The organism is Komagataeibacter xylinus, assembly GCF_004302915.1.
In the GTDB taxonomy this organism is placed as follows: Bacteria; Pseudomonadota; Alphaproteobacteria; order Acetobacterales; family Acetobacteraceae; genus Komagataeibacter; species Komagataeibacter xylinus_C.
In genome coordinates this window covers 1-45881 of the sequence record NZ_QQBI01000025.1, presented here as the reverse complement: position 1 = coordinate 45881, position 45881 = coordinate 1, and the positions used below count along the sequence as shown (strand labels likewise).

Annotated in this window: 65 protein-coding genes; 51 read left to right on the top strand and 14 right to left on the bottom strand. The window is 62.7% G+C overall.

Translation table 11 applies throughout. The features are described 5' to 3' along the window. Both DV027_RS17640 and DV027_RS12910 read left to right on the top strand, forming a co-directional pair. Positions 1–283, top strand: a 283-nt coding sequence (locus DV027_RS17640; protein WP_165399197.1) for a hypothetical protein, incomplete at its 5' end; no start/stop codon positions are given. Between the two features lie 10 nt (positions 284–293). Further along, positions 294–548, top strand: a complete 255-nt coding sequence (locus tag DV027_RS12910) for a hypothetical protein (RefSeq protein WP_130732412.1) — start codon at positions 294–296, stop codon at positions 546–548. 20 nt (positions 549–568) lie between these two features. Here the strand turns inward: DV027_RS12910 and DV027_RS12905 are convergent, their stop codons facing one another. Continuing rightward, the gene (locus tag DV027_RS12905; RefSeq protein ID WP_130732411.1) at positions 569–868 is read right to left on the bottom strand and encodes a hypothetical protein; all 300 of its coding nucleotides are present in this window, start codon (positions 866–868) and stop codon (positions 569–571) included. A 98-nt stretch (positions 869–966) separates the two neighbouring features. Further along, positions 967–1674 carry an XRE family transcriptional regulator gene (locus DV027_RS18180; protein ID WP_408884471.1) on the bottom strand — a complete coding sequence of 236 codons (708 nt, stop codon included), beginning with the start codon at positions 1672–1674 and terminating at the stop codon, positions 967–969. Positions 1675–1760: 86 nt separating this feature from the next. Here DV027_RS18180 and DV027_RS12895 point away from each other — a divergent pair, with 86 nt between their 5' ends. After that, complete coding sequence (locus DV027_RS12895) at positions 1761–2000, top strand: helix-turn-helix domain-containing protein (RefSeq protein ID WP_130732409.1); 240 nt, start codon at positions 1761–1763, stop codon at positions 1998–2000. Positions 2001–2002: 2 nt separating this feature from the next. Here DV027_RS12895 and DV027_RS17635 read toward each other — a convergent pair whose 3' ends face one another. Together DV027_RS17635 and DV027_RS12885 are read right to left on the bottom strand one after the other, a co-directional pair. Continuing rightward, positions 2003–2416, bottom strand: a complete 414-nt coding sequence (locus DV027_RS17635) for a hypothetical protein (RefSeq protein WP_165399196.1) — start codon at positions 2414–2416, stop codon at positions 2003–2005. Between the two features lie 77 nt (positions 2417–2493). Further along, a complete protein-coding gene (locus DV027_RS12885) occupies positions 2494–3168 on the bottom strand; it encodes a DUF4145 domain-containing protein (protein WP_165399195.1) in 675 nt (224 codons plus the stop codon). Positions 3169–3441: 273 nt separating this feature from the next. On the opposite strand from DV027_RS12885, the gene DV027_RS12880 reads away from it, so the two are divergent. Further along, the gene (locus tag DV027_RS12880) at positions 3442–3810 is read left to right on the top strand and encodes a hypothetical protein (RefSeq protein WP_130732406.1); all 369 of its coding nucleotides are present in this window, start codon (positions 3442–3444) and stop codon (positions 3808–3810) included. On the opposite strand, the gene DV027_RS12875 is transcribed toward DV027_RS12880, so the two are convergent. After that, positions 3776–4012, bottom strand: a complete 237-nt coding sequence (locus DV027_RS12875) for a hypothetical protein (RefSeq protein WP_130732405.1) — start codon at positions 4010–4012, stop codon at positions 3776–3778. The two genes, DV027_RS12880 and DV027_RS12875, sit on opposite strands and share 35 nt — an antisense overlap. Before the next feature lie 130 nt (positions 4013–4142). Between DV027_RS12875 and DV027_RS12870 the strand changes: the two genes are divergently transcribed. After that, complete coding sequence (locus DV027_RS12870) at positions 4143–4487, top strand: hypothetical protein (RefSeq protein ID WP_130732404.1); 345 nt, start codon at positions 4143–4145, stop codon at positions 4485–4487. 23 nt (positions 4488–4510) lie between these two features. Here DV027_RS12870 and DV027_RS17630 read toward each other — a convergent pair whose 3' ends face one another. Beyond that, complete coding sequence (locus tag DV027_RS17630) at positions 4511–4720, bottom strand: hypothetical protein (RefSeq protein ID WP_061273138.1); 210 nt, start codon at positions 4718–4720, stop codon at positions 4511–4513. 52 nt (positions 4721–4772) lie between these two features. Here DV027_RS17630 and DV027_RS12865 point away from each other — a divergent pair, with 52 nt between their 5' ends. The 41 genes from DV027_RS12865 (at position 4773) to DV027_RS12675 (ending at position 34271) form a co-directional block, all read left to right on the top strand. Next, entirely contained in the window at positions 4773–5087 is a 315-nt protein-coding gene (locus DV027_RS12865; RefSeq protein WP_130732403.1) for a hypothetical protein, read from the top strand. Continuing rightward, a complete protein-coding gene (locus DV027_RS12860; protein ID WP_130732402.1) occupies positions 5084–5317 on the top strand; it encodes a hypothetical protein in 234 nt (77 codons plus the stop codon). Before DV027_RS12865 ends, DV027_RS12860 begins: the two co-directional genes overlap by 4 nt. A gap of 43 nt (positions 5318–5360) precedes the next feature. Next, positions 5361–5606, top strand: a complete 246-nt coding sequence (locus tag DV027_RS12855; RefSeq protein ID WP_061273131.1) for a hypothetical protein — start codon at positions 5361–5363, stop codon at positions 5604–5606. Beyond that, a complete protein-coding gene (locus tag DV027_RS12850) occupies positions 5603–5848 on the top strand; it encodes a hypothetical protein (RefSeq protein WP_082770741.1) in 246 nt (81 codons plus the stop codon). Before DV027_RS12855 ends, DV027_RS12850 begins: the two co-directional genes overlap by 4 nt. After that, on the top strand, positions 5845–7377 hold the full coding sequence (locus DV027_RS12845; protein WP_130732401.1) for a replicative DNA helicase: 1533 nt from the start codon (positions 5845–5847) through the stop codon (positions 7375–7377). Before DV027_RS12850 ends, DV027_RS12845 begins: the two co-directional genes overlap by 4 nt. A gap of 195 nt (positions 7378–7572) precedes the next feature. Next, the gene (locus DV027_RS12840) at positions 7573–7857 is read left to right on the top strand and encodes a hypothetical protein (protein WP_061273119.1); all 285 of its coding nucleotides are present in this window, start codon (positions 7573–7575) and stop codon (positions 7855–7857) included. A gap of 1 nt (position 7858) precedes the next feature. After that, a complete protein-coding gene (locus DV027_RS12835) occupies positions 7859–8800 on the top strand; it encodes a hypothetical protein (protein WP_130732400.1) in 942 nt (313 codons plus the stop codon). Beyond that, entirely contained in the window at positions 8797–9279 is a 483-nt protein-coding gene (locus DV027_RS12830; RefSeq protein WP_130732398.1) for a DUF6362 family protein, read from the top strand. The genes DV027_RS12835 and DV027_RS12830 overlap by 4 nt, the downstream gene beginning before the upstream one ends. Positions 9280–9546: 267 nt before the next feature. Next, positions 9547–10161 (top strand): terminase small subunit, encoded by a 615-nt coding sequence (locus tag DV027_RS12825; protein ID WP_130732396.1) that lies wholly within the window; start codon positions 9547–9549, stop codon positions 10159–10161. Then, positions 10130–12286 (top strand): terminase gpA endonuclease subunit, encoded by a 2157-nt coding sequence (locus tag DV027_RS12820; RefSeq protein ID WP_242621900.1) that lies wholly within the window; start codon positions 10130–10132, stop codon positions 12284–12286. Before DV027_RS12825 ends, DV027_RS12820 begins: the two co-directional genes overlap by 32 nt. A gap of 14 nt (positions 12287–12300) precedes the next feature. Then, positions 12301–13050 carry a hypothetical protein gene (locus tag DV027_RS12815; RefSeq protein WP_130732394.1) on the top strand — a complete coding sequence of 250 codons (750 nt, stop codon included), beginning with the start codon at positions 12301–12303 and terminating at the stop codon, positions 13048–13050. Continuing rightward, positions 13047–13325, top strand: coding sequence for a gpW family head-tail joining protein (gene gpW, locus DV027_RS12810; protein ID WP_061273103.1), 279 nt, complete (start codon positions 13047–13049; stop codon positions 13323–13325). Before DV027_RS12815 ends, gpW begins: the two co-directional genes overlap by 4 nt. Continuing rightward, positions 13322–15004 (top strand): phage portal protein, encoded by a 1683-nt coding sequence (locus DV027_RS12805; protein WP_130732392.1) that lies wholly within the window; start codon positions 13322–13324, stop codon positions 15002–15004. The genes gpW and DV027_RS12805 overlap by 4 nt, the downstream gene beginning before the upstream one ends. Beyond that, a complete protein-coding gene (locus DV027_RS12800; protein WP_130732390.1) occupies positions 15004–15798 on the top strand; it encodes a S49 family peptidase in 795 nt (264 codons plus the stop codon). The genes DV027_RS12805 and DV027_RS12800 overlap by 1 nt, the downstream gene beginning before the upstream one ends. 63 nt (positions 15799–15861) lie before the next feature. Beyond that, positions 15862–16491 carry a hypothetical protein gene (locus DV027_RS12795; protein ID WP_242621899.1) on the top strand — a complete coding sequence of 210 codons (630 nt, stop codon included), beginning with the start codon at positions 15862–15864 and terminating at the stop codon, positions 16489–16491. Between the two features lie 12 nt (positions 16492–16503). Next, on the top strand, positions 16504–16926 hold the full coding sequence (locus tag DV027_RS12790) for a head decoration protein (RefSeq protein WP_130732386.1): 423 nt from the start codon (positions 16504–16506) through the stop codon (positions 16924–16926). A 13-nt stretch (positions 16927–16939) separates the two neighbouring features. Then, a complete protein-coding gene (locus DV027_RS12785) occupies positions 16940–18016 on the top strand; it encodes a major capsid protein (protein ID WP_130732384.1) in 1077 nt (358 codons plus the stop codon). A 2-nt stretch (positions 18017–18018) separates the two neighbouring features. Further along, positions 18019–18237: a hypothetical protein gene (locus tag DV027_RS12780; RefSeq protein ID WP_130732382.1), complete on the top strand. Its 219-nt coding sequence runs from the start codon at positions 18019–18021 to the stop codon at positions 18235–18237. Then, on the top strand, positions 18234–18596 hold the full coding sequence (locus DV027_RS12775; RefSeq protein ID WP_130732380.1) for a head-tail joining protein: 363 nt from the start codon (positions 18234–18236) through the stop codon (positions 18594–18596). The genes DV027_RS12780 and DV027_RS12775 overlap by 4 nt, the downstream gene beginning before the upstream one ends. After that, a complete protein-coding gene (locus DV027_RS12770; RefSeq protein ID WP_242621898.1) occupies positions 18562–19086 on the top strand; it encodes a hypothetical protein in 525 nt (174 codons plus the stop codon). Before DV027_RS12775 ends, DV027_RS12770 begins: the two co-directional genes overlap by 35 nt. A gap of 17 nt (positions 19087–19103) precedes the next feature. Beyond that, a complete protein-coding gene (locus DV027_RS12765) occupies positions 19104–19343 on the top strand; it encodes a DUF2635 domain-containing protein (protein ID WP_130732376.1) in 240 nt (79 codons plus the stop codon). Further along, positions 19340–20827, top strand: a complete 1488-nt coding sequence (locus DV027_RS12760; RefSeq protein WP_130732374.1) for a phage tail sheath subtilisin-like domain-containing protein — start codon at positions 19340–19342, stop codon at positions 20825–20827. The genes DV027_RS12765 and DV027_RS12760 overlap by 4 nt, the downstream gene beginning before the upstream one ends. A 9-nt stretch (positions 20828–20836) precedes the next feature. Next, entirely contained in the window at positions 20837–21220 is a 384-nt protein-coding gene (locus tag DV027_RS12755; RefSeq protein WP_130732372.1) for a phage tail tube protein, read from the top strand. Further along, complete coding sequence (locus DV027_RS12750; protein WP_130732370.1) at positions 21217–21885, top strand: phage tail assembly protein; 669 nt, start codon at positions 21217–21219, stop codon at positions 21883–21885. Before DV027_RS12755 ends, DV027_RS12750 begins: the two co-directional genes overlap by 4 nt. A gap of 14 nt (positions 21886–21899) precedes the next feature. Then, positions 21900–22034, top strand: a complete 135-nt coding sequence (locus DV027_RS18100) for a hypothetical protein (RefSeq protein ID WP_275101004.1) — start codon at positions 21900–21902, stop codon at positions 22032–22034. Next, entirely contained in the window at positions 22015–24009 is a 1995-nt protein-coding gene (locus tag DV027_RS12745; RefSeq protein ID WP_130732368.1) for a lytic transglycosylase domain-containing protein, read from the top strand. Before DV027_RS18100 ends, DV027_RS12745 begins: the two co-directional genes overlap by 20 nt. Position 24010: 1 nt before the next feature. Next, positions 24011–25309, top strand: a complete 1299-nt coding sequence (locus DV027_RS12740) for a DNA circularization protein (protein WP_130732366.1) — start codon at positions 24011–24013, stop codon at positions 25307–25309. After that, positions 25306–26499 (top strand): phage baseplate assembly protein, encoded by a 1194-nt coding sequence (locus DV027_RS12735; protein WP_130732364.1) that lies wholly within the window; start codon positions 25306–25308, stop codon positions 26497–26499. The genes DV027_RS12740 and DV027_RS12735 overlap by 4 nt, the downstream gene beginning before the upstream one ends. Further along, the gene (locus DV027_RS12730; RefSeq protein WP_207303488.1) at positions 26499–27008 is read left to right on the top strand and encodes a phage baseplate assembly protein domain-containing protein; all 510 of its coding nucleotides are present in this window, start codon (positions 26499–26501) and stop codon (positions 27006–27008) included. Before DV027_RS12735 ends, DV027_RS12730 begins: the two co-directional genes overlap by 1 nt. A gap of 23 nt (positions 27009–27031) precedes the next feature. Then, positions 27032–27532, top strand: a complete 501-nt coding sequence (locus tag DV027_RS12725) for a phage GP46 family protein (RefSeq protein ID WP_130732362.1) — start codon at positions 27032–27034, stop codon at positions 27530–27532. A gap of 1 nt (position 27533) precedes the next feature. Further along, on the top strand, positions 27534–28658 hold the full coding sequence (locus DV027_RS12720; RefSeq protein ID WP_130732360.1) for a baseplate J/gp47 family protein: 1125 nt from the start codon (positions 27534–27536) through the stop codon (positions 28656–28658). Continuing rightward, a complete protein-coding gene (locus DV027_RS12715; protein ID WP_130732358.1) occupies positions 28652–29248 on the top strand; it encodes a YmfQ family protein in 597 nt (198 codons plus the stop codon). The genes DV027_RS12720 and DV027_RS12715 overlap by 7 nt, the downstream gene beginning before the upstream one ends. Before the next feature lie 3 nt (positions 29249–29251). Beyond that, complete coding sequence (locus DV027_RS17915; protein ID WP_242621897.1) at positions 29252–30643, top strand: glycine-rich domain-containing protein; 1392 nt, start codon at positions 29252–29254, stop codon at positions 30641–30643. Then, entirely contained in the window at positions 30640–31065 is a 426-nt protein-coding gene (locus DV027_RS12705; protein WP_242621896.1) for a hypothetical protein, read from the top strand. Before DV027_RS17915 ends, DV027_RS12705 begins: the two co-directional genes overlap by 4 nt. A 66-nt stretch (positions 31066–31131) precedes the next feature. Further along, positions 31132–31440: a hypothetical protein gene (locus tag DV027_RS12700; RefSeq protein ID WP_061273038.1), complete on the top strand. Its 309-nt coding sequence runs from the start codon at positions 31132–31134 to the stop codon at positions 31438–31440. 35 nt (positions 31441–31475) lie between these two features. After that, entirely contained in the window at positions 31476–31907 is a 432-nt protein-coding gene (locus DV027_RS12695; RefSeq protein ID WP_130732356.1) for a structural protein, read from the top strand. Between the two features lies 1 nt (position 31908). Then, complete coding sequence (locus tag DV027_RS12690; RefSeq protein WP_110568754.1) at positions 31909–32247, top strand: hypothetical protein; 339 nt, start codon at positions 31909–31911, stop codon at positions 32245–32247. Between the two features lie 147 nt (positions 32248–32394). Beyond that, positions 32395–32724 (top strand): hypothetical protein, encoded by a 330-nt coding sequence (locus DV027_RS12685; protein WP_130732354.1) that lies wholly within the window; start codon positions 32395–32397, stop codon positions 32722–32724. A 177-nt stretch (positions 32725–32901) separates the two neighbouring features. After that, positions 32902–33492 (top strand): hypothetical protein, encoded by a 591-nt coding sequence (locus DV027_RS12680; RefSeq protein WP_130732352.1) that lies wholly within the window; start codon positions 32902–32904, stop codon positions 33490–33492. A gap of 94 nt (positions 33493–33586) precedes the next feature. Then, positions 33587–33721 (top strand): hypothetical protein, encoded by a 135-nt coding sequence (locus DV027_RS18095; protein WP_275101003.1) that lies wholly within the window; start codon positions 33587–33589, stop codon positions 33719–33721. Positions 33722–33890: 169 nt separating this feature from the next. Then, complete coding sequence (locus DV027_RS12675) at positions 33891–34271, top strand: nuclear transport factor 2 family protein (RefSeq protein WP_165399193.1); 381 nt, start codon at positions 33891–33893, stop codon at positions 34269–34271. 255 nt (positions 34272–34526) lie between these two features. On the opposite strand, the gene DV027_RS12670 is transcribed toward DV027_RS12675, so the two are convergent. Both DV027_RS12670 and DV027_RS12665 read right to left on the bottom strand, forming a co-directional pair. Further along, positions 34527–34868, bottom strand: coding sequence for a helix-turn-helix domain-containing protein (locus DV027_RS12670; protein ID WP_174520922.1), 342 nt, complete (start codon positions 34866–34868; stop codon positions 34527–34529). Next, on the bottom strand, positions 34856–35134 hold the full coding sequence (locus DV027_RS12665; RefSeq protein ID WP_061273023.1) for a BrnT family toxin: 279 nt from the start codon (positions 35132–35134) through the stop codon (positions 34856–34858). The genes DV027_RS12670 and DV027_RS12665 overlap by 13 nt, the downstream gene beginning before the upstream one ends. A 183-nt stretch (positions 35135–35317) precedes the next feature. On the opposite strand from DV027_RS12665, the gene DV027_RS12660 reads away from it, so the two are divergent. The 5 genes from DV027_RS12660 to DV027_RS12640 all read left to right on the top strand — a co-directional run bounded on the left by DV027_RS12660 (position 35318) and on the right by DV027_RS12640 (position 40183). Next, positions 35318–36069, top strand: a protein-coding gene (locus tag DV027_RS12660) for an IS5 family transposase (protein ID WP_130732348.1) whose coding sequence is annotated in 2 segments (ribosomal slippage) — positions 35318–35654 and positions 35654–36069 — 753 coding nt in all. Because the reading frame shifts where the segments join, the coding sequence is not laid out codon by codon here. A 24-nt stretch (positions 36070–36093) separates the two neighbouring features. Next, positions 36094–36912, top strand: coding sequence for a hypothetical protein (locus tag DV027_RS12655; protein ID WP_165399192.1), 819 nt, complete (start codon positions 36094–36096; stop codon positions 36910–36912). 59 nt (positions 36913–36971) lie between these two features. Further along, entirely contained in the window at positions 36972–37517 is a 546-nt protein-coding gene (locus tag DV027_RS12650; RefSeq protein WP_408884470.1) for a hypothetical protein, read from the top strand. A gap of 319 nt (positions 37518–37836) precedes the next feature. Continuing rightward, positions 37837–38559 (top strand): KilA-N domain-containing protein, encoded by a 723-nt coding sequence (locus DV027_RS12645; protein WP_130732344.1) that lies wholly within the window; start codon positions 37837–37839, stop codon positions 38557–38559. Between the two features lie 394 nt (positions 38560–38953). Further along, positions 38954–40183: a tyrosine-type recombinase/integrase gene (locus DV027_RS12640; RefSeq protein WP_116703423.1), complete on the top strand. Its 1230-nt coding sequence runs from the start codon at positions 38954–38956 to the stop codon at positions 40181–40183. On the opposite strand, the gene DV027_RS12635 is transcribed toward DV027_RS12640, so the two are convergent. The 6 genes from DV027_RS12635 to DV027_RS12610 all read right to left on the bottom strand — a co-directional run bounded on the left by DV027_RS12635 (position 40172) and on the right by DV027_RS12610 (position 45815). Beyond that, positions 40172–40378, bottom strand: coding sequence for a helix-turn-helix transcriptional regulator (locus DV027_RS12635; RefSeq protein ID WP_116703424.1), 207 nt, complete (start codon positions 40376–40378; stop codon positions 40172–40174). The two genes, DV027_RS12640 and DV027_RS12635, sit on opposite strands and share 12 nt — an antisense overlap. 589 nt (positions 40379–40967) lie before the next feature. Beyond that, positions 40968–41417, bottom strand: coding sequence for a hypothetical protein (locus tag DV027_RS12630; RefSeq protein ID WP_241503169.1), 450 nt, complete (start codon positions 41415–41417; stop codon positions 40968–40970). An 86-nt stretch (positions 41418–41503) separates the two neighbouring features. Further along, positions 41504–41710: a hypothetical protein gene (locus tag DV027_RS12625; protein ID WP_242621895.1), complete on the bottom strand. Its 207-nt coding sequence runs from the start codon at positions 41708–41710 to the stop codon at positions 41504–41506. 226 nt (positions 41711–41936) lie between these two features. After that, positions 41937–42323: a hypothetical protein gene (locus DV027_RS17750; RefSeq protein ID WP_158551959.1), complete on the bottom strand. Its 387-nt coding sequence runs from the start codon at positions 42321–42323 to the stop codon at positions 41937–41939. A gap of 303 nt (positions 42324–42626) precedes the next feature. Then, positions 42627–43226, bottom strand: coding sequence for a PadR family transcriptional regulator (locus tag DV027_RS12615; RefSeq protein ID WP_207303487.1), 600 nt, complete (start codon positions 43224–43226; stop codon positions 42627–42629). Between the two features lie 141 nt (positions 43227–43367). Next, positions 43368–45815 carry an efflux RND transporter permease subunit gene (locus DV027_RS12610; protein ID WP_242621894.1) on the bottom strand — a complete coding sequence of 816 codons (2448 nt, stop codon included), beginning with the start codon at positions 45813–45815 and terminating at the stop codon, positions 43368–43370. Positions 45816–45881 lie beyond the last annotated feature (66 nt).

Below are 45881 nucleotides of genomic sequence, written 5' to 3'. Positions count from 1 at the left end.
GACTGCGTTTCATTCGTCCGTATCCTTCTCGATCGGACTCTACTTTAAAATGGGCACATTTTCGGGGGGCACGTCAGGAGCGCTCGGTGGCGGGCCTCTCCTGATGGGAATGATCATGATTTTGGACATGGAAACTCTCCATTACTGGACGCACGTCAACAGGCCCGGCGATGCGGGGGAGCGCGAACAGCTTGAAAATTGGAATGTCTGGTTTCAAATGCGGGAACGGCTGTTGTCAGCCATCCCCGCACTCTCCATCATCGGGTTTGCACAGACTCGATGAGGAAACCAAAGTGACCAAGGAAATAACCCCAGAAATCAACGCCGCCCTTATTCAGGCTGCAGCGACTCTTGCGAATAGAGACCATGAACTTCTTTTGCAGGAATACTTTGACTCTCAAGAATTTGAGCATGGTGTCACCCGAAAAGAGGCAATATCGACCCCTATTTACAACCATCTTGTTTCCCGAAAATACCGCATGGAAATATTTGCAAGGGTGCTGGATGATTTAAAGGCATTGGCGCAAAAAGGTTATTTCCCCATTTAGGAAAAATCTGGTCTGGCTGCCTATCCCCCAGCGGAAAATCTGGGGATCTCAAGCCGTTGACGCGCTTTTTCGATAGTGGCCCCTGTACGCAGACTTTCTTCATTGATCAGGGCCTGTTCCCAAGCATTGAACAATGACTGCAGTACATCGCGATCTATGCCCGACGGCGGTTTTTCATTCGTGCAATGATTGCACAGAATGTCGGCCAGTTGGATCGCAGCGCGCCGCCGAACGTTCATGGCGTCGATCAGATCCTGTTCTTTCCTGTCAGGCAGTGATTGGGTGGCCTTTGCTGTGCCGGGCCCGGATATGGTGGACATGAAAAACCTCCATCACGTGGTGTGATAGAGGTTATTAATAGCCGAAATGGCTATATAGTCAAGCGGAAATATGTCCAAAACGGCTACAATTATTTTGTCTAGAATATATCTTCTGGCTCTAGGATACGGTGGCAAGAGACGACGTCAGATATAGACCATTCGATGGTTTTGGGTGGATTATACTGAATAACCACAAGATGATCATCAGTCTTTTTCACATACTCTTTAATATAAGCATGATTTATTCCACGCTTGTCATCTCGGATGACAACAACCACACGGTCGCGTTTTGACGGCGCCCTGACTGGGTCAACGTAGACGAGTTGTCCGGGCCTCTTCCAAGGCTCCATACTATCGCCCTCGATGTAAAGACCATAAACTTCCTTACGATGCTGGATGCCCGGTGCTAGAGGAGCCCGGTCGACCACTTCCCCTGATAACAATAGAAACGCTCCATCCCCCGAACTGCAGGCCGCAGTACCATACACAGGGACATGCAAAGGAAGTGCGACTCTCGGCGACTCAATAGATACTATTTTTCGACCGATAGTGTCATCGGAAGGCGCGGGCTCCGTGTCTTCCATTTGCACTATAGGCGCCCCGACGTCCGCATATAAGTCCGCGATATTAACTCCAAGTGCCTCTGCAAGGCGTGGGGCCGAATTTTTCGTAACACTCCGCTGCCCTAATTCGATTTTGCTGAGCGTCGGTGGAAGAATGCCGGATCGTCTAGATAGCTCTGCAGACGTTAGCCCGCGCGCCTCTTTAATTTCACGGACACGTGTAGGGGTTGGTTCAGCCTTCATGATGGCCATTTTGGCTAAATTCATAAGGAAATTAATACATCCATTTTGGCTTTACATTCCTAGCCATAATGGCTACGTCATGTGACATGACCCTTGCCGAATACAAAAAACATCATGGCCTGACCTATCAAGGTCTCGCGGAAATGTTGGGAATTTCCAACAGTTCTGGTGCCCGCACAGTGCAGCGCTATGCGGAAGGGTCACGTTTTCCTGCTCCGGATATGCTGGCGACGATCCGTAACATAACGAATGGGGCCGTCACACCGAATGATTTTGTAGAACAACACACTAAAGGTCGCACCTTTACCAATGAGGTTGCGGCATGAGTTTAAAAATCTACCAAATTAGCAATCGCTGCATCACCCCACTTAAGCCGTTGGGCCTCTGCGTCACGCTTAGCGTGCCGAATGCGTCGTGCCCCAAGCAATGCTTGGGCCAGATTGGGGATATCCTCGCCCGTTTCGGCATTAGCTGCGGAGCGTATGCGGCTCCGAGGGACCCAAAGTTCAGCTTGCGTAGCTTCCTGACGTATTTTCAGAAATGCGATTTCTGGAATGTATTCTTTTGTAAAAACAAAAGACCCTTCTGTAATAAATACAAAATTATCAATACATTCTCCGGTGTTATCCATATATGCAAGATATATTTTCATATTACTGAGAATGAAGCCGTAGCGCTGGCGAGGGAAGTCCACGCCTGCGCGGGGCATGTGATCATTCGTTTGTTCGACTGCCTTGGTCACTGGCAACTCCTTGAAAAAGATTGGTCCTTGGTTTTTGGCCCCGAAACAACGCAAGAGCGAGGTGCGGCATGACTGCCTTATCCGTTCCCGTCGGCTTTTTTAGCCTCGGCTGCAGCCTTGGTCAGTTTGACCCGCTCAGGAAGTTCAAAGAGGTAGGTCAGGATCAGCCGGGTAATTTCGGCAATTTCTTGTGCTTCTTCCTTGCTGACCGGCTCGACCGTGTGCACGTCTTCGTTCGTGATGCCGCGAACGCCGTGAGCCCAGTCTTTCAAGTCGGTCGTAAGCAGTCCCGCTTTCGCCAGCATATCGATGCGGTTGCTGAGGTTTTGGGGCGTTTTGTTGCCCAGGCAGCCGGGGTTTCGTGCCAAAACTTCCTTGGTCGCGACATCCAGTACCGTGCGAAATGCAGTGCGTGCAATGCGTGGAGCTACGTCGACGATAAGCGTTTGTTCTGCATCCAGCATGCACTGACGAACCTTTTCAGGAAGAAGTTCGGAGACCCAAGCCTTTTTGCCTTCGGGAACCGTCTTCCAAATACGCCATGTGCCGCCGCCGAAATGGATCGGGCCCCGATTGTGAATATCATTCGAGCGAGAAATGTTGAAAACCACCATTTCTCCGCAATCAGGATTTCTGCACGTAGCAACGGCCTGTCTTTCTGGAGGCAAGCTCCATGTGGAAGTCATGCTGCCTGTATGGTCAAGCATTTCTTCATTCAATACTTCTCCAATACGAACATTGTGAAAAGTCACGTATCCAGCATTGCAGCACGGACAGTGATACTGAAATTCGTGAGCTTGGTGCAAACCCATGTCTGATAAATCGCTTTCCTATGAACGCCGCATTATCGCTGATGCGGACAATGAGATTCGGTCTGCTCTGGCGACAAGGTCGCCGTCTGAATGTCAGTCGTTATTACAGAAACAATACCAGAATACCTACGGAGAAACACGGGAGGCATTCGTGCAACTGCTGATGTTTCAGCTTTCCCTTACCTGTGTCCGTCATAATGAGCGAGGTGCGGCGTGACTGACAAATCCCCTCTTCGGACCCAGTTGATCGCCGGTATCGAAAAAGCCCGTGTTCGTGCCGTCCAGGCACGTACGCTGCTTGGCGCTGTCGACGAATTCAAATCCCGCATGCAGCGTCAGTTGGCTGAATATGCGCGACTGGAGGCCGAAGCCCTGCAGATGCTTGGCAGCATAGACCCTGACAAGGCTGCGGAAATCCGTGATGCCCCGATTGATACCGCCGAGCGGCAGCAGGTTCGCAGCGCGGTGGTTGATCTGGGGGATGTCCTGTTCAGCATTCCCTCAGTTAGATCGACCATTTTTGCAGCCGAATATGAAAGCGCGGCCCCTACTCCGCCCGTTTCGGCTGCCCCCGCAGAATAGTCGCCAACTCATCTGCCAATCCATTTTCGGAATCGTTCAGTGATGCACCCGATCCTTCCAGTTCAGAAATCAGGGCTTTGCGGGCTTCTGGCGGCAGGTCCGTCCGGATTATCCGGCATATCCTGTACAGCACGTCCTGTAACGCATTCACTTGCTGATCGACGCGAGCGAGGCGTTTTTCCAATGTTTCTTGTTCCGTCATCTGAATCCTCCATGGTTGGTTGTGGTGACTCCATGGTGGTCCGCACGGGTCGGCCTGACAATGGGCTGACCCGTAAGGGCGGATATTTCGCGCCTGCCGGTAACGGCAGGTATTCATCGGTGAATACCTGATGGGCGCGAAGGTTGATTGGGATGCGGCGCGGGCCGAACTGGTGCCGCTGCTGGTTGCGGGGCTGGCCTATGCCGAGATCGCGCGCAGGCTGGGGCTGACCTATTCGGCCGTCAATTTTCGCGTGGGGTTTCTTGGCCTCACGCATCTGCGTCAATGCGGGCGCAAGGGGCGCGTGCCGAACCATGTGGCCTCGAACCTGATCACCGATGCCCTCGGCACGGAATATGAGCCGAAGGTGAAGAAAGAGCGCATCAAGCGCTCCTGCTCTCGCTGCCGGGCGCCGTTTGTGGCTGAAAGCCGCTTCCTGTTCCGCTGCGCGCCGTGCCGCAGGGTGGCTGAGTGATGCCTGTGCTTTGTCATGTCCATTCAGGGTGGGCAGGCCGCCAGCTTTCCATGCGTGTCCAGCGCGCTGGCGGCCTGCCCTTCCCTGCCTTGCTCGTTACCCGAGGGAAACGCCCCTCTGACATCCATGAAGATGTCAGGGAGGGCGTCCGAGGTGTCGGGTATTTTGCCGTTTTTGTCCGAGCGCGCGGGTATTTTGGCCGATTTGTCCGAGCGCTCGGACGTTTTGCCCATTTCACCCGCGCGCGCGGGTGCATCCAGTCCGGATCAGGAGGCCAGATCTAAGATGTGCGCCGATGCGCTGCGCGATGAGTTCCAGAACCTTGTCAGTGCCGAGGTCAGCGCGTGCCGCGACCGGCTCGGGCTGGCTGGTGCCTTTGCTGAGGTGGCGCGTGCGCTCGGCTTTACCGTGCGCCGTGTGCGCGCGTGTTGGCACCATGAGGTGCGTGCCGTAACCCTAGCCGAATGGCAGGCCGTGCGCGCGCTCGGCGCAGCCCGCCTGGCGCAGGAGGAAAGCCGCCTGCGGCATGAAGATGCGCTGATCCGCCAGCGGCTTGAAAACATCCGGCAGCGGCAGGCCGCACTGCGTGATCTGCTGTGACGCACACCTTTTACGTCTGGATCAGCGCGTCGGTTTTCGGCGTGCCCGTGTGCCTGGTGCTGGTCATGCGCCGTGGGCGCGCGTGGATCGTATTGAAGTTTTTCCGCCTGCTCGTTGGCACGCTCGATGCCTGGGCACTGCGGGAGTCCGCCATTCTCGAGCGCAGGACCGAACGGCTTGAGCGCATTGCGCGCCTCAAGATTCGGCTGCGCCGGAACCTGTTTCACTGATGGGCCGAGGGCGCTGCCTGCGCCCGGCCTGTGCTAGGAGAAGATGATGCCAGCCATATCGATTGACTGGGAAAGGCTCGACCCCATGCTGCGCCAGCTGGCGGGCATGGGTGTTTCGGTTTCCACCATGGCGCGGAAGATGGGCGTCTCGGCCCGCGCGGTGCGCTCGCGCATGCAGGTGCTGGGCGTGAGCAATCAGGTCAGTGTGTCCATCACGTCCTCTGGCCGCACCTATCTGGGCCGGGCGCGCGCGACGTATTCCTTCCGTAGCGGGAGGCGTTCGTCATGAGCGGCCCCATGCTGACCACAACCGAAATGTATGTCGTGCTGAACGCGCGGGTGCGCGAGGCAGGCGGCGTGCAGAAACTGGCCAATAAAACCGGCCTGAACATGCGCACGCTGGCCAACGCGGTGAATGGGCACAAGGGGCTTGGCACATCGGTGCCGCTGGCGCTGGGCTACCGTCCGGTCACGGTCACCATGTACCAGCCATTCTTCCCTGTTCCGGCCAAGACGGATGAACAGCCATGAACGGCCCGGCTCCCCTGTTCGGCTCGGCCATGCGCGAGCGCCCCACCAACGTCCCGGCCGAGCAGGCGCTGCTGGGTGCGATCCTGACCAATAACAAAGCGTTCGGGCGCGTGGAGGAAATCCTCCAGCCCGAGCATTTCTATGTGCCGCTGCATGGGGCGATTTTTGCCGCCATGCGCACGCTGATCTGGGCGGGCAACGTGGCTGATCCCGTCACGCTGCGCCCCCGGTTTGAAAATGACCCGCTGCTGTCCATCGACATGACGGCAGCCAAGGTGTTCACCACGCTGCTGGGCTGCATGGTCGGCATTACCAATGCGGCCGATTATGCCCTTGCCATCCGCAGCGCGTGGTTCCGGCGCAATCTGTTTGATGTATGCGCCGAGACGGCCGATCTGTGCTGCATGCCGGGCGACCGGCCTGACAGCGCATTGATGGAAATGCTGGAAAGCCGCATCACGCGCATTGCGTCCGGCAGCGTGGAGATCCAGCCCACGGTGCAGATTGGCGATGCCATCGGGCAGGCCATCCTCAATGCGCGGGCTGCGGCCGAGCGTGGTGACGGGCTTGCGGGCATCACGTGGGGTTACAAGGCGCTCGATCGCATGACTGGCGGGCTGCATGCCGGTGATCTGACGCTGCTTGGCGCGCGGCCCGCCATGGGCAAGACCGCGCTGGGGCTCGGCATTGCCGTGCGTTCCGCAGCGGCGGGCAATTCGGTGCTGTTCTGGTCAGGCGAGATGCGCGCGGCCCAGCTGGGCGCGCGTGCCGGTGCCGCGTGGGCCGGTCTTTCCACGCTGTCGGTCTTTACCGGCCGGCGGTACGACATTCCGCCCCATGCCGACACCACCCAGCGCGAGCCACTGGCCGACTATCAGTGGCGTGAACTGGAGGAAGGCGAGCACGCCGCCGCCAGCCTGCCGCTGCGCATCGATCACCGCTCGGGCATCACGGTGGCGGAGCTGCGCACGCAGGCCCGCGCCATGAAGCGCTCGAAACAGGGGCTGAACCTGATCGTGGTCGATTATGTCGGGCTGCTCAGTGCCTCGACTGATTCCCGCTCGTTCAACCTGACGCACAAGATGACGGAAATCAGCAAGGACCTGAAAAACCTTGCCGGTGAACTGGAGATCCCGGTGCTCGCCCTGGCGCAGCTCTCACGCGAGAGCGCCAAGCGCGAGGACAAGCGGCCGGAACTGACCGACCTGCGTGACAGTGGATCGCTGGAGCAGGATGCAGCCACCGTGCTGTTCCTGCACCGCGACCATTATTACCTGAACAAGCAGCTGGGGGACGGCAACATCCCCCGCAATGACCGCGAGACGGATGAGGCCTACAGCGCCCGTTGCGCCAGCCTGATCCAGCGCACGCGCGACAGCAAGGGCAAGGCCAGCGTGTTCATTGCCAAGAACCGCCACGGCGCCACCGGCGGCTGCGCGCTCCAGTTCCAGGACGAAACCACGTGGTTCCGCGATGTGGATGAGAGCGAAAACGGTCCGGCCTGGACCATTACGGCGCCGGAGTTCTGATGATGCGGTATCGCGTAATGGCATCGATTGCCGACTGTGGCCGCGCCGCCCTGCTGGGCACCGTTTGCGGTCTTGCCGGATGTGAGGTGACAGGCAGATGGCCTGCCGCGCTCATGATGATGTTCGGTTTCCTGCTGGGCTATGGGCTGCTGTCAGCCCTCGTTCAATGGGGCCGAAGGAAAGGATGACCTTGCAATGAAATCGCCGCGTCAACGCCCCGGAAAACATGCCCGCGTGCTGATGACAGACCGCCGCTGGCGGCTGCTCGGCCTCTCGGCCCGCGCCATGTGGCTGGAGCTGACCGACGCGGCCGATCTCATGCCGGAACTGCGGGCACCCGTGCGCACGGCACCTGACAGGGAACAGTTCACCCGGCTTGTGGCGGCTGATGCCGCCGAAGTCGGCACCGCAATCGAGCAGCTGGTGCAGCTCGACATTCTGGAGCCCTTCCGGAATGGCTACCGCCTGAAAGCTTACTGACATGGCCCGCGTGACAACCGAACAGAAAATGCTCCAGATGGCGACGCACAACATCCGCCTGCGTGCGCTGGGGCATGCCGCCATCGGGATATGGGTGCAGCTCATCTCCTACATCATCGAATACGGAACCGACGGCGTGCTGGTGCCCGGCAGCAACGGCGCGCCCACGCTGGCCGAGATTGCCGAGGTCGGGTTGCGCATGGATGTAACCCAACTGGTAACCCATCTGGAAACCTACGCCGAAACCCAGCTGGTAACCCACGACGCCGCCAGCGGCACCATCGGGCTGCCCGGCGCGCTCATGCCCTCACGCAAGGCGCTGGCCGCGCGTGAGAACGGGAAAAAGGGCGGAAGGCCGCCAACGAAAGCCAATCCGAAACCGCAGCACGATCCGCGCCAGCGCACCGCCATCATGGGCATTGCAGGAGGAAAAGACATGGCCACCGAAACCCAACGCGAAACCCACGATCCTAAGCTTAGCTTAGAGGTTAGTAATAATCTTAAAGCTAAGCCTGCGGCACAGGACGTTGATGCGGTGTTCAAGGCTCTTGGGCGCAAGGCATGGGAGGCGGCCGGTTTCGATCCGGCGCGTGATCGCGGCAACTGGGGTCAGGTGCGCCAGTGGGTGGCCGATGCGCTGGCCGAGGGGCTAAGCGCTGCCGAGACCGAGCGGCTGGTGATGGACGTGGTGGCCAAGGTGACCGACCGCCAACGCCAGAAAGGCCTCGCGATCAAGCACATGGGTTACTTCAACGCTGCAATCGAACAGGCGATCAAGACCCGCGACATCCCTGCCCTGGTCTGCACCACGGAAGCCGAGTTCGCGGCGGAAGCAGCCTACGTGGAAGCGCACCGCCAGTGGGTGCTGGCTGCAGCCAACGGCAGCGATGCGCCCCAGCCGCGCCGCGAGGACTTCATTGCCAGCGCGCGGGCAGCGGCATGAGGCCTTCCCTCACCATCCCCGAGGGTCTGGCCGTGGCCGATGTGGTCGGCCAGCGGCTGTTTGAGGCCGGATGCACGCTGGCAGCCCTGCCTGCGCACGGCCTGAAACCCGGCGGCGTGCGCGTGGCATGGCCCGAGATGCTGGAGGATGCCGACCTCGACTGGATCAACGCCTGCCCGGCCGAGGACATGCGACCACCCCGCCCCGGCTCGGCGGCCATCACGCGCATGGATGAAGCCCTGTCATGGATCGGCCTGATCGGTGATGACCGGCTGAACTGGCGCAAGGTGATCTGCCTGCGCTTGGTCGTGCATCCGATCTCGCATCGATACCGCTGGACGTGGCGGAAAATCGCCAATCAACTGCACATTGACCATCACACGGCCAAGTCATGGCACCAGCTGGCCGTAGCGGACATAGCCAGAAAAATCGCACAATCTGCATTTTCCACTTCCCATATTCCCCATTTTGCCGCATAGCGGTTGTTATGTTGAGGCGGCGTGCATCCTTCGGGGTTCACGCCGTTTTTCGTTGTGGGACTGGTCGCCTCTCCCTGCCGGTTACATGCCGCCGAGTCATGCGCATGGCGCATCGACTGCCCCGCAACCCCATGCCCTGACGCATATCTCGTGGGTCCCTCCTGGGAGGGTAGCCCACCGGGGGTAATTCGCACCCTGGTGTGTCTCTGTATTTGATAAAATCAAAAAAGGCTTTGTGTTGTTGTTGTTGCTGTCGGGGGAATACTGATGGACCAGCCTGACGGAAGCGGTGACACCCCGCCTGTCAACAAACGCGAGCTTGCCAAGCGCCTGCGCGTTTCGCTGCCGACCCTGACCAACTGGATCGATCGCTGGGAGGATTTCCCCGTCGTCTCGCGTGGTGGGAATGGTGTCAGCTGGGCATTCTCCCTCGAGGAGGTCTTTGCCTTTCTGGCTGACCGGCGTGAAGAAGAGGCGCAGTCCAAGGCAGGCCACGACCAGCAGCTGCTCGACCTGCAGCTCTCTTTCGATGCGCTCCTGCCGCCAGATCCCCAACCGGCACCGGGCAGCCGCATGTCGGTCAAGGAACAGATCGACGCATGGAAGCTGCGCGACCTCAAGCGCAAGGAAGCCGAGCGCTGCGGCACGCTTGTCATCGCGGCGGACGTGCAGGAGATGTTCACCTCTGCCGTGGCCCGGCTTTCCCGCGATATTGCCGTCTACATCCGCCAGACCGGCCGCGAGCAGGGCTGGCCTGACGCCATGATCCGGCAGGCCGAGGCCAAGCTGGCCGATATGCAGCGCAAATCCGTAACTGACGCGCTCCGCGCGCTGGAGACTGACGAACCCCATGCCGATGATCGACAGCTACACCTCGCCTGATGAGGTCCTGTTTGCCGATCCCCGCGCCATCATTGCCGCCGCCCTGCGCGCCTTCCTCCCGCCCGAGCAGATCAACGTGGCGGATTACGCCGCCAGCAACCGCTACCTCGACAACCGGGGCGGCGGCTATGTCGGCAGATGGAACCATGATGAGGCCCCCTATCTCGTCGGCCCCATGTGCTCCCTCACCGATCGCAACCGCCTGACCACCGCCGTGGTGGGGCCTGCCCGATCCGGCAAGACCGCGCTGGGGCAGAACTGGATGCTCCAGTCGGTCGGCGTCGACCCGGCAGACATGCTGGTCTACGCCCAGACCGAGGGCTTCATAGAGGAATACGTCAAGGCCGAGATCGAGCCCATGATCGAGGCACACCCCATCCTGCGCGACCGCCTTGGCCGCAGGCCGAAAGACCGGTCTATGGGGTTCAAGAAGTTTCAGGGCATGTGGGTCCAGTTCCTCGGCGGCACCTACAAGAACCTGATCGGCAAATCCGCCCCGCGCATCGTCATGATGGAGCTGGACGCATTCGACACGGCCAAGGGTGATCCGTTCGAGCTGGCCGATATCCGCCGCCAGACCTTCGGCTATGAGTCCATGCTGCTGGCCGAAAGCCATCCTGACAGCGCGGGTGGTGCGGATCCGTCTGACTGGAACGCGGGCATCATGAAGCTCTATGCCGACAGTGACCGGCATGTCTGGTACTGGCCTTGCCCGCACTGCAACGCCTTCTCGGCCCCGCTCAACCCGACGGCCGCGCGCGTCATGACGCTGGACTGGCCGCAGGATGCCCCGCTGGATGAGATCGAGCAGGCCGCCCGCCTTGTCTGCCCATCCTGCGGTGGCCTGATCGAGGACCGCTGGCGCCGCGCCATGAACCGCGACGGCCTGTGGGTCGGTGCCGGTCAGGAAATCAGCGAGGATGGCGAGGTCACCGGCCAGCTCACCTCGAGCAAGGTAGCGGGCTACTGGATCACCGGGGCCATGTCGCCCTTCGTCATCGGCGGCATCGGCGCCCTGGCGCGCGTCATGGCCAAGGCCCGGCGCGCGGTCGAGGCCTGTGAGGAAGGTGCGGTCCAGCAGCTCAAGGACGTAACCGTCAAGCGCTGGGGCCTGCCATTCCAGCCGCCCAAGGCCGTGGGCAGCCTCGATGCGAAGGCGCTTGCCGATCGCGCCGAACCCGGCCTGCGCCTCGGCTACGTGCCCGAGGGCGCGCGCTTCATAACGGCTGCGGTCGACATTCAGGGCAACCGTTTTGAAATTCTCGTCCGCGCGTGGGGCGTCGGCGGCGAAAGCTGGATCATCGACTACCGCAAGGTAACCGCTGATCCCGCGACCAGCCCCGGCGACTGGGATGACATGCTCAAGAGCCTGGAGGATGCGCTCTACCCCCTGACCGACGGTTCAGGCCGCGCCATGAAGATCATGGCCATCGGCTTCGACAGTGGCGGGCAGGAAGGCGTGACCCTGCAGGCCTATGATGCCTGGCGCCGTGCGCGCAAGCGCCGCACGGCCCGCAAATACGGCAGTATCGACGGGCGTCACGCGTGGTCCATTCTGCCGCTCAAGGGCAATGGCAGCGTCAACGCCCCGCTCCTGAACCTGACCTACCCCGAGAGCAAGCGCCGCGACCGCACGGCAGGCGCGCGGGGCGAGGTGCCGGTCGGCCTGTTCAACCCGAACGCCTTCAAGGATGCCGCCTCGACCCAGATGCAGGTGGCGGAACCGGGACCATGGTGCGTGCATTTCCCGGCCGGGCTGCGCGCAGCCGAGCCCCCTCACCCGTTCTTCGACCAGCTGGTGGCCGAGCAGCGTTCCAGCGACGGGCGCTGGGCCAAGGTATCGCCCAACGCCCGCAACGAAGCCCTCGACCTCATGACCATGACCAACGTCATGGCCTTCCTGTTCGGCCTCCCCCGCATGCCGTGGGAAAGCCCGCCCGGCTGGGCCGCGCCATGGGATGTCAACACCCTGGTCGTGTCCATGGAGGAAGAGACGGCGGCACGAAACGCCACCGCCCTCGCGGCTGGCATGAAGGCCGCAGCGCAGGCCGTATCCACGTCTGCGCCATCCGCCACATCGCGCGAGGAACGCCGCAAGAGGCTGGCCTCGCAACTGGCCCGCTAGAATGGGAGGGCACCGTGCCACTCGATCTCAAGGTATCCGTCGATGGCTCGGCCCTGTTCCAGGCATTCGCCCAGCTCACGCAGGATGAACTGCCCGGCGCCATCGCCCATGGCCTGAACCGCGTGGCAGGCGTTGCCAAGCGCGCGGTCCAGTCCCGCATGGAAGAGGTATTCAACAACCCCAAGCCGTGGACGAAAAACGCCTTCTTCGTGCGCACGGCAACGCCGCAGGACCACACGGCATGGGTCGCCACCCGCGACTTCGCCCCCGGCGGCACCGCAGCCTATGACTACCTGCGCCCTGAAATCTTCGGCGGCCCGCGCCCCATGAAGAAATCAGAAAAGGCGCTCCGCCCCATCGTGGGCGACCAGTACTGGGTGCCCGGTCGCGGCGCGCCGCTCGATGCCTATGGCAACATCCAGCGCGGCGAGATCGTGCGCATCCTCAGCCGCCTGGGCCTGATGCAGGACCCGCTGCAGAACATGACCGACCGCACGGCAAAACGGCTAGCCCGCAAGGGCCAGAACGCCCGCGCCCAGCGCTCGGAATACTTCATCGCCCGCGAGAAAGGGAACGGCCGGGCCAAGGGCATCTACAAGCTCATCGGCCCCGGCAACGTGGTGCCCATCCTCATCTTTGTCCGCCAGCCCACCTACCGCGCCGTGCTGCCGGTCGAGCAGATCGTGCAGGACGCGGTCGACCAGAACACCGAAGCCATGATCGGCAAGGCCGTTCGCTACGCCATACGAAAGCGCCTCGAATGACATTCACAGCCTATCCGCCCATCAGGCCGCAGCAGACCATCCTGTCCGGCCTCACGCGCGAGCAGCTGCAGGCCAACCTGGCAGCGGCCCAGCAGGCCATGCATGACCTCATGATCGGCGGCAAGCCGGTCTCGGTGTCCTTCTCGCAGGTCAACGGGTCGCGCTCCGTCACCTACACCTCGGCCAACCGGGCCGACCTCACCGCCTATATCCAGCTTCTCCAGACCACCCTGGGGACCAACCGGCGCAGGCCTGTCAGGTTCATCTACCGATGACACAACCCACGGTCAGGATACTCGGGCCGGATGGCAGGCCGCTACCGCCGGTCCAGCGCCCCCGCCCGCGCCGGGCTTCGGCCCTGTCCGGCGGTTTCGGCCAGACCCCATACGATGCGGCGGACATCACCAGTCCGCACATGGCGGCATGGAACCCGCTGCTGTGGTCGCCCGATGTCGAGCTCAACGTCTTCCGTGACCGCATCGTCTCGCGCATCCGCGACCTGGTGCGCAATGATGGCTGGGCCTCGGGCACCGTCACCCGCGTGCTCGACAACGCCATCGGCGGCACCTTCCGCCCGATCACAAAGCCCGATTACCGCAGCCTGCGCGTGCGCACCGGCTACAGCTTCGATGCCCTGTGGGCCGAGGAATGGGCGCGCGAGGTCGATGCCCACTGGCGCTGCTGGGCCGAGGATGAGGACCGCTTCTGCGATGCAGGGCGCCGCCTGACCTTCACCCAGATGATGTGGGTGGCCTTCCGCCATTACCTTGTCGATGGCGACTGCCTGGCGCAGGTCTGCTGGATCCCCGAGCGCGTGCGCGCCGGTGGCGCGGAATACGCCACGGCCTTCCACCTGATCGATCCCGACCGCCTCTCCAACCCCCAGTATAACTGGGACCTCAAGCACATCCGGGGCGGCGTCGAGATCGATGATTACGGCGCGCCCGTCGGCTACCACATCTGCCGCGCCCACCAGGGCGACTGGATGCAGGCCGCCGATACCGTGATCTGGGATTACATCCCGCGTGAAACCGACTGGGGCCGGGCCAATATCGTCCACTACTTCCAGACCGAACGCGCCGACCAGCATCGCGGTGGCGCGGGCATCCTCGCCCCCGTGGTCCAGCGGTTAAAGATGCTGATCAAGTATGACGGCACCGAACTCGATGCCGCCATCATCAACGCCATTTTCGGCGCGTTCGTGGAATCACCCTATGATCCCGCCCTGGTGGAAGACGCACTGGGCGGCGATGAGGTGGTCAGCGGCTATCAGGCCCTGCGCACGGATTTCCACGGCGGAAATTCCGTCATGCTGGGCAATGCCCGCATGCCGATCCTTGCCCCCGGCGAGAAAATCGGCACCGTGTCCGCTGCCCGGCCGGATTCCAATTTCGAGCAGTTCGAGAACGCCATGCTCCGCAATGTCGCATCCGGCGCAGGCGTGGCCTCCATGCAGGTCAGCAACAACTGGTCGGATGTGAATTACAGCTCCGCACGCGGTGCGCTGGGCGAGGCATGGAAAACCCTGTCCCGGCGGCGCGAAAACGTCTCCAAGGGCTTCGCATCCGGCATCCGGGCCGCATGGCTTGAGGAATGCGTGGCGCTCAATGACCTGCCGCTGCCTCGCGGCTGCCCGCCTGATTTCCTCTCGCGCTACTTCGCGGCCATCAAGACCCCGCTGGCGCGCTGCCGGTGGCTCGGTCCGGGCCGTGGCTGGCTCGATCCCGTGGCCGAACGGCAGGGCTCGATCCTCGGCATGGATGCGGGCCTGTCCACGCTCGAGAATGAAGTGGCGGAAAACGCCGGTGGCGATTGGGAGGAATATGTCGACCAGCGCGCCGTCGAGGTCCGCAAGTTCCAGGAATGCGGCCTCACCCCGCCCGACTGGTCCGGCGGCCAGAACCAGACCGCCACCCAGACCGCAACACCACCACAGAAACCGGATGCAAGCTGATGCACCCCTCCACCCTGCTGCTCAACCAGCCGCTGGCGCTCTCGGCCAGCCGCACGGCCATCATGGCCCGGCTGTTCCGTGATGGCGCATCGGCTGAATCCTTCTTCGGCGACAAGGTGAATGACGATACCCCTTACGAGATCCACAAGGGCATCGCCGTCATTCCCGTCTCCGGCGTGCTGCTGCCCGGTCGCGGCTGGTCGTGGTCGGGCGTCACCTACTACAGCACCATCCGCTCATCCCTGGCCGATGCGCTGGACAACCCCGACGTGTCCAAGATCGCCCTGCTGATCAACAGCCCCGGCGGCACGGTGTCGGAATGCGCCGATACGGCGGATGTGATCTACGCCGCACGCGGCCAGAAGCCCATCTGGGCCGTGCTCGATGACACCGCCTATTCCGCCGCCTACGCGCTGGCCTCATCGGCTGATTTCATCACGGTGCCCCGCGTGGGCGGCGTCGGTTCCATCGGGTGCGTCGGCATGCATGTCGACATCACCCAGGCGCTGGAAAAGGCGGGCATCCTTGTCACCACCTTCCAGTATGGCGCCCAGAAGACCGACGGCGCCTCCACAACCCCGCTCACCGATGGCTCGCGCAAGCGCATGCAGGCCATGATCGATGAGATGGGGGAGCTGTTCGTCTCCCAGGTCGCCCGCAACCGCGATCTCGACCCGGGCACCGTCCGCGACACGCAGGCCGGGACCTTCCTCGGCGGTCGCGGCATCGATCTCGGGCTGGCGGACCAGATCGCCACGCCCGAGGAGGCCATCGCGGCCTTCATGAAGCTCTGACCGCTCCCGGTCACCCCCACCATGCAGGCCCCTAACGGGGCCTTTTTTTATGGAGCCCAGCCCATGTCCATGCGCAAGACATCCCGGTTTGCCCATCTGTTCGGCACGCCCCGCGCCGCCACGGATGACGAGGACGAAGACCAGAACGCCCGCCGCGCCGAAGGCGAAGACCCCGAGGACGGTGAAGACGAAGACGGCGAGGATGATTCCCCGCCCCGCAAAAGCCGCAAGTCCAAGAAGGCGAAGAAAGCCGGTAAAGCGAAAAAGGCCGAGGACGATGGCGAAGACGCAGGCGACGACGATGCAGGCGATGATGACGCCGATGCGGAAGATGAGGACGATGAGGAAAAGGCCAGTGCCCGTGCCCGCGAGCGTGGCCGCTGCGCCGCCATCTTCAGCGATCCCGCCGCAGCCCTGAACCCGGTCGCGGCCGCCGAACTGGCGTTCAACACCAACATGCCCCGCTCGGCCGCCATCAACCTGCTGCGCGTCACCGCCAGCGCCATGCCGCAGGCCCCCGTGCAGGCCACCGCACCCTCGGCGCTCAACCGGCTTGATGAGCGCATGGCCAGCAGCCGGGTGCAGCCCGTGCCCACGCGGCGGGAATCGAGCCGTCAGAACGGCGGCGGCGATGACGCCACGGCCCTCGCCAACCGCATGATGCAGCGGCACAAATCCCTCACCGGCAAGTAAGGACCCCAGACCATGAGTGGTTCCACCACAGTTAACGGCATCTGGCCGCAGACCCCTGCCGCCTTTGACGCCACCTACCAGCCCGACCAGCTGATCGCGGGCGTCTACCCGCGCGTGACCGAAAACGTCACCCTCGCCGGTGCCCAGGGCGTGCTCGTGCGCGGCACGGTGCTCGGCGTGGTCACGGCCACCGGCAAATATGTCGTGTCCACTTCGGCTGCGACCGATGGCAGCCAGACACCCATCGCCGTGCTTGCCGATACCTATGACACCACGGCAGGCGATGTGGCCGGTGCTGGCTGCTACTTCAGCGGCGAGTTCAACCAGAACGCCGTCACCATGGGCACGGGCTGGACGGCCGCCACACTGGCCGCCGCCCTGCGGCCTGCCAACATCTACCTCAAGAATGCCGTGACCGCGGCAGACCCGACCTGACGGAGCAAATGCGGTGAGCTTTCCCACAATTTATGACACCAACGTGCTCGTGCAGGTCGTCAGCAACCTCAAGGTGGCCCAGACCTTCTTGCTCGACACGTTCTTCCCCAACATCGTCGAGAGCGACACGCAGTATGTCTCGATCGACGTGGATGTCGGCAAGCGGCGCATGTCGCCCTTCGTCAGCCCCATGGTCGAAGGCAAGCTGGTCGAGCAGCGTCGTATCGCCACCTCCACCTTCGAGCCGCCTTACGTCAAGGACAAGCGTGCCCCCGACCTGCTGCGCCCCGTGCGCCGCATGCTGGGCGAGCGCATCGCGGGCGGCGAGATGATCAACGGCGGCGGCGAGATGACACCGCAGGAGCGCATGGAGGCCAACCTGGTCTTTGAGCTGGCCGACCAGGTCGACATGCTCAAGCGGCGGCAGGAATGGATGGCCGCCCAGGCGCTTGTCACCGGCAAGCTGACCGTCTCGGGCGAGGGCTTCCCCACCAGCGTCATCGATTTCGGGCGCGATGCCAGCCTGACCGTGGTCAAGACCGGCACCGGCCTGTGGGATGCTGCAGCCACGGTGGCCAACCCCACCGATGACGTGCGCCTGTGGCAGACCATGGTGCTCAAGATCAGCGGTGCGCGCGTGACCGATCTGGTGTTCACGAGCACGCCCTACAACACCCTGATCAAGGATGACGAAGTCAAGAACGCCATCCTGAACACCTCCATCCGCGCCAATGACGAAGCCCGGCTGATCCTCGGTCCTCTGGCCGATATGGGTGCCGTGCTGATGGGCTACTGGGGCACCTACCGCGTATGGCTGTATAACGACTGGTACGTCGATGACGACAACGTCGAGCAGCCCATGATCCCCGATGGCACCGTGCTCGCCGTCTCCAGCCAGATGAATGGCACCCGTGCCTATGGCGCGATCAAGGATCCCGCCTTCGCTTATGGCGCCATGGCCTACGCGCCCAAGTCGTGGCTGCAGCAAGACCCGGCCCAGCGGTTCCTCATGCTCCAGTCAGCACCCGTCGTCATCCCCAGCCGGGTCAATGCGTGCCTGGTGGCCACTGTCACATCATCGGCGGACTGATCATGCCCGAAGCCACGAAAACAGTCGTCAAGCTGCCCGGCCGCACCCTGTTCAACGGCAGGAAAAAGGTTCCGGTCGGCGTGCCTTTCGACCTGCCCGCAGATGAGGCGGATCACCTGATCCGCCTCGGCCATGTACGCCTGTATGAACCGGACACGCCGCCGCAGCAGGAAACGCCTGCCCCTGATGCGCCGCCTGCTGGCGGCACGGAAGGTGCATGAGTGTTGATTTCGATGCCCTCGCCCTTGGTCCCTGCATGGGCACCTTCGGCGAGGACATCGTCTATCAGCCAGCCGCAGGCGGCTCATACACCATCACCGGCATACCGGATGTGCCCTACAGACCGGCCTTCGCTGACCAGATCGATGGCCTTACGCCCACCAACATCATCAGCGATGATGCGGTCGTGGGCATCCAGCTGTCGCAGCTCGCCTTCACGCCCGCGCAGGGCGACCTGCTGACCATGGGGGGCATCCTTTACCGCGTGCGTGAAACCCAGCCCGATGGCCGGGGCGGCATGCTGCTGACCCTCAACAACGCGGACCATGAAAATGACCCCATACCGGGTAATCCTTCGTGAGGCAGCGGCTGCGGTCCTGCTGAACGCGGGCACCATGGCCGGGCAGAAAATCTATACCGCCCGCAGCCTGCCCTCCACGATCGAGGACCTGCCCAACGTCTACCTGCAGGTGCCCATCGATCAGGGCACCAGTCTCGGGCGGTCGCAGCCGGGTTTCCGGCGCGTGGCCTATCTCCAGATCGAGGGGCGCGTGACTGGCGGCACTCCGGCCAAGGTCGAGGACACGCTCGACCTGCTGGCAGCCCAGATCGAATACGCCCTGATGCAGGATGCCAGCTTTCAGGCCCAGATCCAGCAGGTCACGGAAATCGATACCCGTCTCTCGATCGACAGCAGCGGCTCGCGCCATCTGGGCGTGGTCACCATCCGCATGGGGCTGGAGTTCGACGAATACTACCAGGCCAACGGCCCTGCCCTGACCGAGATCACCGGCACCATGACCGCGAACGGCAACACGGATTTCGCCGGTATGCAGGTCCCCACCACCTAAAACCGAGGCCCTTCCCCATGTTTGTAAAACCCGCCCCGAGCCGCGCAGTGCGGTGGCCCGGCACGATGCGTCTGCTCAAGGCGCAGGGCGAGACCGTGCCCGAAACCGGCTTCTGGCTCCTGCTCCTGCGCAATGGCGATGTGGTGCAGGCCACGCCGCCCGCCGCATCTGCAGCACCGGCCATCCCGGCCCCCTCGCCTGCGCCCGCCAGTGGCGGCGCAACCGCCACCCCTGAACCTGCCGAGGCCCACGCATGAGCGGCTCCATCACGGTGCCGGGCTACCCGACCAACAACCGGGTGCCCGGCTTTTATTTTGCCCTCGATAATTCCAAGGCGAATACCGCCTCCTATGCCCGCCGCGTCCTGATCGTCGCCCAGACCACCACGGGCGCTGCCCTTGCTGGCACGGCGCGCCTGTCCGCAGGCATCACCGATGCCGAGGGCCTGTATGGCGTGGGCTCGCAGGCCGCGATCATGGTCGCGCAGTATTTTGCCATCGACCCGCTGGGCGAGGTCTGGGTGCTGCCGCTGGCCGATGATGCCGCATCCGTGGCAGCCAAGGGCACGATCGCCATCACCGGTCCCGCATCCGCGTCCGGCACGCTGTGCCTGTATGTGGGTGACCAGCTCATCCCCACGCTGGTTACGGCAGGCGACACGGCGGCCACCATTGCCGAGAACGTGGTCACCGCAGCCCAGGCGGTCACCGGCCTGCCGGTCACGCTGGCGGTCGATGCCACCACGGCAGGCCAGATCAACGTCACGGCGCTGAACAAAGGCCTGTGCGGCAATGACATCCTGCTCGGCGTCAACCTGCTTGGCACCGCTGGCGGCCAGTCCCTGCCCACGGGCGTTGCCGTAACGCTGGGCCAGATGGCAGGCGGAACGCAGAACCCCACCACACTGGCCATGGCACTCGCCGGGCTGGGTGACCGCGTCTATGACCTGTTCATCCATCCCTACACCGACACGGCCAGCCTGACCGCGTTCAAGAACGTGTTCAACAATACCGATGGCCGCTGGGCACCGATGGAGCAGCTCTACGGCCACGGCATCACCGCCTACCGGGGCACGTATGGCGAGGCCACAGCCTTCGGCCAGACCCAGAACGACCCGCACACCACCATCATGCCCATCTCGGACAGCCCCTCCAGCCCCATGGTCTGGGCGGCCCAGATCGGCGCGCAGGTGGCGGCCAGCGTCCGCATCAACCCGGCCCTGCCGGTCACGGGCGTTGCCCTGACCGTCATGCCCCCCACCGATGCCGGGCGCTTCACGCTGCCCCAGCGCAACAGCCTGCTGTGGGATGGCATGAGCACGTTTACGGTGGATGACAGCGGCACGGTCAACATCGAGCGCCTGCTCACCACCTATCAGGAAAACGCCGACGGCGTGCCCGATAACAGCTACCTCGACATCGAGACGCTGATGACCGCCATGATCTGCCTGCAGGACATGCGCATCTTCCTCGCCTCGATGTTCGGCGGCTTCATCCTGGTAGCCGATGGCACGAAGATCCCGGCAGGCGCGAAAGCGACCACGGCCCAGCTGATCGGCAAGGCCTGTGCTGCCCGCTACCGCTGGCAGTGCACGCAGTTCTGGGCACAGAACGCCGCCACCTTCGCGGCCAACCTGCAGGCGCAGAATCAGGGCGGCGGCCAGGTCTTCCTGCTCATGCCCTATGACTTCGCCAACCAGCTCTGGGTCATTGCTGGCAACTGCCAGTTCGTCAAATCGTAAGGAGCCGCCATGTCCGGAACCGTCTATCGCGGGCCGCTTGGCGGCCTCGCGACCCTCACCATCAACGGCATCCCCTTCAATGTCGTGGGCGAAGCCCAGTGGCAGGCCTCGGGTGATGTCAATGAAACCGCCAAGGGCCAGAGCGCGGTCGAAGGCTTCACCGCCATGCCGGGCGAAGGCTTCATCCAGGCCACCCTGCGTGACCGGCGGGACTTTGCCGTCAGTGCCCTGCAGGGCGCATCCGGCCTGACCGTCGTGCTGGTCAACGCCAACGGCAAGGTCATCACCGCCAACGACGCCTGGCACACCGAGCGCATCGCCGTGAACACGCAGGAAGGCACCTTCGAGTTCCACGTCGACAGCGCCACCGTAACCGAGGACACCGTCTCGTGACCCATCCCCACCCGAAAAACATGACCGATGCGGAAGTCATGGCAGCGCTGGGCCAGCCCGATGAAGAGCTGCCCGCGCGCACGGATGACAGCGTGATCGTGCTTGATGACCCGATCACCCTCAGGGATGGCCGGGAGTATGCCGAGATCGACCTGGGCGAGCCCAACGTCTTTCACATCCTCTCGGCAGCGCAGGTCATCGGCAAGCGCCCCAGCATCGAGACGGTCTACAGCTCCCAGATCCGGCTGGTCGAACTGGTCAGCGGCTGGCCGCCGCTGGCCACGGGCGAACTGCCCAGCCATGTGCTGGACCGCGCCGTCGCCTACGTCACGCATTTTCAGGATGAGGCCCGTCGGCCGGATGATGTGCCGCCCGACCTGTCCCCATCCCTGACTTTAATTTTCGATGAGCCGATCGAGGCGGTGGGGCGCACCTTCACCACCCTGGAGCTGCGGCCGCCCAAGGTGAAGGAACGCCGCACGGCGCAGGCCTTCGAGGCGCGTGGCACGCCAGAAGGCTTCATGCTGGCCGAGATCGCCCTGGTCGAGGCCATCGGCGAATGGCCCAAGGCTGCCGTCCTCAAGATGCCGATCAGCAAGTTCGCGCGGGCGGCGGATTACCTGACCGGTTTTTTTCGCAGTGGCCCGGCAACTGGGCCGACATAGGCCCGGATCTGTGCGTGTTCTGCCCGGGCTTCACGCTCAGGGATGTCGAGGACCTGACCGGTGAGCGCATGCTCGACCTGTTCGACAAGGCCATCCGGATAAACGAACACCGCAAGCGGGAGGCTGCACGTGGCAAACAGCGGCGTTAAGGTTACCATCTCGGCAGCCGACCGGGCCAGCTCCACACTGGAAAAGATCAACAAGCGCATTGCGGGTCTACAGGCCCCCGTGCGCCGCGCGCAGGCCGCCTTCGGGCGGTTTGCCTCGCTGTCCGGCCTCACACGCCTGAAAAACGGCTTCGTGGGGCTGGCGCGCGAGGCGCTGGGTGCCTTCCGCTACATCGGCCAGATCGTGCCGGTGCTGGGCGCCATCACCGGCTCGGCCAGCCTTGCGGGCATGTACCGGCTCGTGGGGGTATGGGGGCAGTTCGGCACCCAGCTGCGCACGGTATCGGGCAGCATGGGCATGGCGCCCCAGAAGCTGCAGGCCATGCAGAACGCCGCCCGCCTGTCCGGCAGTTCCGCCGAGGCCATGACCGGCGCGCTCCAGACGCTGTCACAAACGCGGTGGAATGCCCTGCATGGCATGGATCCGCGCGCGGCGGCGCAGTTCAGCGCCATGCATCTCGATCTCGAAAAGCTCTCCAAGGAGCCGATAGACAAATTCTTTGATCGCGTTGCACATTCTATTCGCGGCTTACGTGATCCTGTCGCCCGTACAATAGCGGCAACCGCGCTTCTGGGTGGTGCGGGAGAACAGTTGCAGACAGTCCTGCAAGAAACGGACGAAGCATGGCAGCGTCACCGTAAAGAGGGCGAACGCCAGTCATGGATGACAAAGGAGATGGCCGATCGGGCTGACGCCTATCGGGAATCCCAGTCCGACCTGACCCTTTCTGTCGAACATTTCGGCGATGTCATAGCCGATGCCGCTTCTCCTGCCCTGGTTGACCTCAACCACTTCCTGACCGATCTGATCGACACCAACCGTGACTGGATCGCGCAGGACATAGGCAGCTACGTCAAGCAGTTCTCCTACTGGTTCCGCAACGGCGGATGGGACAAGATCAAGGCCGACATCGAAGGCGCGGCGCATGCCGTATCTGATGTGGTCGATAAGTTGGGCGGATGGGAATCAGCGGGGAAAAAAGCCCTGATCGCCATCGGGCTTCTATATTCCGTGCCAGTTCTGGCGGGTCTGGCCAGTCTTGCGCTGTCAATTGTGGGGATTGCCCGCGCCTTCAAGGAAATGGGCGCAGCGGCAAGGGATGCGCAGGTTGCCTCTCAGTTTCCGCCCGGTGCCGGTGGGCGTGGTGGCGCAGGGCGCGCGCCGCTTCGCCCTTCTGCCGCAGGCATGTTCGGGCTGCTGAATTTCGCCACCACTCTCTATCAGGCCCACAGGGATGGCGTTCAGATTTCAGGCGAAGGGGAAGGTCTGCTTGATCACGTCCCCGGTTATACCCGCTTCAGTCGGTGGTGGGACCGCATGTCCGGCGCGGCTGTTGCTCCGCTCGATCAGCCGGTGCAGGCCGCAGCGCTTCAGGCTGCCCAGAAATATGGGCTGGACCCGAATCATTACGTGGCCCTTCTCCGCAAGGAGCATGGAGGGATGCGCAACGTCTCGCCAGCAGGCGCCTTCGGCCCCAGCCAGCTTATGCCCAAAACCGCGCGGGACCTGGGGCTGCCAGACTCGGTCGATGCGCCAGGTTATAGCTGGCAGCAGAACCTCGATGGCGGCGCGCGGTATTACAAACAGATCCTGACCCGCTACCGGGGCGATTATGCTGCGGCGGACGCGGCATACAACGCAGGCCCGAACAGCAGGGCCGTGCAGCAGTTCGCCCGGACGCATGATCTCTCGGCCCTCCCGGCCGAGACGCAGGATTATGTCAGCTCGATCGCCAAGATGTCCGGCTTCAAATCCGGGCCGCCGGTCTCCCTCCCCTCCAGTGGGAGCGATGGCGGCAGCGCCGCGCCAGACCAGAACATGCACATCGTGGTTGAAACCCGGGGCGCACCCGGCACGACAGCCAAGGTAACCCGCGCGCCCCCGGGTGCCAGCGTCACCCATCAAACGCAGGTCCAGCGGGCCATGCCACCCGAGATAACCGCAACAGGAAGCTGACATGTCCGGCACCCTCACCACACTGGCCGAGGAATACCTGCAGGCCTCCTTCCGGGGCGTCCCGTTCGTGGTGGTGGGCAGCGGTGGCCAGAACGGTCGCAACACGGCGCTGCATGTCTACCCCTACAACCCCACGCCGTGGGTGGAAGACATGGGCCGCGCCCCGCGTCCCTACCGCTTCCGGGGCTTCCTGATCGGGCCGGAATGCTGGGCGCAGCGTGACCTGCTGGTCATGGCGGCCGAGACCAGTGGCACGGGCCTGCTGATCCATCCGGTCATTGGCGCCATACAGGCCAGCCTGCTGCGGTGCGACTGGTACGCCCGCGATGGAGTGATGCATGTCATCGACATCGAACTGGAGTTCATGGAGGCCAGCTCCTACCTGTCCTCCACCATCCTGCTGGCACTGCATGCTGCCGTAGCCGTTGCCGCCGTGGCGTTCGGCTCGGCCATCTCGTCCGATTACGCCGCCACCACGCTCACCCCCTACAGCTATGGCGCAACCGTGCTGCATGCCGGGCGCGATGTGGCGTCCGACTGGGGCAACGGAGCCAACAGCGCCATCCGCTCCCCCCGCGCCTTCGCTGGTGCCATGGCGGCATTGCCCGGCAATATCGGGCGCTACGCCAACGGCAGCGGGGCCGTGGTGGATGAAAGCGCTACGGTCGATACCATCCTCGCCGGGCTCACCGCCAGCGCCCAGACGGTCAGCGATAACGTGGCCGCGCTGGCCGATGCGGGCGATGCATCCGCGCTGGCTGCTGCCATCCTCGTGGTGCCTGAATCCATCCGCTCGGCCATCGCCGATCCCGCCGGACAGATTGCCGTGCTCATGCCGCTGGCCACCTACGGCCCATCGGTCGTGGCCTCGGGCGCACCGATCGGCGGCGCGATTGCAACGGCACAGACCGCCACTGCAACGCTGTGCAGGCAGGCCGCCCTGCTCTCGCTGGCCTACGCCCTGGCCGACTGGCAGCCCGCCACGTCGGATGAGGCGCAGGCCATGCGCGCACGCATCGGCGCCATGCTCGATGATGAGGCGGTAATCGCGGCCGATGCCGGTGACGGGACCACCTTTCAGGCCCTGCGCAACCTGCGCGCACAGGTATTGCAGGACCTGGCCGACCGTGCCGCCCGCCTGCCCGATCTGGTCACGATAACCCGCAACGCCCCCCTGCCCGCGCTGGTGCTGGCCCAGCAGGTCTATGCCAACGGCTCCCGCGCGCCCGACCTGATCCGGCGGGCAAACCCCATTCACCCGGCTTTCATGCCCACCAGTTTCGAGGCGTTATCATCATGAGCGGCGCACTCTCTGCCCTGTCCGACTTCGTGGGCTGGACGCCCGAGCCGTCCGACCAGGTCTCGGTCATCATCCTGCGCGGCACGAAGGCATGGGCCATCAGCACATGGACGGCCGCGACCATCCGCATGGGCGTGGAAATCATGCCCTGGACGGCAACCCTGTCCATGACCACGCAGGGGCCGGACGCCGCCACCACGATCGACCTTGTGGAAGGCGATAGCTGCCAGCTCCTGATCGGCAGCACGCTGGTATTCACCGGCTATGTCCAGACCATTGTGGAGGACATCGCACCCGGCCAGCACAGCATCGAGGTGCAACTGGCGTCGAAAAGTATCGACCTGGTGGAATGCGCGGCGGAGTTCAGCACATTCCAGATGAACAGCACGAACGCGCTGGCCATCGCCCGTGCTGTCTCCGCCTTCGCGGGCATACAGGTGATCTCGGTGGATGGCGCGGGGGACACTGACATCAAGGCCTTCTCCGCCATCCTGACGGAAACCGCCTATGAGATGATCGAGCGCGTCACCCGCCTCGCCGCCGTGCTGTTCTATGACCGGCCGGATGGAAACATCTGTATGTCGCAGGCAGGTTCGCGCCGTGCCGCCAGCGGCTTCGTGCTGGGCGATAATATCGAGCGCATACAGCGCGTGCGCAGCATGGCCGGGCGCTTTTCCAGCGTGCAGGCCATTAATATCGGGGCCATCACCCTGTTCGAGACGCCCGATGAAAGCAATCTGGTCAACCAGATGACGGCCAATACCGCGCCCTTCAACGCGCAGGCCTTTGACAAGGGCGTCAATCGCACACGCAACATGCTGATCCCGGTCGAAATCGGCGACCCTGATTACGCCATTGCCCGCCAGCGCGTGCAATGGGAGGTCAACCGCCGGTATGCCCGCGCCTATCCCGTTATGGTGACAAGCGACAGTTGGCGCGACAAAGCAGGAAACCTCTGGCTGCCGAATACATTGGTGCCTGTCTCGACCATGGGAGGCACGCAGCAGCTTGAACTGCTGATTGGTGAGATGGTCCTGCGGCAGGCAATCGGGGAAGGCACGCATGTCGATGTCACGCTGATGGACCCCAAGGCCTTCCTTCCGCAACCGGTCGTCAACCCGATCTATCAGGATCCATTCTACCAGGCATGGCTCTCCGGTCAGGGACAGGCCACGCAGGGATCCTCATAATGCCGTCCCTTCCCCGCATCGCACGCGGCCTGATGATGCTGGTGGGCATCGGACGGCAGACATCCGACACGAACGAACAGACCGGCACGCCAACGCTACAGGCCGCAATAACGGCAGGTGAACTGCGACCTGACATGCCGATGGTGCAGGAATACGGGCTGGCCAGTCGGCCGGTGCCCGGGTCTGACGTGGTTACGGTCTTCATTGGCGGCGACCGCAAGCGCGGCGTTGTCGTCGCCACGGGCGACCAGCGCGGCAGGCCGACTGACCTGCAGCCCGGGGAGGTCTGCCTCTACCACCCCAGAACCGGCAGCCGGATCTGGCTCAAGGCGGATGGCTCCATCGCCATCATTCCCGCCAACGGCAAGACAGCCCTGACCGGCGACCTGACGGCCACCGGCACCATCACCGGCAATGAAGTCGTGGCGCAGGGCATCAAGCTTTCCACACACCCGCATGGCGGCGTCACGCCGGGCAGCGGCAAGTCCGGTGCGCCCGAGGCCAGCTAGGCCGCAGAATACAGGCTTTCTCCATGGATATCGCAATCACCTGGAACGTCCGCGAGGCGCGCGGCGACTGGCCCATCGTGTCCGGTGACCTGGCACTCGACAACCCGCTGCGCACGGCCGTCATGGTCTCGCTGTTCACCGATCGCGTGGCCCCCGAGCAGCCCTCATCAGCCGACACGGCGGCAGGCATCCAGTCGCCCGGCGGCGCGCCCGGCACGGCTGCGGCTGACCGGCGCGGCTGGTGGGGCGATGCCTTTGCCGACCTGCCCATCGGCTCGCGCCTGTGGCAGCTGAAGCGCGCGGTGAAGGTCGGCACCCGGGCTATCCCGCGCGAGATCGAGAGCATCTGCACCGAGGCCCTGCAATGGCTGGTCGATGATGGCGTGGTGTGCTCGATCGCGGTCAGTGCGTGGTGGAGCGCCACCATCCCCACCATGGCCGAGTTCTCCGTCACTCTCACCCAGCCGGGCAACAGCACGCCCCAGACATTTACCTTCTCATGGGCCTGGGAGGGCCTGACCTGATATGGCCTATCCACGCCCCACCCTGTCGCAGCTGCGCCAGCAGGCCCTGCAGGATGTTGTCAGCGGTGGCATCCCCGGCGTCGTGGCCGTGCTGCGCTTCTCCGTGCTGTATGTGCTGGCCATGGTGCTGGCCGGGCTGGCGTGGCTGCATTACGGCTATATCGACTGGGTTTCCCTGCAATCCGTGCCGTGGACGGCCACGGATGAATACCTGGCCGCATGGGGCGCGCTCAAGGGCGTGTACCGCAAGGGGGCCACGGCTGCGACCGGCACGGCCACCTTCCCCGCCACCGGCACCAGCACCATCCCCGCAGGCACGCAGTTAGCACTCCAGGGCGGCGTGCTGGCCACGGCCTCGGCCGAGAGTGTCACGGCCGATGGTGCGACCGTGGTCAGCTGGACCGCCAGCAGCACCGGCAGCGCGGGCGTCACGCTGGGCACCATCGTCACCCTGTCCAGCCCGGTGCCCGGCATCCAGACCAGCGGCACGGTCACGGGGGTGACGGTCAGCGGGGCCGACATCGAGGATGAGGATGACTTCCGCACCCGCGTGATGGAGGCGTTCCAGGCGCAGGGGGAGGATGGCAAGCAGGCGGATTACGTGGACTGGGCCGAGGCCGTGACCGGCGTCACCCGCGCCTGGTGCGTGGGCAACGGCTTCGGCGCGGGCACGGTAGTGGTCTACGTCATGCTCGATGAGGCCAACGCCGCCACGGGCGGTTTCCCGGTCGGCACCGATGGCACGGCAGCAGGCGATCCCCGCTACACCACCGCCACCGGCGACCAGCTGACCGTAGCCAACGCGATTCAGGACGAGCGGCCCGTCACCGCGCTGGTCATTGTCTGCGCGCCCATCGCCCAGCCGGTGGACTTCGTCATCACCGACCTCGGCACGGGCGATACCACGGCCAACCATACCGCCATCAAGACCGCGCTGGCCGACATGTTCCAGCGCGTATCCGCCCCCGGCGGCACCATCAACCCCAATGACTGGCAGGAGGCCATCGCCGCCATCGGGCTGGACAGCTTCGAGGTCAAAAGCCCGACCGATCCCGTGGTCGGCGCCAACCAGGGCAGCATGCCGGTGCTGGGCACGGTCAGCGGCACGGATGGCGTGGCATGGTAGCGCCCATTTTTGCCACGTCGGATTTCCGCACGGCCCTGCTCAACCTGCTGCCACGCGGGCGCATCTGGTCGCGTGAGCCTGACGGCATGCCCTACCAGATCGCGGGCGTGTGGGCGCCCACCTTCCAGCGCAGCGGGCAGTCGGCCGGTGAGCTGATCGCCGATGCCTTCCCCTCGACTACGGCCAACCTGCTGCCGGAATGGGAGGCCACCCTCGGCCTGCCCGATCCCTGCGCGGGCGAGAGCCCCACGGTGGAGCTACGGCGCGCGCAGGTGGTGGCCCGGCTGACCGATAATGGCGGGGCGTCCGTCGCCTACTTCATCGCGTTTGCCAAAACCCTCGGGTTTGACATCACCATCACCGAGTTCGCGCCCAGCCGCTTTGGCCGGAAGTTCGGCACGCCCTTCGGCGGCGATGCCTGGGCGCATACGTGGCAGGTCAACGCCCCGCAGTTCACGGTCACCCCCCTGCGCTTCGGCAATGCCTTTGGCGAGCCCTTCGCCACCTGGGGCAGCACGGTCCTGCAATGCGAGCTGACCGCGCGCAAGCCCGCCCACACCATCCTGATCTTCAACTACAGCGAAGGATAACCGATGGACCTCATCATCGGCACCGGCACGGTCGCCGAGGCCAGCCGCGACACCATGCCCGCCACCGGCACGCCCGGCTGGGCCACGGATGGCAACCCGGCGGCCACCATCCCCGCCACCGACTTCCCGGCCGCGCACTACAACATGCTCATGGCCGAGGTCATCCAGCCCATCCTCGATGCGGGCCTGACGCTGGACCCCGCCAACTGGGGGCAGCTCTCGGCCGCCATCAAGGCCCTGGCCAAACAGGCCGCGAGCGGCGCCGTGCTCGGCTCCCCCGGCGTTCTGGCCACGGGTGATGTAGCGGGGGCGGTGCTCTACTATTCCGCAGCCCTGGCAGCGCCTGCCTTCACCTACGGCAGCACGACCGTGGGGCTGGCCACCACTACGGCCCTGACCTCGGCGCTGGGCGATTACCTGCCGCTGGGCGGCGGCAACGTCACCGGCGCGATGGACTGGGGCCTCAAAACCGCAGCCAATACGGTCACACACCGCTTCTGGTCGGCAGGGGCACCCACCACGGGTAACGCCACGCCTGACGCCACCCTGACCGCGACCGGTGGCACGCCGGGCACCGCGAACGCGGGCACGCTGGCGCTCGAAACCGGCACGCTCGACCTGTCCGGCGTCAAGTCCACGCTGCTCCCGGACGCCACGCTGCCGCAGCAGCCGGTCGTGTTTGGACAGCTTGCCGGGCTGACGCCGGGCAGGCTGCTGAACACGCAGGTGTTCGACACTGCGGGCACCTACCCTTACACGCCCACGCCGGGCACGACCCGTATCGAGGTTGATATTCAGGGTGGCGGTGGATCCGGGGGCTACGCATACGGCACCAGCTCCGCATACGTTTCATGCTCGACCGCTGGGGGTGCAGGGAGCTTTTGCCGCGCCGCCTACAAAATCTCCGACATACAGGCTGACATTACTGCGGGCCTCAACATTACTGTCGGTGCAGCGGGTGCCGTCTCGCCCCTGAATGAGTCGGGCGGTAATGGGGGAGCGTCCTCATTCGGTAGCCTGGCAACGGCTCCGGGCGGATACGGGGGGAAATACGGCGTTGCGGCGAATGAGAATGCCTATTTCCAGTTCGCGCTGGGCACGCCCGGCGATGCGCCGACCGGGACGGGAATTGTATTTTCCGTGCGCGGCGGCCCTGCGGACATGCAGTTCGATCTGGGCGGCGGCATCATGAGCGGACAGGGCGGCAGCAGCCTGTTCGGAACGGGCGGCGGCCCCATTTCGGCTGGGGGCGCCTATGGCGTAGCCAATGTCACGGCCCAGAACGGGAACGGCCCTGGCGCGGGCGGTTCCGGACTGCCCGCAGGGGTTAGCGCAACAGGCGGTCCGGGCGGTCTGGGCGTGGACGGGATTGCTATAATCAGGGAGTTCGCATGATGGCGCAGAAAACCTACGCATGGATCAACGCGCGAGGAACGGTTGGCCAGGTCATTACGACCGATGCGGACCTCTCCACCCTCTACGCGCCTGATTTTGTCGCGGCCTGCGTGGATGTGACGGCAGTCACCCCGCAGCCTGCCGATCACTGGACCGCCACGAAATCAGCGGCGGGCGTGTGGTCGTTTGCAGCCCCGGTTGCGGCAACGGTTTCCCTTGCCCAGCAGGCGACAGCGGCGCAATCGTGGATCAGCCAGCAGGCCAGTCTCGCCACCGCGATGGGTGAAACCTTCACGGCAGACATGAAGGCCTACGTACTGGCCATCGCTGCCATCGCCAACGGCACCGACACCACCAGCACCGCGCTGCCCGCCCAGCCCACGGATGTGATGACGGCCAGCACGGCCACCACCACGACCTGACCCGGCCGCATAACCCGCGCCTGCCCGACCGCCCTTTGAGGCGGTTTTTTATTGCCTGGAAATCTGATGTTCATTCTGTGGAGAGTGCTGGGGTTCGGTGATGACCCCCAGCTGCGCGACCGGCTGGTCCGCGTCGAGACCAAGGTCGAATCAACCGAGACCGACCTGCGCGCCCTGCGCGGCGAGGTGCGCGACCTGTCGACCGAGATGCGCGAGTGCATGGGCCAGATCATCGGCGGCATGAAGGCCATCAAGCAGATCGGGGCGGCCATTGTCGGCCTGATCACCGTGATCGGCACCGTCGCCGCCGCCCTGTTCGCCTATCCGCCGTTTTGCGACTGGTTCGGCCAGCTCCTGCACGGTGGACATCCATGAGCCCAGGCAATGCCCCGAATAAGGAACCTGACGCCATGAGCGAACTCCCGCGCGGCATCCGCAACAACAACCCCGGCAATCTCGACTTTGCCCGCCAGCCCGGCGCGCATCTGGAAACCGGCGTGCCCTGCCCGCGCTTTGCCGCCTTCCCCACCATGGCGGATGGCATCCGCGCGCTGCGCGAGCAGCTGCTGCACTACGGCCAGCGGGGCCTGAGCACGGTGGCCAGCATTATTTCCGTCTATGCGCCGCCCGGCGAGAACCCCACCGGGGCCTACATTCATGTCCTGTGCAGCCGGATGGGCGTGCAGCCCGGCACCGTGCTGGACCTGAACGATGCGCAGACCATGCGGCAGCTGATCCTTGGCATCACGCTGATGGAGAACGGGCCGGGGCACATCACCCTGCCCCAGATCGACCAGGCGCTGCACGGCCTGCCTGCCCTGCCCCAGCCTGCCGAGGCCTGACATGGACCCCTTCTCGCTGCTGCAGGATGTGCTCTCGATGCTCCCGGCCCAGTATGCCGGGGATGTCGTGGTGGTCCTGTCGTTCCTGATCTCGACCTGCGCGCTGATCGCGCGGTTCTGGCGGCCGCCTGACCCTACCTCGAAATGGGTGCTGGTCTGGACCGTGGTCACCGCCATTGCCCAGGCGCGCGGGTGGAACCTGCCTGCCTACCAGCCGGGCAAAAAGGCCGCGATGGTCCCGGCAACAGTTCCGCGCAGCGCGGTCGAGCAACGCCTCGATGTGCCGCCCGGCTCCACGCGCCCCGGCAAGCCGCCAGCGCGGGCTTCCCCGCCTGCCTGACTGGCGCAGCCCCGGCCCCATGGTTGGATGGCCGATAAGGGCCGGGACTGCGCGGGCACGATACGCAACCTGAGCGCGACTTCGTGCAACAAAATACAACCTAAAGTAACCGCCCGTGAGGCGGTTTTTTATTGGGAGAGACCACCCATGGCTGACGCAACCACCGCCATCCCTGCCCTCGAGACCCTGATCGAGACCGCGCTGGGCAAGCGCGACACGGCTACGGCACAGGCCGACATCCAGCTGACAGGCACCCTGCTGCAAACGCTGGTGCCGGTGATCGTGGCCCGCGCCGCGCCCAACCTCGATCTGGCGGGCATCGATGCCGCCGTGACGAAGATCCTCACCGGCATCACCGACCTGAAAACGGCGATCGAGACCAAGCCTGCCACGGCCAGCGCGACCCCGGCCGCAGCGCCTGCGGCGGAAAAGGTCGAGGCCCCGCGCCCGGTCGTGCCCGGCCAGCCGCTGCGCTGAGCGGCGGGCCTGAACGGTCGCAGAATTTAAGGAAGACAGCCCCGGTGCTAGGTGGATGGCCGATGCACTCCGGGGCTGCACTTCTCATCATATGCAACTTTAGGGCGAAAATATGTCCTGAATTGCAACCCAAAGTAACCGCCCCACAGCCGGGCGGTTTTTGAACGGGAGTCCTCCATGCATAACCCCACCCGCCGCGCCTTCCTGCGCGGTTCATCCGCCCTGGTCGCAGGCGTGGCCCTGACGGCCTGCACGGTCACGAAAAACGGTGACGTCACCACCCTCACGCTCAACGTGGCCGCCATTAAGGATTACGGGCAGGCAGGCCTCAATGCCGTCTCGACCATCCTGAGCATCGCAGCCCTCGCCAGCGCCATCGGCACGCCGACCGTGGCCATCATCAATGCGGGTGATACCGCCCTGGGCGCGGCCCTGAACGCCTTCTCCAATGCTGCCGGATCCACGCTGACCATCACCTACGATGATACGAACTGGAAAAGCCGGGTGGACAGCGTGCTCTCTGCCCTCGGCACGGTCGAGAAAGACCTGAGCGCCGCCATCACCGGCGTGGAGACCAAGGTCGCCAGCACCGATCTCTCCAACGCCAACACCGCCCTGAACGCGCTGGCCACCATCGTGTCGGCCTTCAAGGCCCTGCTGGACAGCGTGGCCGTGCGGCGCCCTGTCGGGGCCATGGCCAGCGCCACGCCTGCTCCCTCGCAGGCACAGGTGCAGCAGGCGCTCAGGGTGCTGGGGGTGACGGCATGACGCGCACCGGCATCTTCGCCCTCTGGGCCGCCAGCACCATCGGCGGCGTGCTGGCGGGCTTCATCCTGCTGGCCTATCTGGCGAGCAATTCACGATGACGCCCTTCATGGAGGGCGTCATCTCCGGTGCGGGCGGCGTTGTCGTCCTCATCGGGTTGCTGGTCACGGTCCCGCTCAAGCTGCATGCGCTTTATGTGGCGGCGCAGTTGCGGAATCGTGGGCTGGAGTAGCGGTTAAAAATACCGCCTTTGCTACCACCTCGTTGTGGATAAGGTGAATATCGATACGCTCCAATACCGATGAGAGGCACCGCATGGAATACTCATGTTGCTACCCTTTCGTAACAGATGTAAAATTCTATGCCTGTCGTTATGTACTGGATCAAAAAAAGGACTGATCATGAACAAGAAAAATATACCGGTAAGTGAATATAAAAATGTTCGCGATCTCCTTGAGAGATATGTCGAGGCCTTACGCACTGGCAGTGTCGATATGATGTCCGGCATATTTCATAAGGATGTCGTGACGCATGGCATTGTCGATGGTGAACTTGTGGGGGGAACGGGCAATCTGGCAGCCGAATTCGTCAGGATCAACGGAGCTTCCCCAGAAATTACATCTCATATCGATATACTCGACATAACCCCTGTCACGGCGGTGGCACGCATTATCATCGAAAATGATGCTATTGGCTCCGACTGCTGTGAATATGTCAATCTGATCAAAACAGACGGAAAATGGTCAGTATTTTCCAAAGCTTTTCTTCAGTTCGACAAGTAAATACCTTGGGAGGCGCTCAGGATGCTGGGGGTGACGGTATGACGCCCGGCGGCATCTTCGCCCTCTGGGCTGCCATTACCATTGGCGGCGTGCTCGGGGGCTTCATCCTGCTGGCCTATTTGGCGCGCAATTCACGATGACTGTTCACGCACTCGGCAGAGTGACAGAAGGCCCGGCGCAAACGCCAGATTGACGACACGCTTGGGCCGCCTGCGCCAGAACCATCGAACGATTGAGAAGAATGTAGCGTCCGCGCTATTCCGCCGCCATATCCAATGCCCGGCGCGCCGCATCTGGTTCCCGCCCCAGAATACGCAGCAACGCCTGCACAGCCGGATCCAGCCCCACACGCCCCTGTTCCCAGTTGCGCCATGTCGCCACAGGTATGCCGGTCAGATCCGCGATCTGTTTCTGGGTCATGTGCAGGGTCTTCCGCACGGTTGCGGGCGTCGGGTATGGGGCGGACAGATGGCTTGTATCATTCGTCCCATCCTCACGGGCCTGACGGTCGATATCAGCTTCCGTGGTGGCGTTCACCTTGTCCCGGTCGATGGTTCCACCGTGCCGGGCGATCTGATGCAATGTCATCCTTGCCATTTCTTCCACTCCTTCTCGTGCATGCGGCGCGCAGAGATGATCCACGTCACATCGCCGCGACGCGTGTAGACGACCATGTAACGGCATCCTTCGATCATCCCGACTGCCTGAATCCGTGTTTCACCGTAATCCTTGCGGGTGTCTTCGCGTTCGATCACGTCCCCAAGAAAAATGCGGGCAGCGTAAATGAAATCGAAACCACGGGTGGAAAGGCACGCTGCGCTTTTTTCATCGTGCCAGTCAAAGGCGTGATGTGTTGCCGTCATAGGCATCCTATACGCTAGAAGCGTATAGTTCGCAAGGGAAACAGTACGCTAACGGCGCATATCCGATCAGAACAATCAATCGTATTATACAACCACAAGGCGGCTCTCCGGAGCTGCCTTTTTTATTGGGGTCTGTTGGGAATTATGCTTTTTTCAAGCATCTGAATGTGATTCAAACGCCGCATGGATCGCTTCATACTGACAGATGCCCAATGGGCGAAAATGGAACCGCTGTGCCTTGGCAAGAAAACGGACCGGGGGCGCAGCGGGCAGGACAACCGTCTTTTCATCGAGGCAGTCTTATGGATTGCCCGGACCGGCAGTCCATGGCGGGATCTTCCGACGTATTTCGGACATTGGAATTCCGTCTATTCCCGTTACAGCGACTGGATGAAAGCCGGTGTTTTCAAACGGCTTTTTGAAGCTGTTTCTGACGAGGCGGACATGGAATATGCGATGATCGATGGCACGGTGGTCCGGGTTCACCGCCACGGCCAGGGCGCAAAAGGGGGACCCGAAACCAGGCGATCGGACGCAGTGTAACGGGGTGGTCGACCAAGATCATCGCCATGACCGACGCCGTGGGCAATCTGGTCCGCTTTACGCTTGTCCCCGGCCAGCATTACGACACGGTCGGGGTGGCGCCGCTTCTCAAACCGGCAGATTTTGGGGCGCTTCTTGCTGACAAGGCATTCGATGTGCACTGGATCGTGGACGCCCTGCGCGCGCAAGGGGCCCGCGTGGTCATTCCCCAGCGTCGGAACCGCCTCGACAGGCGCCCCTTCGATGGAGCCCTGTTCAAGGCGCGCCATCTTATCGAGAACTTCTTCTGCAAGCTCAAGGAGTTCAAGCGCATCGCCATGCGAAGCGACAAGACAGATAGATCTTTCGCAGCGATGATTTATCTCACCGCCGCAATCATCAATTCACAGTAATTCCCAACAGACCCTGGAAACACCATGACAAATCGCAAACTTGCGCAAATCCGCAAGCTGGGCTGTCGCCCTGCGCAGACGCGCCCGGGTCAGCCCTCCATGTCGGCCATGCGTGGCTTCATGGCCCGGCAGGCCCCTGCCCGGCTGGACCGCAGCCATATCGATCCTGCCCCACTGCTGCTGGGTAATGACGTGCTGGGAGATTGTACCTCGGCCGGGATTGGCAACCACATCCGCGCCACGTCCGCCCTGAACGGGTTCCAGACCGGCATCACCACGTTACAGGCCGTGGCGTTCTATTCCCGCTCCACTGGCTACGTGCCGGGCAACCCGGGCACGGATCGCGGCGGCGTGGAGGTCGATGTACTGACCACCGCGCTACGCGATGGGTATGCCGTGACCAACCAGACCCTATTCCCCCTCTGGGGCAGCGCGGATCCGGCTGACCTGAACGGCGTGCGCAATGTCATGGCAGGCCTATCGACGGCCTATCTCGGCGTGCAGCTGGCCGACGCCGATCTGTGGGAGGATGAGAACGGCGCGCTGGCTCCGGTGTGGGATACAGACATCCCGGCCGGACACGGTGACCCGAACCCCAACCCCGCGAACGGCCATTGCCTGCTGGGCTGGGATTACACCGGCACGGATGACACGGACATCGTGACCCTGCTCACCTGGGGCACCACGCAGCGCGCGACCTGGCGCTGGGTGCGCAGCAGGATCATGGAAGCCCATGCGCTGGCGTGGCGCCAGCTGCTGCCCGCCTCGGCTCTGGCACCGAGCCAGCCGGACTGGGAGGCGCTGGTCGCGGCCAATGATGCCTATCTGCGGGGGGTGGCGTGAGGGCGGTCTTGGCACTGGCCTGCGCCCTCGGCCTATCTGCCTGCGCCCATCAGGCGCCCGTGCAGACCACGATCCCGGCAGCCATGGCGGGCATCCAGTCCAGCTTGGCGCAGGCTGGGGTGGTGTCGGTATCGCATGCGGGCGACTGGACGGCGGAGCAGGATGCCCGTTTCATGCGCGCCGTGCGCGCCGCCCAGTGCAGCCAGCATACGCCCGACCCGGTGGTGGGCATGATTGCCGGAGATGTGACGCTGCAGCTCTCCGGCCAGTTTACGCAGGACGGTCAGTTCAGCGTAAATGCGGCCACCACAGTGCCCACGTTCGGGGTGCAGGCGGATGCCAGCCGGACGCGCGGGCAGACGATCAGCCTGCCGGTGGCCTATGCGCCGTTGTCGTCCATGCCTGACGTGGAGATGTCCCGGCAGATTGCTTACGAGACCGAGATGCTGGCTCAGAACGATGATACTCGCCATAGGGAAGCGGATCGACTGATCGCCGACCGCGAACACCTTAGAAAACGGATGCAGCTGCTTATCGACACTTGGGTCGCCATAAAGTGTGTCAGGCACAAGCCCGACGTTCCGTTCGTAGGGAATCGACAATGATCCGCTGCTAGCTTCATCGGCTTGCTTGCGAAGGCGGGTGAAGGAAAAAATATTCTTTATTTTGGTACTTGACGTGAGCTCATCCGCTGATTCGGAAAATGCGCCATTTATCGTCGCCGACAATAGTTTTTTGGCGCCAACATTAGCTAGTGCAAAGCAACATTCATGCCGGTATTATTGGAAATATCAGCAGCGATAGAGCTAGTTGAGCCGGGCGCAAGGTTGATGTTTTGACGGACCTCACCTTGCTGCCCGGGAGCCGGTCTCGATTACCAGTCGAGGCCTAAGAAAACACGTTAAGCAAGGAACGCAATTTCCTATGGGTGACCCTAACATATCCCTTTCCGTTCTGGGAACCTCAATTCGCCAGGATAGCGAAGGACGCTACTGCCTAAATGATTGCCATAAGGCAGCAGGTGGCGAGCCGGGCAAGGCTCCATCTGAATGGGTAAAGAACGCACAGACTAAAGCTCTCATCGGAGAAATAAGGGTGTCGGGAAATATCCCGACACCCATCAATGTGGTTACTGCAGGGCCAAACGATAGGCGCGGAACCTTCGCTTGCAAAGAGTTGGTATATGCCTATGCCATGTGGATCAGTGCCAAGTTTCACCTGATGGTAATCCGAGCTTTCGATGATCTAATGCAGGGCAATATATCAGCCGCGAATAGCAATCATGCATTCGATCCGACCAATTTCATCGCTTTAGTTCTTTCTCAGTTTCCCAACCTCTCCCAGATTAGCCGCCAGTGTATGATTGCCAATGTGGCCGAGGTAGCGTTTGGACGCCCAGTCCTGCCCCTGCCTACGATTGATGAACGCACCTACACGGCGACAGAGGTCGGCAAGATGCTGGGCGGTATCTCTGCCAACCTGGTCGGACGCACCGCGAAGGCTCATGGTCTCAAGACATCTCATTACGGAATTTTCGTGATGGATAAGTCTCGACACTCTACAAAGCAGGTTGAGGCATTCCGATATAACCAAGCGGGTATCAATGCGCTGCGCGATATTTTTTTAGCACGCGATAAGGCCGCCTAAAGCACGAGTCGAGACGGTAAAAACGTGAAGTGCCTGCCGTCTCGGCTTAAAAGGTTGTGGGGAAAATTGTGGGGATGCGCTCTATTTATTTAAGCGTTTTCTGCATTTCCTGCGTTTTAAATGTATTTAATATCAATAAGTTATTGGTGCCTTATAATCTATTTCTGGTTTGCTAAACCGTTATACGATGTCAAGTCGTATCGAGGGTTCGAATCCCTTCCCCTCCGCCAATTTTCCTTCTCAGACAATGTGAAATAGCGTCAAAAAGCTTGGTTTTCAGCCAGTTTTGGCGCATTCTTCATCTCGAAAGTTCCTGTTTTGTCTCATCCTATCTCGTCAGAAAGCGGGTATGGAGCGGGTATGAAGAACAGGCATAGCGGGTATGGAGATTGCGATGCTGACCGACGCAAAAATCCGCTCGGCCAAGCCGGCAGACAGGGCCTGGCGACTGGCAGACACGGGCGGACTATTCGTGCATATCACCCCGGCGGGAAAGAAGATCTGGCGGTACCGCTACAAATTCGAAAAGCGGGAGAAACTGCTGACGCTCGGGCATTATCCTGGTGTCTCGCTGGCCGAAGCGCGGGCCGAGCGGGAAGAAGCCCGGCGTATTCTTCGCGAAGGTCGTGATCCTTCGATGGAGGCAAAGATCGTGCGCCTTGCCGCGCGTGTGAATACGGCAACGACCTTTGAAGCTGTCGCGCGCGAATGGTATGAACAGCGCAAGGTTCTGTGGGCCACGCGCCATGCATTTGATGTGATCCGCAGTCTGGAACGGGATATTTTTCCCAAACTCGGTCATGTTCCGATCAATGGGATTACCCCTCCCGTCGTCCTTGCAGTGCTGAGGCAGATCGAGGATCGTGGGGCAATCGAGACGGCCCACCGCATCCGTCAGCGCATGAGCGATGTGTTTGTGCATGCCATCGCATCTGGTTGTGGTTCCTCCGATCCTGCTGCGGTTGTAGCGCCTGCCCTTCGTCCCGTCATACGAGGTCGGCAGCCCGCCATTACGGATCTGGAAGGCTTACGCAGCCTCGTCCACAGGACAGAAGCCGAAGAGGCTCATCCCGTGACCCTTCTGGCCTTGCGGCTGCTCTATCTCACGGCTGTCAGGCCAGGCGAATTACGGTTCGCACAATGGGCTGACTTTGAGGGTCTCGATGGACCAAAGCCCCTGTGGAATATTCCGGCGGAACGGATGAAAATGAAGCGCGACCATCTGGTGCCGCTTTCCCGGCAGGCCGTTGCGACCCTTGAGGCGCTCCGGCCATTCAGCGGGCGATGGCCGCATCTGTTTCCCAATACGCGTCGCCCCAGACAGGTCATGAGTGAAAATGCACTGGGTTATCTGCTTAACCGTGCGGGTTTCCATCACTGCCATGTACCGCATGGCTTCCGGGCATCGTTTTCCACCATCATGAACGAGCGTTTCAGAAGTGACCGGCAGGTGATCGATGTGATGCTGGCCCATTCGCTCAAGGATAAAGTGGAAGGCGCGTACAATCGGGCGATCTATCTGGAGCGGCGGCGTGAACTGGCGCAGGTCTGGGCTGACCTGGTCAGCGAAGGCCAGGTCAGCCTCGGGGAACTGATTGCGACAAAACGCCGGTCAGGTGCCTGATGTTCCAGCGGTGTTGATCCAGTCCTCGATAATGCCGGAATGCCAGCGAATTGTGCCGCTGGACAGTTTGCGTGGTCTGGGGAACGTCCCTTTACTGATATGCCGGTAAATGGTTGCCCGGCTCAGTCCGGTTCTTTCAGTAACCTCCCGTAGACGTAGAAGTCTGTTGTCGGGTCTGTATTCCGTTGCGTCCATGTTCAGATCCTCCATGTCTTGTCTGTTGGGATCAATCTGTTTCGTGTTCCTGATGTCTGCAGGACTTCCCGGTATGAATGGCGATGCCATGCTGCTTCCGGGGCATACCGGAGTGTTCCCGACTGCCTGTGAAGCAGTTACGGAACGGAACTGATTAAGACGGCACGAAGCTACGCGGCCGCAACCGATCTGGCCGGTGATAGGGGAACCGGATAGAAAGACTTGCAGGCGGCAGCCTGCTTGGACTGCAGGATCTCCATGGGAATCCTGTCCGGTTTCGGTCTGAAAAACGGTCGTGCCGGATGTCCTGCCCCGAGTTTTCGGGTTGCAGGCCGATTGCCTGACTGATGAGGCAGAAGTCGGATATCGCACATCGGCTTTAACGGATCAGACAGGGGCCTGGCTGATCCAGGCATTCGGATCGTCATGACGGTGAACTCCATGACGGGCGCAGGCGAGCCTCTCTCCCCTCTTCTCATCCCGTCACGAACTCCCGCGCAGCCCTCTGACTCTATGTCGCGACTGTACTGTATATGCGACATGAGAACTGATCATTTCCATTCAGAATGGATATAAGACATGGATCAGTTCACGGACCGATGCGGATGCCGGATACGTCTACCGTATCGGGAACCTGCTGGACCGCAGGCTGGGTTGGCGGGGTGGTCGTCTGGTGGGCGGAACTTTGTGCGCGCATGGGGAAATCAGGCGGCATGCAGTCTTTTGGCAGGCTGTTCCTAGCGGTCTGTTCTTCCGTGAAGGGACTGCTCTGCTCCATGCCGGGCCCCATACCCGTCGGCATCGGGCCGGGCATACCGCCTGCGCCTGTCATGCCGCCCATGGGAAAACCACCCATCATGCCGTGCCCGCTGCCGACGCCAAAGCCCGTGGTTATGCTGCCATGCACGCTACTATTGTGCGACGATGGCGCGCGCCAGCATTTATCGGTATGGTCGGGCAGTTGGTGACAGCCTGATATAGCCATCACGAGGACAGGTACGAAGAACGTGAAGACACGTCCTGTATTATGGTTGGACATGGAGAGTAGAGGCATCTCACCTGTTGGAACCCCAACCTTAATCCGCTAACCGGCTGTGTTCCCGTCACGAAATGTAAACCCGCAGCTTACCAGTCTTCGACGCTTCCCCTGTCTTTCTCATTGGGTGCAAACGGATCAAGCGGGTCATCCGTGGGCGGATCAAGCGGTTCGTCATCACTGCCCCAGTCCGGTATATCCGGTTGGGGATCATCCAGCGGACCGTCATCCGGGTCAGGCCCGGGATCCGGAATGGGTGTGGGTGGTGGCACCGTGGTCGGCGGTTCAGACGGCACGGGAATATCCGGATTATTTCTGACCTGCATCCTGAACATGACGTTCCTCCTCTGACAGGTCCACGTGCAACGGAAAGGGCCGGTGACAGGTTGCATGCGCGTTCCTGCCTGTCAGCGTGCTTTTCTGCCGGGTGTGTTCACAATGACCGGGCAGCATGGCGCGTCTCCGGTGTTTTCAACAAAAAAGGCCCGGCAATACGCCGGGCCTTCCGCTTGAGGGACGGGATCAGTTGGAACTGCTGCTGTTCTGGTTCCAACCGCCATTGCGGTCGCCGCCACGACCACCGCCGTGTTCACCCCAGTTGCCATTCTGGCTGCCGCCACCACGGTTGCCGCGCTCGCCGGGGCCATTGTTCTGGTCGCCGCGGTTTTCACCACCGCGATCATCACGCTGGCCACCGGGACCGTCGTTCTGGTCACCACCATTCTGGCGGTCGCCGCCCTGGCCCCCATGGTTGCCGTGGCCGCCATGCCTGCCACCGTGATGGCCGTGACCGCCATGGCCACGATGTTCGCCCTGCCCGCTGCCCTGGTTCTGGTCAGGGGACTGGGCCTGGGCTGCCAGCGGAAGGGAGATGCCAAGGGCAAGGGCAAACAGAATTGAACGCTTCATGATATATCCTTCAATCCGACCTCGGGTCCGTCGCGCCATGGGGACTGGAATGTGAGGTCGTATGATGTAATGGGCAGTATCGGGAATATCCGGGCCGGAACTGATGTTCCTTCATGGGCCAGGACTATTGCGGTGAATGTTCCAGATAGCCGGATGGATATTCTGGAACGTGAGCAACGTTTGTCCGGTTACTCACAAACCACGCCATGACATTCCATAAACAACAGATCCATACATGGCGGGATTATGGGGGGTTCCCTGCCCGGGCGACCTGTTGGCCAACCGGGGCAGGAAATCTCGCTTTCAGACCTGTCCGATCGCCCGGGCGGCGTCATCCAGCAGGGCTGCGATCTTTTCTTCGGCTTCCGTATCAAGGCCGCCGTTGCGCAGCCTCAGGCGCAGTGCCGTGCGCAGGTTTTCCATGCCGCGCATGACCGGCATCGGGACATCCTTGCGCCCACCCCTGCCCTCTGCCGCGCCGGTCGCGGCGCGGGCCAGTATTTCCTCAAGGGCCGCACGGCTGGCGGCAAGGAAGGCCTCGCCTTCCGGCGTGATGCGGTAGTTCTTGCGACCGTCGGCTTCGACAATCCGGGCATAGCCCGCTTCATCCAGCCAGGTCAGCGTGGGGTAGATCACGCCGGGGCTGGGGGCGTAGCTGCCACCGAACTTTTCCTCGATCATGCGGATCAGTTCGTAGCCGTAGGTTGGTTTTTGAGCGATCAGCGAGAGGACCAGAAGCCGCATCTCGCCATAATCGAACAGCCGGTGACGCCCGCCACGGCGACCACCGCCGTGGTGTCCACCGCGACCGTGATGGCGGCGGGGTTCCCCACCGCTGGCCATGCCTTCGGGGGAGAAAGTCTGGCGGTTACGACCGCCTGCGTGTCTGTTTCTGTGTTTCATGCTTACCGATATACGTTCCGATATATCTTACGTCAAGATATATCGGAATATATTTTTATCATTCCCGATAAACCCGCCCTTTCAGCCGCCGCAGGCAGTCCATCCGTCAGTCCCCTGCCCTGATCGCATGACCGGAAAATCTCATGATGTTTCTGCTTTCCTGAAAAAAGAGGCGCATCGCCCCACCAACAAATACAGGGCCGGCGTGGTGAACATGGTCTGGGCCTGACTGACGAGAAGGCCACCGATCAGCGCGATCCCGAGCGGTTGGCGTAGTTCCATCCCGTAGCCGCCCATCAGCACCAGCGGAAGTGCCCCAAGGGCCGCCGCAAAGGTGGTCATGACAATCGGCCGCAGCCGCAGCAGGCAGGCCTCACGAATGGCGTCCCGCGGCGTCAGGCCGCGTTCGCGTTCGGCGTGGATGGCGAAATCCACCAGCAGGATCGCGTTCTTGAGCGAGATGCCGGTCAGCAGCAGCATGGCGATCACCGCCATGCCCGAGAACGGTAGCCCGAACAGATTGAGCGCCAGGATGGCTCCGATCCCGGCCGAGGGAATGGTGGAGAGAATGGTCAGCGGGTGCCACACGCTTTCATAGAGCATGCCCAGCGTGATCCAGACAGCCAGGATGGCCGCGACGATCAGGATCTCGCTGTCATGGGTGCTTTTTCCAACATCCCCTTCATCGCTCTGCAATTCCCCGGTGATGGTCTCCGGCAGATGCAGGCTGCGCCATTCCTGATCGATAACGGATTGTGCCTGCGACAAGCTGACACCCGGCGCCAGTTCCAGCGCTAGCGCGGCGGAACTGGCGTAGCCGATATGGGTCACGGCCACCGGGTCGAGACTGGGGGTAATTCGCGCCACCACCGACAGCGGCACCAGCGTCTCCGCCCCCGTGGCGACCGCAGATCCGGTCGACGCATTGGCGCCACCCGCCAGCGAATTGGCGATCTGGTTCCGAAATGCCGTCGCACCGGTCGAGGCCGTGGCGCTGGCCGTGGCCGACGTGACCACCCGGATGGTGTTGGACGCCGAACTGCCCGAGGCCGATCCACCGGACGGGCTGACCCAGAACTGTTTCAGGATCTCCGGATCACGCTGGAAGCGGTTTTCCACGGTCAGCACCACGTTGTATTGCCCGTGTGTGGTGTAGACGACCGAGGCCGTAGTCTGACCAAGCGCATCGGACAGGGTGTTGCCGATCACCTGCGGCGTGACGCCAACGCGGGCGGCGGTGTCGCGGTCAATCGCGAGCGTGATCCCCTGTCCCGGTGGATCGACGTCCGGGTCCACGTCCGTGAACTCCCGATGACGGCGCAGGGCTTTCGCCAGTTTCCGCGTGGCTGGCCCCAGCAACCGGTCATCCTCGCTGCGCAGGATGTAACTGATCCCGCTGCTGTTCGAGCCCACCCGCATCATGATGTTGCCGGGTGCCTGGGCATGGTATTCGGCGTGGATGTCTTTCCCCATCCGGGCCACGACGCGAGCGGCCACCTCTGTTCCCGACGCCCGCCCGGTGGACAGGTCGCGCAGTGTGGCGAATATCATGCCATGGCTGGAGCCTTCGCTGGTATCCAGATAGGCGATCACATGCGTCACGGCGGGATCCTCCAGCAGCACCCTGCTGAATCGCTCCAGCCGGGCCCTGGTCTGCGCCAGTGAACTGCCGCTGCCGCGCGAACCGCCTGAGACGATGCCGATATCCTGACGCGGGAACACGACCCTGGGCATGCGGGTGAACAGAAAGACGCCCACTAGCAGGGTCAATGGCAGAAGCAGCGCGGTCTTGCCGGGGTGGGTCAGGCAGACTTCCAGAGTGCGGCGATACTGACTGCCACTGTGTTTTTCATGATCCAGAAAATCGGCGGCATCCACTTCCGGATGAATGGCGGCGCTGTTTTCGGCAAACCGCATGCACAGCGCCGTCAGGCACGGCGTCACCACACAGGACAGGATCAGCGACACCGTGACGGCAATGCCAACGGTGCCCGCAAACTCCCGGAACAGCCGTCCCGTCAGCCCCGAGGCCAGCCCGATCGGCAGGAACACCGCCAGTACCGACACGGTAATGGAGAGCAGCGTAAATGCCACCTCGCTGGCCCCGGCAATGGCAGCCTCGTCGATGGGAAGACCCCGCTCACGCATGCGGATGATGTTCTCGATCACCACGATGGCGTCATCCACCACCAGCCCTGTCACCACTGTCAGCGCCATGAGCGAGAGATTGTCCAGCCCGAAGCCCGCCAGATGCATCGGCCCGAGGCTGGCGATCAGGCAGCACGGCACGATGACCGCGGCTGCCACGGATGCCGTCCATGACCGCAGGAATACCCAGACCACAGCCAGCGCCAGCAGGCAGGACGCCAGCAGCGTCACCAGTGTATGGTGCAGGGAGGAGCGGATCACCGCCGAGCCATCCCGCGCCACGGCAATATCGGCCCTCGACGGCATGAGCGTGCGCAGTTGTGGCAGACGTGCTTTCACCGCATCGACGATGCCGACCAGATTGGCCCCCGGCTGGGCACGGACCATCAGCGTCAGGGCCGGTCTGCCATCAAAGAACGCGGCCGCGTTTATACCAACCATTGTTTGGCCTGACTCACGGGGTACCCATCGGTTTAAAAATGTGATTCACAGGATGCTGACCATTCT

What these genes read in the sequence shown, in the direction of transcription:
- DV027_RS12905 (WP_130732411.1), bottom strand. Translation starts at nt 868, where the DNA reads ATGTCCACCATATCCGGGCCCGGCACAGCAAAGGCCACCCAATCACTG.
- DV027_RS18180 (WP_408884471.1), bottom strand. Translation starts at nt 1,674, where the DNA reads ATGAAGGCTGAACCAACCCCTACACGTGTCCGTGAAATTAAAGAGGCG.
- DV027_RS12895 (WP_130732409.1), top strand. Translation starts at nt 1,761, where the DNA reads ATGACCCTTGCCGAATACAAAAAACATCATGGCCTGACCTATCAAGGT.
- DV027_RS12875 (WP_130732405.1), bottom strand. Translation starts at nt 4,012, where the DNA reads ATGACGGAACAAGAAACATTGGAAAAACGCCTCGCTCGCGTCGATCAG.
- DV027_RS12870 (WP_130732404.1), top strand. Translation starts at nt 4,143, where the DNA reads ATGGGCGCGAAGGTTGATTGGGATGCGGCGCGGGCCGAACTGGTGCCG.
- DV027_RS17630 (WP_061273138.1), bottom strand. Translation starts at nt 4,720, where the DNA reads ATGGGCAAAACGTCCGAGCGCTCGGACAAATCGGCCAAAATACCCGCG.
- DV027_RS12865 (WP_130732403.1), top strand. Translation starts at nt 4,773, where the DNA reads ATGTGCGCCGATGCGCTGCGCGATGAGTTCCAGAACCTTGTCAGTGCC.
- DV027_RS12855 (WP_061273131.1), top strand. Translation starts at nt 5,361, where the DNA reads ATGATGCCAGCCATATCGATTGACTGGGAAAGGCTCGACCCCATGCTG.
- DV027_RS12850 (WP_082770741.1), top strand. Translation starts at nt 5,603, where the DNA reads ATGAGCGGCCCCATGCTGACCACAACCGAAATGTATGTCGTGCTGAAC.
- DV027_RS12845 (WP_130732401.1), top strand. Translation starts at nt 5,845, where the DNA reads ATGAACGGCCCGGCTCCCCTGTTCGGCTCGGCCATGCGCGAGCGCCCC.
- DV027_RS12840 (WP_061273119.1), top strand. Translation starts at nt 7,573, where the DNA reads ATGAAATCGCCGCGTCAACGCCCCGGAAAACATGCCCGCGTGCTGATG.
- DV027_RS12835 (WP_130732400.1), top strand. Translation starts at nt 7,859, where the DNA reads ATGGCCCGCGTGACAACCGAACAGAAAATGCTCCAGATGGCGACGCAC.
- DV027_RS12830 (WP_130732398.1), top strand. Translation starts at nt 8,797, where the DNA reads ATGAGGCCTTCCCTCACCATCCCCGAGGGTCTGGCCGTGGCCGATGTG.
- DV027_RS12825 (WP_130732396.1), top strand. Translation starts at nt 9,547, where the DNA reads ATGGACCAGCCTGACGGAAGCGGTGACACCCCGCCTGTCAACAAACGC.
- DV027_RS12820 (WP_242621900.1), top strand. Translation starts at nt 10,130, where the DNA reads ATGCCGATGATCGACAGCTACACCTCGCCTGATGAGGTCCTGTTTGCC.
- gpW (WP_061273103.1), top strand. Translation starts at nt 13,047, where the DNA reads ATGACATTCACAGCCTATCCGCCCATCAGGCCGCAGCAGACCATCCTG.
- DV027_RS12805 (WP_130732392.1), top strand. Translation starts at nt 13,322, where the DNA reads ATGACACAACCCACGGTCAGGATACTCGGGCCGGATGGCAGGCCGCTA.
- DV027_RS12800 (WP_130732390.1), top strand. Translation starts at nt 15,004, where the DNA reads ATGCACCCCTCCACCCTGCTGCTCAACCAGCCGCTGGCGCTCTCGGCC.
- DV027_RS12795 (WP_242621899.1), top strand. Translation starts at nt 15,862, where the DNA reads ATGTCCATGCGCAAGACATCCCGGTTTGCCCATCTGTTCGGCACGCCC.
- DV027_RS12790 (WP_130732386.1), top strand. Translation starts at nt 16,504, where the DNA reads ATGAGTGGTTCCACCACAGTTAACGGCATCTGGCCGCAGACCCCTGCC.
- DV027_RS12780 (WP_130732382.1), top strand. Translation starts at nt 18,019, where the DNA reads ATGCCCGAAGCCACGAAAACAGTCGTCAAGCTGCCCGGCCGCACCCTG.
- DV027_RS12775 (WP_130732380.1), top strand. Translation starts at nt 18,234, where the DNA reads ATGAGTGTTGATTTCGATGCCCTCGCCCTTGGTCCCTGCATGGGCACC.
- DV027_RS12770 (WP_242621898.1), top strand. Translation starts at nt 18,562, where the DNA reads ATGAAAATGACCCCATACCGGGTAATCCTTCGTGAGGCAGCGGCTGCG.
- DV027_RS12765 (WP_130732376.1), top strand. Translation starts at nt 19,104, where the DNA reads ATGTTTGTAAAACCCGCCCCGAGCCGCGCAGTGCGGTGGCCCGGCACG.
- DV027_RS12760 (WP_130732374.1), top strand. Translation starts at nt 19,340, where the DNA reads ATGAGCGGCTCCATCACGGTGCCGGGCTACCCGACCAACAACCGGGTG.
- DV027_RS12755 (WP_130732372.1), top strand. Translation starts at nt 20,837, where the DNA reads ATGTCCGGAACCGTCTATCGCGGGCCGCTTGGCGGCCTCGCGACCCTC.
- DV027_RS12740 (WP_130732366.1), top strand. Translation starts at nt 24,011, where the DNA reads ATGTCCGGCACCCTCACCACACTGGCCGAGGAATACCTGCAGGCCTCC.
- DV027_RS12735 (WP_130732364.1), top strand. Translation starts at nt 25,306, where the DNA reads ATGAGCGGCGCACTCTCTGCCCTGTCCGACTTCGTGGGCTGGACGCCC.
- DV027_RS12730 (WP_207303488.1), top strand. Translation starts at nt 26,499, where the DNA reads ATGCCGTCCCTTCCCCGCATCGCACGCGGCCTGATGATGCTGGTGGGC.
- DV027_RS12725 (WP_130732362.1), top strand. Translation starts at nt 27,032, where the DNA reads ATGGATATCGCAATCACCTGGAACGTCCGCGAGGCGCGCGGCGACTGG.
- DV027_RS12720 (WP_130732360.1), top strand. Translation starts at nt 27,534, where the DNA reads ATGGCCTATCCACGCCCCACCCTGTCGCAGCTGCGCCAGCAGGCCCTG.
- DV027_RS12715 (WP_130732358.1), top strand. Translation starts at nt 28,652, where the DNA reads ATGGTAGCGCCCATTTTTGCCACGTCGGATTTCCGCACGGCCCTGCTC.
- DV027_RS17915 (WP_242621897.1), top strand. Translation starts at nt 29,252, where the DNA reads ATGGACCTCATCATCGGCACCGGCACGGTCGCCGAGGCCAGCCGCGAC.
- DV027_RS12705 (WP_242621896.1), top strand. Translation starts at nt 30,640, where the DNA reads ATGATGGCGCAGAAAACCTACGCATGGATCAACGCGCGAGGAACGGTT.
- DV027_RS12700 (WP_061273038.1), top strand. Translation starts at nt 31,132, where the DNA reads ATGTTCATTCTGTGGAGAGTGCTGGGGTTCGGTGATGACCCCCAGCTG.
- DV027_RS12695 (WP_130732356.1), top strand. Translation starts at nt 31,476, where the DNA reads ATGAGCGAACTCCCGCGCGGCATCCGCAACAACAACCCCGGCAATCTC.
- DV027_RS12690 (WP_110568754.1), top strand. Translation starts at nt 31,909, where the DNA reads ATGGACCCCTTCTCGCTGCTGCAGGATGTGCTCTCGATGCTCCCGGCC.
- DV027_RS12685 (WP_130732354.1), top strand. Translation starts at nt 32,395, where the DNA reads ATGGCTGACGCAACCACCGCCATCCCTGCCCTCGAGACCCTGATCGAG.
- DV027_RS12680 (WP_130732352.1), top strand. Translation starts at nt 32,902, where the DNA reads ATGCATAACCCCACCCGCCGCGCCTTCCTGCGCGGTTCATCCGCCCTG.
- DV027_RS18095 (WP_275101003.1), top strand. Translation starts at nt 33,587, where the DNA reads ATGACGCCCTTCATGGAGGGCGTCATCTCCGGTGCGGGCGGCGTTGTC.
- DV027_RS12675 (WP_165399193.1), top strand. Translation starts at nt 33,891, where the DNA reads ATGAACAAGAAAAATATACCGGTAAGTGAATATAAAAATGTTCGCGAT.
- DV027_RS12670 (WP_174520922.1), bottom strand. Translation starts at nt 34,868, where the DNA reads ATGGCAAGGATGACATTGCATCAGATCGCCCGGCACGGTGGAACCATC.
- DV027_RS12665 (WP_061273023.1), bottom strand. Translation starts at nt 35,134, where the DNA reads ATGACGGCAACACATCACGCCTTTGACTGGCACGATGAAAAAAGCGCA.
- DV027_RS12655 (WP_165399192.1), top strand. Translation starts at nt 36,094, where the DNA reads ATGACAAATCGCAAACTTGCGCAAATCCGCAAGCTGGGCTGTCGCCCT.
- DV027_RS12645 (WP_130732344.1), top strand. Translation starts at nt 37,837, where the DNA reads ATGGGTGACCCTAACATATCCCTTTCCGTTCTGGGAACCTCAATTCGC.
- DV027_RS12640 (WP_116703423.1), top strand. Translation starts at nt 38,954, where the DNA reads ATGCTGACCGACGCAAAAATCCGCTCGGCCAAGCCGGCAGACAGGGCC.
- DV027_RS12635 (WP_116703424.1), bottom strand. Translation starts at nt 40,378, where the DNA reads ATGGACGCAACGGAATACAGACCCGACAACAGACTTCTACGTCTACGG.
- DV027_RS12630 (WP_241503169.1), bottom strand. Translation starts at nt 41,417, where the DNA reads ATGTCCAACCATAATACAGGACGTGTCTTCACGTTCTTCGTACCTGTC.
- DV027_RS17750 (WP_158551959.1), bottom strand. Translation starts at nt 42,323, where the DNA reads ATGAAGCGTTCAATTCTGTTTGCCCTTGCCCTTGGCATCTCCCTTCCG.
- DV027_RS12615 (WP_207303487.1), bottom strand. Translation starts at nt 43,226, where the DNA reads ATGAAACACAGAAACAGACACGCAGGCGGTCGTAACCGCCAGACTTTC.
- DV027_RS12610 (WP_242621894.1), bottom strand. Translation starts at nt 45,815, where the DNA reads ATGGTTGGTATAAACGCGGCCGCGTTCTTTGATGGCAGACCGGCCCTG.